This window comes from Pseudomonas sp. C2B4, assembly GCF_013359695.1.
GTDB lineage: Bacteria > Pseudomonadota > Gammaproteobacteria > Pseudomonadales > Pseudomonadaceae > Aquipseudomonas.
Window position 1 is genome coordinate 1 of the sequence record NZ_JABFMU010000045.1, and the last position, 54,295, is coordinate 54,295.

Consider the following 54,295-nt stretch of genomic DNA (forward strand, 5'->3'; position numbering starts at 1 on the left):
TTGGGCGCCATCATAGCGCCCGATTGAAGTGTCCAAAATCATTAGGCCAGTTCAGCCTGCTCGCGAAGGCGGCGACACATTCACCCCCCCACCCCTGCTTGTGCAACATCTGGTAACGCCTCCACAAACTGTTCGATTGAGAAGGCAAATGTGAGTCCTTATCATTTGGCCTCATTTTTTCAATCGAGGGACCGCTCCCATGTTGGCACCGAAGCGTCTACTGACCGCACTGGCCCTGACCCTGATTGGCAGCACTGCCGCTCAGGCCGCCGACGAGGTGGTGGTCTACTCCTCGCGCATCGACGAGCTGATCAAACCGGTCTTCGATGCCTACACCGCCAAAACCGGCGTGCAGGTGAAGTTCATCACCGACAAGGAAGCGCCGCTGATGCAGCGGATCAAGGCCGAAGGCGAGAACGCCACCGCCGACCTGCTGCTGACGGTCGATGCCGGTAACCTCTGGCAGGCCGAGCAAATGGGCATCCTCCAGCCATTCACCTCGAAAACCATCGACGCCAACATCCCGACACAATACCGGGCGGCCTCTCACGCCTGGACCGGACTGAGCCTGCGGGCGCGGACCATCGCTTACTCCACCGACCGGGTCAAACCGGGTGAATTGACCACCTACGAGGCGCTGGCCGACAAGAATTGGGAAGGGCGCCTGTGCCTGCGCACGGCGAAGAAGGTCTACAACCAGTCCCTGACCGCCACCATGATCGAAGTCCACGGCGCCGAGAAAACCGAGAAGATCCTCAAGGGCTGGGTCAACAACCTGTCCACCGACGTGTTCTCCGACGACGTTGCGGTGCTGGAGGCCATCAGTGCCGGTCAGTGCGACGTCGGTATCGTCAACACCTACTATTACGGTCGCCTGCATAAACAGAAACCTGACCTGCCGGTGAAGCTGTTCTGGCCAAACCAGGCGGATCGTGGCGTACACGTCAACCTGTCCGGCATCGGCCTGACCAAACATGCCCCGCACCCGGAGGCCGCCAAGGCCCTGGTAGAGTGGATGACCACGCCCGAAGCGCAGAAAATCTTTGCTGACGTGAACCAGGAGTTCCCGGCTAACCCTGCCGTGAAACCATCCGATGAGGTGGCCGCCTGGGGCCAGTTCGTGGCCGATACCTTGCCTGTCGAAGTGGCGGGCAAGCGCCAGGCTGAAGCGATTCGCATGATGGATCGGGCTGGCTGGAACTAAGTCGCCCGATATACTGCGCCCCGCCTATGCGGGGCGTTTGTTTATGCGCCAGTCGCCTCTGACCCTGTAGGAGCAGCCAGTCGACGCTCGATTGCTCGCGAAAAACGTCAACGAAACGCGGGGTGCCTGGCAGTCCGCGGTGCCCTGACGTTCATCGCAAGCAAGCTCGCTCCTACAGAAGGCACCGCTATTGTGTCGATCACATCCATTAGAAAGTAGAGAACTAAGCCTGTGGCCCACCCCGCCCAACGCCGCTGGTATCCCCTGGTCTTCGCCATTGCTGCGCTGGTCCTGCTGCCCCTGAGCGTTTTGCTGCTTTCCTGGCAAGCCGTCGATCAACAGATCTGGTCCCACCTCTGGGATACGCAGATGCCGCGTCTGCTGGGCAATACTCTGACCTTGGTGCTCGGTGTCGGTGTCGGTGTAACCGTTCTCGGTGTGAGCCTGGCCTGGCTCACCAGCCTTTGCGAGTTCCCTGGCCGGCGCTGGCTGGACTGGGCGTTGATGCTGCCTTTTGCGATTCCGGCCTACGTGCTGGCCTTTGTCTTCGTCGGTCTGCTGGATTTCGCCGGTCCCGTGCAAACCCTGCTGCGCGAGTGGTTCGGCACGGGCCTGCGCTTGCCGCGCGTACGCTCCACGGGCGGGGTGATCCTGGTCCTGGTGCTGGTGTTCTATCCCTACGTTTACCTGCTGGCACGCACCGCGTTCCTGGCTCAAGGCAAAGGCCTGATGGAAGCTGCGCGGGTGCTGGGGCAATCGCCATGGCAGGCGTTCTGGCGGGTGGCCATGCCCATGGCGCGTCCCGCCATCGGTGCCGGCGTCGCGTTGGCGCTGATGGAAACCCTGGCGGATTTCGGCGCGGTATCAGTGTTTAACTTCGACACGTTCACCACGGCGATCTACAAGACCTGGTACGGTTTTTTCAGCCTCTCCACCGCCGCGCAACTGGCCAGCCTGTTGCTGCTGGTGGTGATGGTGGTCCTTTACGGCGAGCGTCGTGCCCGTGGCGCCAATCGGGCAAGTAACGAGCGGCCGCGGGTCAAGGCGCTGTATCACCTGCATGGCTTCAAGGCGCTGCTTGCCACGGGTTGGTGCGGTCTGGTGTTTGCTTGTGCCTTCGTCATTCCGATGCTTCAACTGTTGGCGTGGTTCTGGCAGCGTGGGCGCTTCGATCTGGATGAGCGTTACGCCGGCCTGATCGTCCATACCTTGTACCTGGGGGGGATGGCCGCCCTGATCACGGTCAGCGTTGCCCTGATTTTGGCGTTTGCCCGACGCCTGGCGCCGACCCAAGGCATACGCGCCGGGGTCAGCCTGGCCAATCTTGGCTATGCCTTGCCCGGTTCTGTGCTGGCGGTGTCGATCATGCTGGCGTTCAGTTACCTGGACCGCGAGCTGGTGATTCCGCTCTCCGGCTGGCTCGGTGGCGCCGGTAAACCTTTGTTGCTGGGCAGTCTGTCGGCGCTGCTGCTGGCCTATCTGGTCCGCTTCATCGCGGTGGCTTACGGGCCGCTGGAAAGCAGTCTGGCGCGTATACGGCCATCTTTGCCCGAAGCGGCACGTAGCCTTGGCGTCAGTGGGCCACGACTGTTTTTCAAAGTGTATCTGCCGTTGTTGCTGCCGGGCTCGTTGAGCGCAGCGCTGCTGGTATTCGTCGATGTGCTCAAGGAAATGCCCGCGACCCTTCTGATGCGCCCGTTTGGCTGGGACACGCTGGCGGTGCGTATCTTCGAAATGACCAGCGAGGGTGAGTGGGCGAGGGCGTCGTTGCCGGCACTGACCCTGGTTTTGGTCGGTCTGCTACCGGTCATCGGATTGATCCGACGTTCAGCGCATCGAAACAGCTAGGTGTCAGTCCTACACCTTGCGGCTACAATGCGCGGCATTCGGTGCGGTCCGTCTGACAGACAAGGTAGTAGAAGTCGGCTGGAAGCCTTTTGTTTCAAGGCTTTCATTCGATAAAGCACTCGCCCGCACCTTCGCCACGCCCGGAAGGAGAAACCCATGGGACAGCGTACGCCTCTGTATGACCTTCATCTCGCCCTCGGCGCGAAGATGGTCGATTTTGGCGGTTGGGATATGCCTCTGCATTATGGATCGCAGGTCGAGGAGCACCATGAGGTGCGCCGCGATTGCGGTGTTTTCGATGTATCCCACATGACCGTGATCGATGTCGGCGGCCCCCAGGCCAAGGCCTGGCTTCAGCATTTGCTGGCCAATGACGTCGAACGCCTGCACAGTTCTGGCCGCGCCTTGTACAGCACCATGCTCAATGAGCGCGGAGGCATCGTCGACGACATGATCGTCTACCGTCTGGACGATGGTTATCGACTGGTGGTCAACGCCTCGACCCGCGATCAGGACATGGCATGGATGCAAGCCCATCTCGACGGCTTCGCCGTACAGCTCAGCGAACGTTCCGAGTTGGCGATGCTGGCCATTCAAGGTCCCCATGCCCGACAAAAAGTCGCGGAGCTGGTGAACCAATCCCGGGGCAATCTGATTCAGCTGCTCAAGCCCTTCGAAGGTCAGCCTGACGGTGACTGGTTCATCGCGCGCACCGGCTACACCGGTGAAGACGGTCTGGAAATCATCCTGCCGGCCGATCAGGCGCCGGGATTCTTCAACGATCTGGTGGGGGCGGGCATTTCCCCGATCGGTCTTGGCGCACGGGATACCCTGCGGGTCGAAGCCGGCATGAACCTGTACGGCCAGGACATTCATCAAGACGTTTCACCGCTGGCCTCCAACATGGCCTGGAGCATTGCCTGGGAACCGGCCGCCCGCCAGTTCATCGGGCGCTCGGCGCTCGAAGCCGAACAGGCTGCTGGCGTACAGCATAAATTGGTCGGTCTGGTCCTTGAGGAACGCGGGGTTTTGCGCGCTCATCAAGTGGTCCGTATCGCCGATGTTGGCGAAGGGGAGATCACCAGTGGTAGTTTCTCTCCTACGCTTAGCAAGTCGATTGCACTGGCGCGCGTGCCGATGGCAACTGCCGACCGCGCCGAAGTGGAAATCCGTGGCAAGTGGTACCCGGTCCGAGTGGTCAAGCCGACCTTCGTACGCCATGGCAAAACCTTGATCTAACCTTTCTGGCGGCAATGACCGCTGACAATTTCCCGAGGACACAGAACATGAGCGATATCCCTGCCGAACTGCGTTTTGCCGAAAGTCACGAATGGGCACGCCTGGAAGCCGATGGCACCGTCACCGTGGGCATCAGCGATCACGCGCAGGAAGCGCTGGGTGATGTGGTATTCGTCGAGCTGACCGAAGTCGGAAACGTCTTCGGCGCTGGTGATCAAGCCGGTGTGGTGGAGTCGGTTAAAGCGGCATCCGACATCTATTCCCCGGTGTCCGGTGAAGTGATCGCGGTCAACGAAGACCTGAGCGGTACACCTGAACTGCTGAACTCCGACCCGTACGGCGCGTGGATCTTCAAACTCAAGCCAAGCGACAAGGCTGAGCTGGACAAGCTGCTCGATGCCGCCGGTTACAAGGCCGCCATTGGCGAGTAAGCCTTTAGCGTCATCCCAAAGCCCCGACTTGTCGGGGCTTTTTATTGCCTGTCGGAATGATCGTTGTGGGAGCGAGCCTGCTCGCGAAAGCGGTGGGACAGTCGAAACCCATGTCACCTGTTGAACCGCCTTCGCGAGCAGGCTCGCTCCCACAAGGGTCAGCAGGTTCTGTCAAAGGCTCGCTCTTGGCACCGGCTGCTATGCTGGTTTGACCGTGTTGCATCGACGTTGAGCGCCAGTCAAGAGAGAGCCCGTCATGTCCCAGTTGCCGTCTTTGAGCCAGTTACGCGACCCCAATGCCTTTCTTCGCCGTCACCTCGGGCCGGATGCCGCCGAGCAGCAGGCCATGCTCGACAGCCTTGGCCTCGGTAGCCGGGTCGAGCTGATTGAACAGACGGTGCCGCCGGGCATTCGCCTCAACCGCGCTCTGGATCTACCGCCGGCCCTCGATGAAGAAGCGGCGCTGGCCAAGCTGCGGGGCTATGCCGAGCAGAACCAGGTCTGGACCAGCCTGATTGGCATGGGTTATCACGGCACGCTCACGCCGGCCGTCATCCTGCGCAACGTGCTGGAAAACCCCGGTTGGTACACCGCCTATACACCGTATCAACCGGAAATCGCCCAGGGGCGGCTCGAAGCGCTGCTGAATTTCCAGCAATTGACTATCGATCTCACGGGGCTGGAGCTGGCCAACGCTTCGCTACTGGACGAAGCCACCGCGGCGGCGGAAGCCATGGCCCTGGCCAAACGGGTCGCCAAGTCGAAAAGCAATCTGTTCTTTGTCGATGAAAACTGCCATCCGCAAACCATTTCCGTGGTGCAGACCCGGGCCGAAGGATTCGGCTTCGAGCTGATCATCGACGCTGTGGAAAACTTGAAGCAGCACCAGGTGTTCGGTGCGCTATTGCAATATCCCGACACCCACGGCGAGATCCGCGATTTGCGGCCGTTGATCGATCACCTGCATGCCCAGCAAGCGCTGGCGTGCGTTGCCGCCGACCTGCTGAGCCTGCTGCTGTTGACGCCGCCGGGGGAGTTGGGCGCCGACGTGGTGTTCGGCTCGTCCCAGCGGTTTGGCGTACCGATGGGCTACGGTGGACCGCATGCGGCGTTCTTTGCCAGCCGTGACGAATACAAGCGGGCGATTCCCGGGCGGATCATCGGTGTCTCGAAGGATGCCCGCGGCAACGTCGCCCTGCGCATGGCCCTGCAAACCCGCGAGCAACATATTCGCCGGGAAAAGGCCAACTCGAACATTTGCACCGCACAAGTGTTGTTGGCCAACATTGCCAGCTTCTACGCGGTCTACCACGGCCCGGAAGGACTCAAGCGCATTGCCCAGCGTGTGCACCGACTGACCTGCATCCTCGCCACAGGCCTTGAGCGCAAAGGCATCACCCGCCTCAACCAGCACTTCTTCGACACCCTGACCCTGGACGTCGGCGGCACCCAGACCGCGATCATCCAAAGCGCCCAGGCCGCGCAGATCAATGTGCGCATTCTGGGGCGCGGGCAATTGGCCTTGAGCCTCGACGAAACCTGTGACGAATCCACCGTGGCCAGGTTGTTCGATGTGTTTCTGGGGGCCGATCATGGGCTGAGCGTCGAAGAACTCGATGCCGAGGTGCTGGCTTCAGGAATCCCGGGCCCCCTGCAAAGAACCACGCCCTACCTGCGCCATCCGGTGTTCAACGCCCATCACAGCGAAACCGAGATGCTGCGTTACCTCAAGCAGCTGGAAAACAAGGATCTGGCGCTCAACCAGTCGATGATCCCGTTGGGCTCGTGCACCATGAAACTCAATGCCACCAGCGAGATGATCCCGATCACCTGGCCGCAATTCGCCAACCTGCACCCGTTCGCGCCGAAAGAGCAGGCGGTCGGTTATTCATTGATGATCGAAGAGCTGGAGCGCTGGCTCTGCGCGATCACCGGCTTCGATGCGATCTGCATGCAGCCCAACTCCGGTGCCCAAGGCGAGTACGCGGGACTGCTGGCGATCGGCAAATACCACGAGAGCCGTCAGCAGGGCGAGCGGGACATCTGCCTGATCCCGTCGTCGGCCCACGGCACCAACCCGGCCTCGGCACAGATGGCCGGGATGCGTGTGGTGATTGTCGAGTGCGACGAAGCCGGCAACGTCGACCTGGATGACCTGAAAGAAAAGGCTGCCCAGGCCGGCGACAAACTCGCTTGCCTGATGGCGACCTATCCATCGACACACGGCGTTTACGAGGAAGGCATCAGCGAAATCTGCGAAGTTATCCACAGCCACGGCGGTCAGGTGTACATGGATGGCGCCAACCTCAATGCTCAGGTCGGCCTGGCGCGGCCGGCGGATATTGGCGCCGATGTATCGCACATGAACTTGCACAAAACCTTCTGCATTCCCCATGGCGGTGGCGGGCCGGGCATGGGACCGATTGGCGTGCGCGCGCACCTGGCCCCGTTCGTGGCCAATCACCCCGTGGTGCCGATCGACGGGCCACTGGCGCAGAACGGTGCCGTCAGCGCGGCGCCGTGGGGCAGCGCGAGCATTCTGCCGATCAGTTGGATGTACATCGCCATGATGGGGCCGCAATTGGCCGACGCCAGCGAGGTGGCGATCCTCGCCGCGAATTACCTGGCGCGGCACTTGTCCGGCGCTTTCCCCGTGCTCTACACCGGGCGGAACGAGCGGGTGGCCCACGAATGCATTCTTGATTTGCGACCGCTCAAGACACTGACCGGCATCACCGAGGAAGACGTTGCCAAGCGTCTGATGGACTATGGCTTCCATGCGCCAACCATGTCGTTCCCGGTGCCGGGTACGCTGATGGTCGAGCCGACCGAAAGCGAATCGAAGGCGGAGCTGGACCGCTTTATCGGCGCGATGTTGAGTATCCGCGCGGAAATTACCGAGGTGCAGAACGGCAACTGGCCGGCCGAGGACAACCCGCTCAAACGTGCGCCCCATACCTTGGCCGATATCACCGGGATCTGGGAGCGCCCCTACAGCATCGAACAAGGCGTGACTCCGGATGCTCACACCAAGGCCCACAAGTACTGGCCAGCGGTGAACCGGGTGGACAATGTGTATGGCGACCGGAATCTGTTTTGTGCCTGTGTGCCGCTGGATGAGTACCGCTGATCTCCCGGCCACGCATAACCCCTGTGGGAGCGAGCCTGCTCGCGAAAGCGATGCAACAGTCACGATGATTTCGACTGACCTACCGCCTTCGCGAGCAGGCTCGCTCCCACAGGGGGCTATCGTAGGGCAAAAAAATGCCGCTCATGTGAGCGGCATTTTTTGTTTGGCTGGAAGATTACTCCGAAGCCACGGCATTCTTCGCCAGGATCGCGTTCGCCAGTTCCATGTCCGTGGCCTGCAGGCCCGGGTTGTCGGCGCGGACTTTCTGCATCGCGGCTTCCAGATACGGGCCGCGGATGCCGCCGTCACTGGCGACGAAGCTGCCGGCATCGTCCTGGGCTGCAACGATCATCTTGTGATCCTTGAAGGTCAGGTAGGTCGAACCGGTGGTCGCACCGGAGGTAAGAACGTTACGCCAAAAGCTATCAGCCATCGCCGAACCGACAGGCAGGGACAACAGGGCGATGGTAGCGACAGCAAGTTTGAGACGCATAAAAAGTAACTCCACTGGATAAACTACCGCCTTTGATAGCGATTCCCCCAATCGAGTTCCATCACCGCGCACCTACTTCTGCTCGCTCTGGGGCGTCACACGCAGGACCTCTTCGACCGTGGTCAAGCCAGCCGCCACCTTTTGCGCCCCCGACAATCGCAAGCTGCGCATGCCCTCCTTGAACGCCTGACGCCGAACCGCCAGCAAATCGGTATCGGGACTGATCAGCGCTTTCACGCCATCGGTCAACTGCATGATTTCGTACACCCCGGCGCGGCCGTGATAGCCGGTGTCGCGGCATTCCAGGCAACCGATGGCGCGTTGGGCATGAGTGGGCAGAGGCGCCTGCCAGGGCCGGGTCAGGGTTTGCCAGTCTTCCTCGCCCAGGGTTTGCGGGGCCTTGCAATGCGGGCACAAGGTTCGCACCAGCCGTTGGGCCATGACCCCGAGCACGGTGGCTTTGATCAGGTAGTGCGGCACGCCCAGTTCCAGCAGGCGGCTGATGGCGCTCGGCGCATCGTTGGTGTGCAGCGTCGACAGCACCAGGTGACCGGTGAGGGCGGCCTGGATCGCCATCTCGGCGGTTTCGAGGTCGCGGATCTCGCCGATCATGATGATGTCCGGGTCTTGCCGCATCAGCGCGCGTACCCCGGAAGCAAAGGTCAGGTCGATATTGTGCTGGACCTGCATCTGGTTGAACGCCGGTTCGATCATTTCAATCGGGTCTTCGATGGTGCAGAGGTTGACCTCCGGCGTCGCCAGTTTCTTCAATGTGGTGTACAGCGTGGTGGTCTTGCCGGAGCCCGTCGGCCCTGTAACCAGGATGATGCCGTTGGGCTGGCGGGTCATGTCCTGCCAGCGTCGCAGGTCGTCGGCTGAAAACCCAAGCTGATCGAAGTCCTTGAGCAGCACCTCGGGATCGAAGATCCGCATGACCATTTTTTCGCCAAAGGCCGTCGGCAGGGTCGACAGCCGCAATTCGACTTCGCCGCCGTCCGGGGTCTTGGTCTTGACCCGGCCATCCTGGGGTTTGCGTTTCTCCGCAACGTTCATCCGTCCCAGGCTTTTCAGGCGGCTGACGATGGCCATGGTCACCTGCGGCGGGAATTGATAGACGTTGTGCAGTACGCCGTCGATGCGAAAGCGCACGGTGCCTTGTTCGCGCCGGGGTTCGATGTGGATATCGCTGGCACGCTGTTGAAAGGCGTACTGGAATAGCCAGTCGACAATGTTGACGATATGCGCGTCATTGGCATCCGGCTCCTGATCGCTGGCGCCGAGATTGAGCAGCTGTTCGAAGTTACCCAAGGTGCTGGTCTGCTGATCGGCGTTGCTCGCCCCCGTGACCGATTTGGCCAGGCGGAAAAACTCCACGCTGAAGCGCTGGATGTCCACCGGGTTGGCCACCACGCGCTTGATCGGCAACTTCAGCACATGGGTCAGGTCCGCTTCCCAGCCGTTGACGTAGGGTTGCGCGCTCGCAACGGTCACGGCGTCGCGGTCGATGGATACCGCAAGAATCTTGTGGCGCTGGGCGAAGGCATAGGACATGAGCGGTGTCACGGCCGCCACGTTGATTTTCAGCGGGTCGATACGCAGGTAAGGCTGGCCTGCCTGTTGGGACAACCAAAGGGTCAGGTTTTCCAGGTCGAGGTGCTTGCCGGGGCGGCTGAGATCCTCCAGCTGTTGGCTGGCGATGAACTCCAGGGGGTGCATCTGGCCATGGGCGGCGTGGCGGCGACGGGCATTGAGCGCGTGCTCGGCCGCATCCTGGCTGATAAAGCCCTGGGCGACCAGCTCACGCAGCACATCATTGAGATCCAGCCAGCGGTCCTGAATGGCGAGTTGAACGGACATGCGGGCTCCTTTAGAACAACAGTGCGCAAAGGATAGACGTGGCGCCACAGACCGTTGGGCCACTACCCGACGAAGCCGTATCGGCGTTTTTCAGCCGGTCGCCTGGACGGTTTCAACCCAGGCCGCATCAGCGCTTTGCAGATCCACCGAGCAAACGCTGATCAGGTTGCGAAGTTTTTCCGCGATCACTTGGGCGCGGTGCCAGCTCAAACCATCGATGACAACGTCGATCGCCAGCAGATCGTCCTGGCGCTGCACGTGCACCTGCTCCGGCGTCAGGAACTGCAAAGCGAACAGGTTGAGCGCGCGACACAGCAGATCGGGCTCGGCTTCGGCGAGTAATTGGTAATGAGCCCTGCAATGGGCGTTACCGACATTCCAGACATCGGCGCGGGCGGGCAGGGTGTTCACGGCTTCCAGGTGCGGCATGGCTCTTCTCCAAAATCACTGGAGAAAGTTTTACATTCGAAGGCGGGTATTTCTTATCTATGATGAGCTGAATTGCGATTGTATTGAATCGTATGATTCATCAGGCCACCCTTTATAGGTTTTTTTATGCAAAGCGAATTGGACGGCTACGACCGCAAGATCCTGGCATTGCTGCAGGAGGACGCTTCGCTCTCCAGTGCGCAGATCGCCGAGCAGGTGGGGCTTTCGCAGTCGCCGTGCTGGCGACGAATCCAGCGGATGAAAGAAGAGGGGATCATTCGCGGTCAGGTGACCTTGCTCGACCGTAAGAAAATCGGCCTGAACACGCAGATTTTCGCCCAGGTCAAACTCAACGCCCACGGACGCTCGAACTTCACCGAATTCACCGAGGCGATTCGCGGGTTTCCCGAGGTGCTGGAGTGTTACGTGCTGATGGGGGCGGTGGATTTCATGCTGCGGATTGTGGCGGCGGACATCGAGGCGTATGAACGCTTCTTTTTCGAGAAGCTGTCGATGGTGCCGGGGATTCAGGAGGTCAACTCGATTGTGGCATTGTCGGAGATCAAGTCCACGACGAGTTTGCCGGTTTGAGATTTGCGGTGAATGTGCTGGCCTCTTCGCGAGCAGGCTCGCTCCCACAGGAGAACGCATTTCAATGTGGGAGCGAGCCTGCTCGCGAAGGCGGTATTACAGACGCAGAAGCATCTTCCAGGCACGGTTCTGATACACCGCAATCGCCTGCTGCTTACGCGCATCCAGGGCTTCGTCGGTGATCGGCTCGTTGGCCAGTTGCGCCAGTTTGTTCAGCTCGCCATACAGGCGATCCATTTCCGGGATGTCCAGCACGTTGCGCGCATGGTGCAGCCAGGCCTGGATGCGTTCGATGCGCGGCAGTTGCTCGGCCAGGTCTTCCGGTTGCTGCTGATAACGCTGCAACTGGAGCGAATTGGCTTCTTCTCCCAGCAGGCGCGGCAACCAGCTGCCCAGTTGCGCGGCGCCCTGGCGGTTGCCACGGGTGTTGCGGTCGGCGGTCCAGGTGCGGGCCAGCAACCAACGCGACGTGTTTAGCGAGAACAAGCCCCAGCGCGGGTCTTCGAGTTCTTCGAGGAACTGCTCCGGCGCGGCTTTGCGCACGTCTTCATCCTCCACGCCAGCCTGAACCAGCGGACGCCAGTCTTCGAGCAAGGCATCCAGCGCGACGCGCAGGTCATGGGTCGATTGACGTGGCGCGGCCTGGCCGAGGCTGCTGACCAGCGCGCGCAGTTCGGCGAGGCTTTCCACCCAGTCTTGCAGCAGGCGCCAGTGGCCGTTGAAGCGATATTGCTCGGCCAGACGCTGACTGCTGCCCAGCAAATGCCAGCACAGTGCGGCGAAGGCATCATCCAGCGGTGTTTCGGCAGTGAGTTGCGGTGCCGGCAGGCTCAACGAGTAGCTGTTGGCGTCATACAGGCGATAGCCGCGCTCGGCCTTGCTGATATCACACGGCATCAGCGCCAGTTTCTCGGCCAGTTCTGCGGCCAGTTCCAGCAATGCGGCCGGTTCGCCTTCGCGCAGCTCCAGCTCCAGCTCGCAGATTTCTTCTTTCTGTTTGCCGACCACGACGTGACCCAGGTCCAACGCGGCCTCGATGACCACTTTGGTCTTGCCACGGCCCCAGGCGATTTCGGCGCGCTCGCGGACGAAATCGGTGGTGAAGATCGGCTTCAGGGTTTTCTTGTCCAGCTCGGCCAAGGCTTCAGGCCAGCATTCGCCGTCAAGCTTCTTCACGTCCAGCTTGGCTTTGGGCAGGTTCCAATCGTACTCGTGACGCTCGGACAAACCGGCGACGCTCTGGCCACGGGTCTTGAGGGTCTGAATCACGTCTTCGCCATCCTTGCGCAGGCGCAAGGCCACTTTGGCACGGGCCAGGTCGCGCTCAGGCGTGTCGAAGTACTGGTTCATCAACTCACGGCGTTCCCAGCCACTTTTGTTGCGTTTTTTCAGTAAAGGGTGCTCGCGCAGGGCGGCGAGGGTTTCGCGGCTGACGCGGAGTTTGATTTCGGTTTCTTTCTGCATGGCCGGAAAATCCAGGATCGGGAGCGCAGCCGGGGGAATGTGTGGCTGCCAAGGTCGTGCAGTGTACAGCACTGGTCAAACCAACGCGCCGCGACGGTTTATTCCTGTCGCAAGATGGCTCTATGATGGACTTCAATTCGGGAGCTGGAGCCAGCGATGCCTTTGCCGTCCATGAAAGATCAGTTCGCTGCACTGATTGCTGCACCGTCCGTCAGTTGCACCCAGGCGAGCCTCGATCAATCCAATCGCCCGGTGATCGACCTGCTGGCCGCGTGGCTTGGCGACCTGGGATTTGCCTGCGACATCCAGCAGGTCAGCCCTGGTAAGTTCAACTTGCTGGCCAGTTTTGGCAGTGGCCCGGGTGGTCTGGTGCTGGCCGGTCACAGCGACACGGTGCCGTTCGACGGCGCGCTGTGGCAGACCGACCCATTGAAGCTCACCGAAGTCGACGGTCGCTGGGTTGGCTTGGGCGTTTGCGACATGAAGAGCTTTTTCGCCCTGGCCATCGAAGCGGTCAAACCGCTGCTCGATCAACCGTTCAAGCAACCGCTGTTGATCCTCGCCACCTGCGATGAAGAAAGTTCGATGTCCGGTGCCCGGGCGCTGGCTGAGGCGGGGCGACCGCTGGGACGCGCCGCTGTGATCGGCGAACCGACCGGCCTCAAGCCGATTCGCATGCACAAAGGCATCATGATGGAGCGCATCGATATCCTCGGGCAGAGCGGGCATTCCTCGGACCCGCGCCTGGGGCACAGCGCCCTGGAAGCCATGCACGATGCCATCGGCGAACTGCGCGGCCTGCGTCTGCTGTGGCAGCGCGAATTCCGCAATCCACAATTCAGCGTACCGACCCCGACCCTGAATTTCGGCTGCATCCATGGCGGTGACAACCCGAACCGCATCTGCGGCCAATGTTCGCTGGAATTCGACCTGCGCCCCCTGCCGGGCATGGACCCCAAGGTCCTGCGTGCCGAGATCCTGCAGAAGCTCATGCCGATTGCCGAGCGGCATCAGGTCAAGATTGATTACGCGCCGCTGTTTCCCGCCGTGCCGCCGTTCGAGCAGGCTGAAGACTCGGAACTGGTGCGGATCGCCGAAAAGCTGACCGGCCACAGTGCCGAAGCGGTAGCGTTTGGGACCGAAGCGCCTTATCTTCAGCGACTTGGCTGCGAAACGCTGGTGCTCGGTCCAGGAGATATTGCCTGCGCCCACCAACCGGGGGAATTCCTTGAAATGTCACGTTTGCAGCCTACGGTGCATCTATTACGTCAGTTGATTGAACATTACTGCCTGACACCGGCCCAAACATCGGTGCCAAACGGTTAAGCGCAATCAATGTGGGAGCGAGCCTGCTCGCGAATGCGGTGGGTCAGGCAGCATGGATTTCGGCTGTAACTCCGCCTTCGAGAGCAGGCTCGCTTCCACAGGTTTGTGCATTGCCTGGCAGGCCGTATAAATTGCCGGTACCCCAACCCGTATTCATGAGGAGAGCGCGCGTGTCGCCAAGCCTGTTCCGACGATAACCATCAGCCCGCTGTGCGTTTTCTGTTTCGCCCTTTTTTCGGCTGCTATTTATTACAGGCCCAGGTTCATGCCCGAATACGTCAATTGGCTTCGTCACGCTTCGCCTTACATCAACGCCCACCGCGATTGCACCTTTGTCGTCATGCTTCCTGGCGACGGCGTTGAACACCCCAACTTCGGCAATATCGTCCATGACCTGGTGCTGTTGCACAGCCTGGGCGTGCGACTGGTGTTGGTTCACGGTTCCCGCCCGCAGATCGAAGCACGCCTCGCCGCCCGCGGCCTGACCCCGCATTACCATCACGGCATGCGCATCACCGATGCCGCGACCCTGGAATGCGTGATCGATGCCGTTGGCCAACTGCGCATCGCCATCGAAGCGCGGCTGTCGATGGACATGGCGTCATCGCCCATGCAGGGCTCGCGCCTGCGGGTGGCCAGCGGCAACCTGGTGACGGCACGGCCGATCGGCGTGCTCGAAGGCGTCGATTATCACCACACCGGCGAAGTGCGCCGGGTCGACCGCAAGGGCATCAATCGCCTGCTGGACGAGCGCTCCATCGTGCTGCTGTCGCCATTGGGCTACTCGCCGACCGGTGAAACCTTCAACCTCGCCTGCGAAGACGTCGCCACCCGCGCGGCCATCGACCTGGGCGCGGACAAGCTGCTGCTGTTCGGTGCTGAAGAAGGTTTGATCGATGAACACGGGCGACTGGTTCGTGAGCTGCGTCCGCAACAGGTGCCGGCGCATCTGCAGCGTCTGGGCAGCAATTACCAGGCGGAGCTGCTCGATGCCGCGGCTGAAGCCTGCCGTGGCGGCGTGGCCCGTAGCCATATCGTCAGCTATGCCGAGGACGGCGCGCTGCTGACCGAACTCTTCACCCGCGACGGTGGCGGTACGCTGGTGGCCCAGGAACAATTCGAAGTGGTGCGCGAAGCGGCCATCGAAGACGTCGGCGGATTGCTGGACTTGATCAGTCCGCTGGAGGAGCAGGGCATTCTGGTGCGGCGTTCGCGCGAAGTGCTTGAGCGTGAAATCGAGCAGTTCAGCGTGGTCGAGCGTGAAGGCATGATCATCGCCTGTGCGGCGTTGTATCAAATTGCCGATTCGGATGCCGGTGAACTGGCGTGCCTGGCGGTGAACCCGGAGTACCGTCATGGCGGTCGCGGCGATGAATTGCTGGAGCGCATCGAAACCCGCGCCCGGGCTCAAGGGTTGAAAACCCTGTTCGTCCTCACTACCCGCACCGCCCACTGGTTCCGCGAGCGTGGCTTCGCGCCGAGCAGCGTTGATCGTCTGCCGTCGGCTCGGGCGTCGCTGTACAACTATCAGCGCAATTCGAAGATCTTCGAAAAAGCCCTGTAACCGAGGGCTGTTGTGGCGAGGGGATTTAGCGAAACGTCGCACCGCCCCGTTGGACTGCGCAGCAGTCCCATTTTTGGGGCCACTTCGCAGCCCAACGGGGATAAATCCCCTCGCCACAGTGTTTTGCGCTTACTCCTGCACGAACTTCGCACTGACATACGGCGAATAATCCGGCAGCACCGTTTCTACCTTCCCTTGCTCCTTCAAGAACTTCGCCGTCTCACCAATCGCCTTGGCCGTGCCGCCGTCCAGCAACGCGCTGGTCTGTTGCGCCTTGGCATCCGGGAAGGCGGAGCCGGCCAGCAACTCAGGGACATCGGCGGCGTTTGCACCGGTCAGTTTGGCGATTTTCTGCACCGGTATGGAGTCCGCGGTCCAGCTGTCTTTATGTGCCGCATAGTCGGCAAATGAGTCCAGGGTGACCTTGGCGAACTTGGCCACGACTTCCGGATGCTTCTCGGCGTAATCCTTGCGCGCCACCCAGACTTCGAAGGTCGGCGCTCCCCATTGGCCAACCTGCGCGGCATCGGTCAAGGTCTTGCCGGTCTTGCGAATTTCCCCCAGCGCGGGCGACCAGACGAACGCGCCATCAATATCGCCACGCTTCCACGCAGCGGCGATTTCCGCCGGTTGCAGGTTCACCACTTTGACTTTCGACGCATCCAGGCCCCAGTGCTTCAGCGCACCCAGCAGGCTGTAGTGAGAGGTCGAAACGAACGGCGTGGCGATGGTCTTGCCGATCAGATCTTGCGGTTTTTCGATGCCACTGCCGTTGCGCACCACCAACGCTTCGGCCGCATTGATCTGTGCGGAGACGATGAACGCGACGATGGGAAGATTGCGTGAAGCGGCGGCTGCCAGCGGGCTCGAGCCGAGATTGCCGATCTGCACATCGCCGGACGCAATCGCAGTCACCACTTCCGGTCCACTGTTGAAACGCCGCCAATCGATCTTCTCGCCGATGGTTTTTTCGTAGAGGCCATCCGCCTGAGGCACTTTGCTGGGGTCGATACCGGTCTGGTAGCCGACCGTGAGGTTCGCCGCGTGAGCTGAAAAAGAAAAAAACAGCGACACACAAACTGTAACAAATGGACTGGATAGTGCGCGTTTGGTCGTCATGGCGAGGGCCTTTTCGATAGGTTTTGTTGCGGAATTGCTTCCAAACCTAATCGATCTAAAAAACGGCTAATAAATACCATTTAGGAATTAGCTTATGGGTAGGCTGCTCTACCCTAATGGGTGAGCGAAATTCCTAAAGGGTATGAGAAAAGAATCCACCCATTCTTTTCAGGTTTATGACGAACGCATGACCTTGCAAGGACCAAAAAAACGGGGATTAGACTATGGTCGTAGACACACAAAGTTACGATTGACTTGTGAGTCACGCTCTGGCGCTAATCGCGCATCTTAGGATTCCGGGCAATTGATTCGGGACCAGGACTACAAGAATTAGAGACGAGAGGAGTTTAAACAATGAACAAGTCGACCTTGGCTGTGGCCGTGGCCGTAGGTGTGTTGGCGCAGCAGGCAGGCGCCGCGGGTTTCATCGAAGACAGCAAGGCTTCCGTCAGTTCGCGTACCTATTATTTCGATTCCGATAAACGTGAAGGTTCTACTAGCACCGCTCCTAGTAATGCTGGTAACAGACAGCGAGAGGCCGCTGAAGGCCTGAAGTTCGACTTCCAGTCCGGTTTCACGCCAGGCACAGTCGGCTTCGGTATCGACGCTCAGGCGCTGGTCGGGATCCATCTGGACGGTGGCAAGGGCCATCACCCGAACGCCAACACGTTCAGCCCGAGCGATACCGACGGTTCGGCGACTGATGAGTGGAGCCGCTTGGCCGGTAATGTTAAGGGACGCTTCTCGAAGACCGAGGCCCACTACGGTGGCGCTCTGCAGCCCAACATGCCGATCCTGATCGCCAACGACAGTCGCGTGCTGCCACAAACCTTTGAAGGCGGCACCATCACTTCGAAGGAAATCGACAACGTCACCTTCAACGTAGGTCAACTCGAACATGCGACCGGTCGTGCTTCCTCCAACAGCACTGGTCTGTCTGTGAATGGCGCTACTCAGGACAGCAATCAGTTCCGTTACGCCGGTGCTGACTGGAAGGTCACCAAAGACTTGTTGCTGCAGTACTACTACGCGAACCTGGAAGATTTCTACAAGCAGAACTTCCTCGGCCTGGTTCACGTTTACCCGATCGCCCCGAACCAATCGTTCAAGACCGATCTTCGCTATTTCGACAGCAGCTCCGACGGCAAGAACTCCAGCGGCCAGGCTGGCTACCAGTTCAACAACAACGGTGGTTTCGCCAAGAACAAGGGTGAGGTCGATAACAAGACCTGGAGCGCCACGTTCACCTACACCCTGGGTGGCCACGCGTTTCTGCTCGGGCATCAGCGTGTCAACGATGACGGCGGCTTTGTCTTCCTGAACCAGGGTGCCGTTGTCGATAGCAACGGTCGCCCAGAAGGTGCGGGCGGTGCGAGCTTCTACTCGTTCACCGACGCTACTGTGGGTAGCTTCATCCGTGCCGGTGAGAACACCTCGTACGGTCAGTACTCCTATGACTTCGCCTCGCTGGGCGTACCCGGTCTGAAAGCTTCGATTGCTTACCTGAATGGTCAAGACATCAAGGATGTCAACGGCGGTAAAGACCTTAGCGAGCATGAGACCGACGCACGTATCGATTACGTGATTCAAACGGGCGTGCTGAAAGGGTTCGGTACAACTTTGCGTCACGGTACTTATCGTGGCGACGGCACCACCCTTGTTGATGAAGACCAGACTCGCTTGATCTTCAACTACACCTACGCCTTCAAGTAAGGCGTAGTTGTGAAAGAAGCCTCGTCTGCGGACGGGGCTTTTTTTGGGGCTCGGGTTTTTATTCCATAAAAGCAAATATCGATGATTTTTTATTCTTTTTAGATTTTTACGCAAACGCCTACAGTAGCCCCACCTGAACCACAGGCCCCCGCAACACTCTCGTTCACACCTGTTCCGCCCTCCGATCACCACGCCTACAGGAATCGGTTTGATTGCCGATATGTTCTGGTCGGACATCGTACGACGATATATATTCGATCTAGATATAAATAAGGATCGAGCGATTCATTTCGGTTTTATGAACGGGTATGCTGCGCCGCCCTGATTTTCAGGGGCAAGTATTCACTGCGGGTTCGTGGTGCACGTCATACGAATCAAGGATCCGGGGCATTCGACCTCGGACCAAAAAATTAGAAAACGATAGGAGCGAAACAATGAACAAGTCCACCCTGGCCCTGGCTGTGGCCGTAGGGGTTTTGGCGCAACAGGCAAGCGCCGCCGGTTTCATCGAAGACAGCAAGGCTACTTTGGGACTGCGTAACTTCTACATCAACCAGGACTACCGTGACGGTACCGGCAACGTCCCGAACAAAAACGAAGAATGGGGCCAAGGCTTCGACCTGCGTTTCACCTCCGGTTACACCCAAGGCACTGTCGGCTTCGGTATTGATGCGATTGGTTTGTTGGGCGTGAAGCTGGATTCGGGTGGCGGCACTAACGGTGCTACCGCTGCAACCGCAACGAACTACGGTTCTTACGGCGGCACCGTTTTCCCTAGCAAATCCAACGGCGAAGCGGTTGATAACTTCTCCAGCCTGGGCCTGACGGCCAAAGCCAAGATCTCCCAGACCGAACTGAAGCTGGGCACCCTGCAGCCAAAACTGCCGGTGATTGTGACCAACGACGGTCGTCTGTTGCCGCAAACGTTCCAGGGTGGCCAGATCACCTCGGGCGATATCAAGGACCTGACACTGGTAGGCGGTCAGATCGAGCACGCCAAGGGTCGTAACTCCAGCAACAACGAAGAGCTGTCGATTGCCGGTGCCAACAACCGCACGGCTGCTGGTCGCGACAGCAACAAGTTCATCTACGGTGGTGGTGACTACAAAATCACCAAGGACCTGACTGCCCAGTACTACTACGGCAATCTGGAAGACTTCTACAAGCAGCACTTCCTGGGTCTGACTCACAACTGGGCAATCGGCCCGGGCGTGCTGAAATCCGACCTGCGCTACTTCAACAGCCGAGATGATGGCGCAAATGGTCACGACTCTACCTACTTCAGCACCGGCGACTACAGCGGCGCTGCAAGTGGTCGAGGCAAAGTCGACAACAACCTGTACAGCGGCCTGTTCCTGTACTCCGTTGAAGGTCACACCTTCGGTGGCGGTTACCAGGTCAGCAACGGCAGCAGCGATTTCCCGTACCTGAACCAGGGCGACGGTGCATCGGCCTACATCATCACTGACATGCAAATCCAGAAGTTTGCCCGTGCCGGCGAGCGTACCTGGCAAGCACGTTACTCGTTCGATTTCGCCAAGGTCGGCGTGCCTGGCCTGACGGCTGGCGTGATTTACCTGCACGGTGACGACATCGATACCGTCAACGCTGCCGGTCGCCAGGCGGTCAACAACGCTTCCGAGTGGGAACGCGACCTGACCGTGGGCTACGTCGTTCAATCGGGCGCGCTGAAGAACCTCGGCCTGCAGTGGAGAAACGCCATGTGGCGTACCGATCTGCCGAACACTCGCTCCCAGGACGAAAACCGCCTGATCGTCAGCTACTCGATCCCGCTGTTGTAATAGCGTGTGGGAGCGAGCCTGCTCGCGAAGCGGTGTGTCATTCAGCTGATGTGCGGCTGACACGACGCTTTCGCGAGCAGGCTCGCTCCCACAGTGGGTAACCGACGCAAAAAAGCCCCGCCCGGCATCTCGCCGGGCGGGGCTTTTGCGTTTTCAAACCGGGCTCACCCCCGTAAACCCGCCTTGAAATTTCCCTCTTTTGCAGCAACTCAAGGCCTTCTCGAACCTTGTGGCCGATGTTCGGCTCGATCGGTGAGCACGTCCAGTGAACAGATGTTTAATATTTCTTTTGGGTCTAAACAAATCGATATTTATTCTTTTTAACAGATAAAAAACACAGGCACAGTTGAGCTCAACCAGCACTCACCAGGAGCGACACCATGAGCATCAGACTGGGCGACATCGCCCCCGACTTCGAACAGGATTCCAGCGCCGGTACCATCCGTTTCCACGAGTGGCTGGGCAATAGCTGGGGCGTGCTGTTTTCCCATCCGGCCGACTTCACGCCGGTGTGCACCACTGAGCTTGGCTTCACGGCCAAGTTGAAAGATGAATTCGCCAAGCGTGGGGTCAAGGCCATTGCGCTGTCGGTCGACCCGGTGGATTCGCACCACCGCTGGATCGAAGACATCAACGAAACCCAGAACACCGTCGTCAACTTCCCGATCCTCGACGACGCCGACCGCAAGGTCTCGGACCTCTACGACCTGATTCATCCCAATGCCAACGATACCCTGACGGTGCGCTCTCTGTTCGTGATCGATCCGAACAAGAAGGTCCGGCTGACCATCACCTACCCGGCCAGCACGGGCCGCAACTTCAATGAAATCCTGCGGGTGATCGACTCGCTGCAACTCACCGACAACCACAAGGTCGCCACTCCGGCCAACTGGCAGGACGGGGACGAGGTGGTGATCGTGCCGTCGCTCAAGGATGAAGAGGAAATCAAACAGCGCTTTCCGAAGGGCTATCGCGCGGTGAAGCCTTACTTGCGCCTGACGCCGCAGCCGAACCGTTGAGTCATTGAGTCTTGTGGTGTAGCGGATACCGCTTTCGCGAGCAGGCTCGCTCCCACAGTTGACCGCGTACCACTGTGGGAGCGAGCCTGCTCGCGAAGACGATGGCCCGGGCACCACGGAATTCAGAGTGAACAGAATCCACAAAGCAGGGGATTTCAGGCCGTTTCGACGGCCTTTTTTTTCGCCTGGGAGAAATGGAAATTTATATCTCCAAAACGAATAACCAAATGAATAAATATGATTTATAGATATATAAATCACCTGTTAAGGTCACTCCATCGAAGCGAGATCGCAAACCGCGAATCGCCTATACCGTTCAAGGAATTGTCCGAATGCTGGTGGTCTCACTCGGCGGCAGTCCCAGCCAACGCTCCCGTTCCGGGGTGCTGCTGGAGCGCTCCCAACGTTGGTTGCAAGGGCAGGGCGTGGAAGTGGTGAGTTATCAGGTACGGGACTTCCCGGCCGAAGACTTGCTGCATGCACGCTTCGACAGCCCGAAGGTGATCGACTTGCTGCAACAGATTGAAAATGCCGATGGCCTGCTGATTGCCACTCCGGTTTACAAAGCCTCGTTCTCCGGTGCGTTGAAAACCGTGTTGGACCTGCTGCCAGAACGCGCCTTGAGCCACAAAGTGGTTTTGCCGATGGCAACCGGGGGCAGCATCGCCCACATGCTGGCGGTGGATTACGCGCTCAAGCCCGTGCTCTCTGCGTTGAAGGCCCAGGAACTGCTCCAGGGGATCTTCGCGGTCGACAGCCAGATCGCCTACGGCGAAGGCAGCGCCCAGGCGCAGTTGGCCCCGGAGCTGGAACAACGACTGAATGAATCACTGGAGCTGTTTTTCAGCGCCATGGCGCGACGGCCCAAGCCGCTCGATCCGAACCTGTTGAATGATCGTTTGTTGAGTGCTCGCTGGAGCATTTAAGCCCCACCTGAAATTGAAGTACTGGCCTTACTCGCCCGCCAACGGGCAAGCAGGTGCAGCCAAAACCCAACTGCAAAAAGGAGAGCGCCATGCGCCCTGTCATTTTGCGTCGTGGTCTGGTCGCTCTGTTTGCAGCGGCTGTAGCCTTCGGCGCCATTACTCAAGCTCAAGCTGAAACCCTGCGAATCGGCTATCAGAAATACGGCACCCTGGTGCTGCTCAAAGCCAAAGGCACCCTGGAAAAGCGCCTCGCCGCCCAAGGCGTGGACGTGCAATGGACTGAATTCCCCGGTGGCCCGCAACTGCTCGAAGGCCTGAACGTCGGTTCCATCGACTTCGGCGTGACCGGCGAAACCCCGCCAGTGTTCGCTCAAGCGGCCGGCGCCGATCTGCTCTACGTCGCCTACGAACCGCCAGCGCCGCACAGCGAGGCGATCCTGGTGCCGAAAGACTCGCCGATCAAATCGGTGGCCGAGCTCAAGGGCAAGAAAGTCGTCCTGAACAAAGGCTCCAACGTGCACTACCTGCTGGTGCGCGCACTGGAAGACGCGGGCCTCAAATACACCGATATCCAGACCGTGTTCCTGCCGCCGGCCGATGCCCGCGCCGCGTTCGAACGTGGCAGCGTCGACGCCTGGGTCATCTGGGACCCGTACCAGGCAGCCGCCGAACAGCAACTGCAAGCGCGCACCCTGCGCGATGGCCAGGGCATCGTCGACAACCATCAGTTCTATCTGGCGACCAAGCCTTACGCACAAAAGAATCCTGAGGTGATCAAGACCCTGGTGGAAGAAGTGCGCGCAGTCGGCGAGTGGTCCAAGGCCAACCCGCAAGACGTGACCCAACAGGTGTCGCCACTGCTCGGCCTGCCAGCGGACATCACCCTGACCTCGGTGAAACGCCAGGGCTATGGCGCACTGTTCCTGACCCCGGAAGTGGTCGCCGCGCAACAGAAAATCGCTGACAGCTTCTACCAGCTCAAGCTGATTCCGAAGCCGCTGAGCATCAAAGACGTGATCTGGACGCCGCCGGCGGCCGTTGCCAAAGCCCAGTAAATCGATTCCCCAAGGAGACCACTCCATGAGCCTCAATATCTTCTGGTTCCTGCCTACCCACGGCGACGGCCATTACCTTGGCACCGCCGAAGGCGCTCGCGCCGTCGACCACGGTTACCTGCAACAAGTCGCGCAAGCGGCCGATCGCCTGGGCTTCGGCGGGGTGCTGATCCCTACCGGTCGCTCCTGCGAGGACTCGTGGCTGGTCGCCGCGTCACTGATCCCGGTGACCCAGCGTCTGAAGTTCCTTGTCGCCCTGCGCCCCGGGATCATTTCCCCGACGGTGGCGGCGCGTCAGGCGGCGACGCTGGATCGTTTGTCCGGCGGACGTGCGCTGTTCAACCTGGTGACCGGCGGCGATCCGGAAGAATTGGCCGGCGACGGTCTGTTCCTGACCCACGAAGAGCGCTATCAGGCTTCGGTGGAATTCACCCGCATCTGGCGTCGTGTGCTGGAAGGCGAAACCGTCGATTACGACGGTCAGCACATCAGCGTGAAGGGCGCCAAGTTGCTCTATCCGCCGATCCAGCAACCGCGTCCGCCGCTGTACTTCGGCGGCTCGTCGGAAGCGGCGCAGGATTTGGCTGCCGAGCAGGTGGAAATGGTCCTGACCTGGGGCGAACCACCGGCCGCCGTGGCCGAGAAGATCGAGCAAGTACGCGCCAAGGCCGCCAAGCTCGGTCGCACCGTGCGCTTCGGTATTCGTCTGCATGTGATCGTTCGCGAAACCAATGCCGAAGCCTGGCAAGCGGCGGATCGGCTGATCTCGCACCTGGACGACGACACCATCGCCCGCGCCCAGGCATCGCTGGCGCGCTTCGATTCGGTGGGTCAGCAACGCATGGCCGCGCTGCACGGCGGCAGTCGCGACAACCTGGAAGTCAGCCCCAACCTGTGGGCCGGCGTCGGTCTGGTGCGCGGCGGTGCCGGGACGGCGCTGGTGGGCGATGGTCCGACCGTGGCTGCCCGCGTGAAGGAGTACGCGGACCTGGGCATCGACACCTTCATCTTCTCTGGTTATCCACACCTGGAAGAGTCGTATCGCGTTGCCGAGTTGCTGTTCCCGCACCTCGATATCGAGCGTCCCGAGTTGCCGAAAAGCGCCGGTTACGTCAGCCCGTTCGGCGAGATGGTGGCCAACGATATTCTCCCCAAAGCCGCGTCCCAGAGCTGAGGCGCAGCCATGAAGAAAATCATCCACAGCCTCGCGCCCTGGGCATTGCCGGTCTTGCTGTTGGCGGTGTGGCAGTTGTCGGTGTCGGCGGGCTGGTTATCGACGCGGATTCTGCCGGCGCCCATCGCCGTGATCGAAGCCGGGGTCAGCCTGGTACGCAGCGGCGAAATCTGGACGCACCTGGCCATCAGCGGCTGGCGTGCTGCACTGGGTTTCGCCATCGGAGGCGGCATCGGCCTGACCCTGGGCTTCATCACCGGTCTGTCGAAATGGGGCGAACGCCTGCTCGACAGCTCGGTGCAAATGATCCGTAACGTGCCGCACCTGGCGCTGATTCCACTGGTGATCCTGTGGTTCGGCATCGACGAGTCGGCGAAGATTTTCCTGGTAGCGCTGGGCACCTTATTCCCGATCTACCTCAACACCTACCACGGCATCCGCAACGTCGATCCGGCGCTGGTGGAGATGTCCCGCAGCTATGGCCTGTCCGGGTTCAGCCTGTTCCGCCAGGTGATTCTGCCGGGCGCGCTGCCTTCGATTCTGGTCGGCGTGCGCTTCGCCCTGGGCTTCATGTGGCTGACCCTGATCGTCGCGGAAACCATTTCCGCCAGCTCCGGCATCGGCTATCTGGCCATGAACGCCCGGGAGTTCTTGCAGACCGACGTGGTGGTGCTGGCGATTCTGATGTACGCGGTGCTCGGCAAACTGGCCGACCTCGCGGCTCGTGGACTTGAACGTGTGTGGCTGCGCTGGCATCCGGCCTATCAGGTCGTCAAAGGAGGTGCCGCATGACTGCTCAACAACCTCCACGCCTGCTGCGGGGGATTCCGCTGGCAGTGCGCAAGCTGCAAAAAACCTTTGGCTCGCGGCAGGTGCTGCGGGAGATCGACCTGCACATTCCGGCCGGGCAGTTTGTCGCGGTGGTGGGGCGTAGCGGGTGCGGTAAAAGCACGTTGCTGCGCTTGCTCGCCGGTCTCGACCAGCCGACGGGCGGTGAATTGCTGGCCGGTTCCGCGCCGTTGAGTGAGGCGCGGGAAGACACCCGGCTGATGTTCCAGGAAGCGCGTCTGCTGCCGTGGAAAAAAATCATCGACAACGTCGGCCTGGGGCTCAAGGGCAACTGGCGGCCGCAAGCGCTTGAAGCCCTGGAGGCGGTCGGCCTGGCGGATCGCGCCAATGAGTGGCCGGCGGCACTGTCCGGAGGGCAGAAGCAGCGTGTGGCCCTGGCGCGTGCACTGATTCATCAACCACGCCTGCTGTTGCTCGACGAACCGTTGGGCGCCCTCGACGCGCTGACCCGCATCGAAATGCAGCAACTGATCGAGCGGCTCTGGCAGCAGCACGGTTTCACGGTGTTGCTGGTCACCCACGACGTCAGTGAAGCGGTGGCGATTGCCGATCGGGTGATCCTGATCGAGGACGGTGAAGTCGGCCTCGACCTGCATGTGGAGTTGCCACGCCCTCGGGTGCGCGGTTCACACCGGCTGGCGGCGCTGGAAACCGAAGTCCTCAACCGTGTGCTGTCGCTGCCTGGCCAGCCACCGGAACCGGAACCCGTTTCACCCTTGCCTACGCAGCTGCGTTGGGCGCAATAACTCAAGCCTCATTCAACGACAGGAATCAACATCATGACTATCAAAGCCATCAACGTTCGCAACCAGTTCAAAGGCTCCATCAAGGAAATCGTCCTGGGTGACGTGCTGTCGGAAATCGACGTACAGACCGCTTCCGGCATCGTCACTTCGGTGATTACCACCCGTTCTGTGAAAGAGCTGGAACTGGCCGTGGGCAGTGAAGTGATCGCATTCGTGAAATCCACCGAGGTGTCGATCGCCAAGTTGTAAGCGTGTGCGCAAACAACAACCCCGAAGGGTATGAGCCCTTCGGGGTTTTTTATGAGCGTGAATCCGTTGGTTCGGCGGTGTGGCCTGCTCGCGAAGAGGCCAGTGAAGCCAAAAAAGAGTCAGGCAGGGATAACGCGCTTAGGCAGATACGGCGGCAGGTACAACCCCAGATACGCATCAAACACCCGCATCCCTTCTTCCGCCATGCGCGCCGTGATCTGCCCATGTTGCTGCACCGAACGCGCATACACCCGGTCGCCAAGCTCCATGGCCAGGGCAAACACATCGACATCGTCCGGCAGCTTTGGCAATTCGAAATGGTGATCGAACAGTTTGTGCATCAGGTCGCCCAATTCGATGTCGTGCTGACGGTCGGCCTGGGTGACTTCGGTCAGGCCGTGCTGGGCGAGTATCAATTGGCGCGCGGCGGCGTCTTCGCTGTAGATCGCCAGCATGCGTTGTTCCACCAATCGCGACAGGTCACGCCAGCCGCTGAGGGCGTGGTGGTCGATGGGGGCTTGCAGGCAGGCACGGAAGGCGGCGTGGACATCGGCCGTCAAGGCTTCGAGCAGGGCCGGTACGCTGGCAAAGAAGTGGTAGACGGAGGAGGGCGGGATCTGCGCGCGGTCGGCGACACTGTAGATCGACAGGCTGGCCACGCCCTCGGCCGCCAGCAGGGTGCGAGCCGCATCGAGGATTGAGTCGATCCGGGCCTGGCTGCGTGCGCGGGGTTTACGGGGAGTGGCTACGCGTGTCATTGAAGTCTCCTGCGGGGCAGCGGGCATTGTACGAGGCAGGTTGCCCCTTGTCTGTACAGTCGCCCGTTGCCCGCAGTGGCTTCAATAGGGGCTTCAGCCGCCGACTTGGACGGTCCGGCCATTCAACGGTTGAACAGGACGCGCGTTCATCGGGTACAGCGCCTGGAAGGCTTGCAGTTGGTCTTTAGACAACTGAACGGGTTGAGTCAGGACATGCCAGCGCACGCCTTCGCTGCAGGGCGGCGTCGTCAGGGATCCCATGTAGGAAAAGTAATGACGGGTTGCAGGCAGCAAGTCGGCGATGTTTTGCACGGACAGCTTGGTCATGCCTCCCGCTTCCTTGGGCATGATCGCCAGAATAGGTTCAAGCGCCGGGTTGTAGGCACCTTCTTCGAACAACAGGGCAACCACGGCCAGCTCGCCCGCTGCATTGCGGTGGACGAAATGCACGTTCAGTGGGTAAGTGCGACCCTGGATTTTTTCTTCGCTGGGCGTATGAAAGTGCAGTTGAACCAGCGAGTAATCACCGGTAGCCAAGGTGATACCACCGGCATCCACTGGCGAGACCTGAATGGTATGGCCGTTGTTCAGGACAGTGGCGCTGCTTGCGCGGTAGCTGAAGGTCAGGGGACTCAGGTCGGCTTTGACGGCATCGCCAATATCGATCGGTGACTGGGTCAGGCCGGTCGAGCAGAGTGTGTAGTCGCTCTTGAGTTCACCCCAGTGCTGCGGACCGGTATCGGCGCTGTAGCTCCAGGAGGACGTGTGATCGTTGCGTGCCATGACGTGGGTGCACAAGCCGACACTGGCCAGTGAAAGGGTGGCGCACAGCAGGTGTTTTTTCATGCGTGTTGTTCTCAATACTCAGGAGGTGTGGCGGGGCAAACCCGACACGCCAAAGTTTGAGAGCTAAGTGAGCGCCTCTCTATCAGCTCCGTCCTGAGGGCTCGAAAGAACTGTCCTACAGCCGGTGGGCTGAGTTTCCATGAGTTCGTTTCCAATGTTCCGAGCCTGCATGGCATCGGGTTCCATCAGCGGCATCGTCGCTACAACCATGGGAGTGGTCGCGCTAGCGGAAGCGTCCTACGTAAGGCGGGCTCATGCCTACAGTCAACGGGGCGCCTAAAAAAAACGCCGCAGGCTTTGGGCCTGCGGCGTTTCGTTTTTTACGCCTACCGCTTAAACGGTATGCAGGTACCAGTTGTACTCGAGGTCGGAGATGGAGTGTTCGAACTCTTCCAGCTCACTCTCTTTGCACGCGACGAAGATATCGATGTATTTCGGATCGATGTACTTGGCCATGACTTCGCTGTCGTCCAGCTCACGCAGTGCATCACGCAAGTTGTTCGGCAGGCTTTGCTCGTTCTGCTCGTAGCTGTTGCCTTCCACAGGAGCGCCCGGCTCGATCTTGTTGACCAGACCATGGTGCACACCGGCCAGGACCGAAGCCATCAGCAGGTACGGGTTGGCATCGGCGCCGGCCACACGGTGTTCCAGACGTACTGCGTCGGCGGAGCCGGTCGGTACGCGCAGGGCTACGGTGCGGTTGTCCAGGCCCCAGCTTGGCGAGTTCGGCACATAGAACTGTGCGCCGAAACGACGGTAGGAGTTGACGTTCGGGCAGAGGAAAGCCATCTGCGCCGGTAGGGTCTCGAGCACACCGCCGATCGCGTGACGCAGTGCGGCGTTCTGCTCGGGATCCTCGCTGGCAAAAATATTCTTGCCGTCTTTGTCGAGAACCGAAATGTGGACGTGTAGACCGTTACCCGCCTGGCCTGGGTAAGGCTTGGCCATGAAGGTGGTGTCCATTTCATGGTCGTAGGCGATGTTCTTGATCAGACGCTTGAGCAGGACCGCGTAGTCGCAGGCCTTGATCGGGTCGGCCACGTGGTGCAGGTTCACTTCGAACTGCGCCGGGGCACTTTCCTTGACGATGGCGTCGGCCGGGATGCCTTGCTCTTTCGCACCTTCCAGAATGTCCTGGAGGCAGTCGACGTATTCGTCGAGGTCGTCGATCAGGTAGACCTGTGTCGAGTGCGGACGTTTGCCGGAAACCGGCGAGCGAGGCGGCTGCGGACGACCGTTCACGTTCTCCTGGTCGATCAGGTAGAACTCCAGTTCGAACGCGGCGCAGATGGTCAGGCCCATTTCGTCGAACTTGCGCACGACATTGGCCAGCACTTCTCGCGGGTCGGCGAAGAATGGCTCGCCTTCGAGTTCGTGCATGGTCATCAACAGTTGCGCGGTCGGGCGCTTCTGCCATGGCTCGTTGCACAGGGTATCGGGGATTGGATAGCAGATTCGATCGGCGTCGCCGATGTCCAGGCCCAGGCCGGTGCTTTCCACCGTCGAGCCGTTGATATCCAGGGCAAATAGAGAGGCCGGCAGGTTGATGCCTTTCTCGTAAACCTTGTGGAGGCTGGTGCGTTCAATGCGCTTGCCGCGCACCACACCATTCATATCCGCAATCAGAAGGTCAACGTACAGAACCTCAGGATGTTCCTTAAGGAACGCGTTCGCTTCGTTAAGCTGAACGGCACGCGGGGGTACCGACATGATGCAACACCTTTGTTGTTAAAAATATCAATCATTGATCTTTTCAGATTCCAGTCAACCCGAACGGCCTGCCGAAGTCAAGCGAGGCCTTTTTTGCCCTAAAAAAGCGCCGTGAAGGCATTTATGGGGCAGTTTGGGGCGTTTTTTGGTCCGTGGGGGACGCGGCACCCGCAGGCTTGAGCCGGCCGTGTTGTATTTTTTACGGGGGTGTTGTGTAAAAAAATGAACAAGGCTAAGCTCGAATCAAACCCATAACAGCAATAATACCGGGGTGCTTCATGTCTCGCCTGCCGATAATCGGCGTTACCGCCTGCTCTACGCAGGACGGCCTGCATGCTCATCACATCAGTGGCGACATTTACGTCAACGCCGCAGCCTCCAAGGCTTCAGGCCTGTCGGTGATCCTTGCTTCCCTGGCAGATCGACCCTCCCCGTCCGTTATTCTGGACGGCCGCAATGGCACACCCATTACGGTTACTCCATTCAATATAGAACCGATTCACAATAGCGGCTCGGCCATCGTGCAGGGTTCCGCTCGCGATTCTGCACGCCCGGCGTTTATCGGGCTGTTAGGAAAAACACGATAGCCTGTCGTAGATACGCATGACAACGCGACGCCGATGCGTCAAACACCTGACTCGCAAGCGTCAGGAAACTCAAAGCCTAGAGGCATTTATGAGTAACAACCTCGACCAGCTCACCGATTGGTTGAAAAGCCACAAGATCACAGAAGTCGAATGCATGATCGCGGACTTGACCGGGATTACCCGGGGCAAGATTTCGCCGACCAACAAATTCATCGCCGAAAAAGGCATGCGTCTGCCAGAAAGCGTGCTGTTGCAGACCGTGACCGGCGATTACGTCGAAGACGACATCTATTACGAACTGCTCGACCCGGCCGACATCGACATGATCTGCCGTCCCGACCAGAACGCGGTGTACATGGTGCCATGGGCCATCGAGCCGACCGCCATCGTCATCCACGATACTTACGACAAGCAAGGCAACCCGATCGAGCTGTCGCCGCGCAACGTGCTCAAGAAAGTCCTGAAACTCTACACCGACAGGGGCTGGCAGCCGATCGTGGCGCCGGAAATGGAGTTCTACCTGACCAAGCGCAGCGACGACCCGGACTATCCGCTGCAACCGCCGATCGGCCGCTCCGGCCGCCCGGAAATCGGTCGCCAGTCGTTCTCCATCGAAGCGGCGAACGAATTCGATCCGTTGTTCGAAGACGTCTACGACTGGTGCGAATTGCAGGAGCTGGACCTCGACACGCTGATCCACGAGGACGGCACGGCGCAGATGGAAATCAACTTCCGTCACGGCGATGCCCTGTCCCTGGCCGACCAGATCCTGGTGTTCAAGCGCACCATGCGCGAAGCCGCGCTCAAGCACGATGTGGCGGCGACCTTCATGGCCAAGCCCATGACCGGCGAGCCCGGCAGTGCCATGCACTTGCACCAGAGCATCATCGACATCGAGACCGGCAAGAACATCTTCTCCAATGAAGACGGGACCATGAGCCAGTTGTTCCTGCAGCACATTGGTGGCCTGCAGAAACTGATTCCCGAGCTGTTGCCGCTGTTTGCGCCCAACGTCAACTCGTTCCGCCGCTTCCTGCCGGATACCTCGGCACCGGTGAACGTGGAGTGGGGCGAAGAAAACCGCACCGTGGGCCTGCGGGTTCCGGACGCCGGGCCGCAAAACCGTCGGGTCGAAAACCGTCTGCCGGGCGCCGACGCCAACCCGTACCTGGCGATTGCCGCGAGCCTGCTCTGCGGTTACATCGGCATGGTCGAAGGCCTGAACCCGAGTGCGCCGGTGGTGGGCCGTGGCTATGAGCGCCGCAACCTGCGCCTGCCGCTGACCATCGAAGATGCATTGGAGCGCATGGAAAACAGCGCGACCATCGAGAAGTACCTGGGCAAAAATTTCATCACTGGCTACGTCGCGGTCAAGCGGGCCGAGCATGAAAACTTCAAGCGCGTCATCAGTTCGTGGGAACGGGAATTCCTGCTATTCGCCGTCTGATGCGCCGGGCGCCGCCGTTGTCGAGCGGCGCTTTCACCTGATTTTTTAGGAGATCCGTATGACCAGCAAGAACCCACAAACCCGTGAATGGCAAACCCTGAGCAGCGATCACCACCTGGCCCCGTTCAGCGACTTCAAGCAGCTGAAGGAAAAAGGCCCGCGGATCATCACCAACGCCAAGGGCGTTTACCTGTGGGACAGCGAGGGCAACCAGATCCTCGACGGCATGGCCGGCCTGTGGTGCGTGGCGATCGGTTACGGTCGTGACGAACTGGCCGACGCCGCCAGCAAGCAAATGCGCGAACTGCCGTATTACAACCTGTTCTTCCAGACCGCTCACCCACCGGTACTGGAACTGGCCAAGGCCATCGCCGACATCGCGCCAGAAGGCATGAACCACGTGTTCTTCACCGGTTCCGGCTCCGAAGGCAACGACACCATGTTGCGTATGGTCCGCCACTACTGGGCGATCAAGGGCCAGCCGAAGAAGAAAGTCATCATCAGCCGCAAGAACGGTTATCACGGTTCCACCGTGGCCGGTGCGAGCCTGGGCGGCATGACCTACATGCACGAACAGGGCGACTTGCCGATCCCGGGCATCGTCCACATCGCCCAGCCGTACTGGTTCGCCGAAGGCGGCGACATGACGCCGGAAGAGTTTGGCATCTGGGCCGCCAATCAGCTGGAAGAGAAGATTCTGGAAATCGGCGTCGACAACGTCGGTGCCTTTATTGCCGAACCGATCCAGGGCGCCGGCGGGGTGATCATTCCGCCAGACAGCTACTGGCCGCGCATCAAGGAAATCCTCGCCAAGTACGACATCCTGTTCGTGGCTGACGAAGTGATTTGTGGTTTCGGCCGTACCGGTGAGTGGTTCGGTACCGATTTCTACGACCTCAAGCCCGACATGATGACCATCGCCAAGGGCCTGACCTCCGGCTACATCCCGATGGGTGGCCTGATCGTGCGTGACGAGGTAGTGGCCGTGCTGAACGAAGGCGGCGATTTCAACCATGGTTTCACCTACTCCGGCCACCCGGTGGCGGCGGCGGTGGGGCTGGAAAATATCCGCATCCTGCGCGAAGAAAAAATTGTCGAGCGCGTGAAGTCGGAAACGGCACCGTATTTGCAGAAACGTCTGCGGGAACTGAACGATCACCCGTTGGTGGGCGAAGTTCGTGGGGTAGGGCTGTTGGGGGCCATCGAACTGGTTCAGGACAAGGCCACGCGCAAGCGCTACAAAGGCAAGGGCGTCGGCATGATCTGCCGGCAGTTCTGCTTCGATAACGGCCTGATCATGCGCGCCGTGGGGGACACCATGATCATTGCGCCACCGCTGGTAATCAGCAAAGAAGAAATCGATGAGCTGGTGGCCAAGGCACGCAAGTGCCTGGACCTGACCCTCAGTGCATTGCGGGGCTAAGTGCTAGGCTCTGAGCGGGAGTATGAAACTTTCGCTCGGAGTAACCATAAAGGGCGGCCTTTCCTTGAAAGACCGCCTCGGATCTTGCCAGACTAGCCGTGGTTCCAGTTGTCCGGGTTCGGCCGCTGAACAAAGTGGTTCTAAAAAGAAAAATTTGGAGCATTACGCATGAAGGCATTAGGAAAAAAGCTTGCTGGCAAGACCCTCCTCGCCATGTCCCTGATGGGCATTATGGCGGGTGCCGTCCAGGCGGACGACAAGGTGTTGCACGTTTATAACTGGTCCGATTACATCGCTCCGGACACGATCAAGAAGTTTGAAGACGAGTCGGGCATCAAAGTTGTCTATGACGTCTTCGACAGTAACGAAACCCTGGAAGCCAAGTTGCTGGCAGGCAAGTCCGGTTACGACATCGTCGTACCGTCGAACAACTTCCTGGCCAAGCAGATCAAGGCCGGTGTCTACCAGAAGCTGGACAAGTCCAAGCTGCCTAACTGGAAAAACCTGAACACCGACCTGCTCAAAGCGGTATCGGTGAGCGACCCGGGCAACGAACACGCCTTCCCTTACATGTGGGGTTCGATCGGTATCGGCTTCAACGCCGAGAAGGTCAAGGCTGCGCTGGGTGCCGACGCTCCAGTCGATTCCTGGGACCTGATCTTCAAGCCTGAAAATGCCGCCAAGCTGAAGTCCTGCGGCATCAGCCTGCTGGATTCGCCAACCGAGATGATTCCGGTGGCGCTGCACTACCTGGGCCTGCCAACCGACAGCCAGAAGAAAGAAGACATCGACAAAGCCGAAGCACTGATCATGAAGGTCCGTCCTTCGATCGCCTACTTCCATTCGTCCAAGTACATCTCCGACCTGGCCAACGGCAACATCTGCGTAGCCGTGGGTTACTCGGGTGACATCTACCAGGCCAAGTCCCGCGCGGCTGAAGCCGGTGACAAGGTTAAAGTCAGCTACAACATTCCGAAAGAAGGTGCTGGCAGCTTCTACGACATGGTCGCCATCCCTAAAGATGCCGAAAACGTTGAAGGCGCCTACAAGTTCATGACCTTCCTGCAGAAGCCGGAAATCATGGCTGAAATCACCAACGCCGTTCGCTTCCCGAACGGTAACGCGGCCGCCACGCCCTTGGTTGATAAGGAAATCACCAGCGATCCAGGCATCTACCCGCCAGCTGACGTGCTGGCCAAGCTGTACGCGATTGCCGACTTGCCGGCCGCTACCCAGCGGATCCTGACTCGCAGCTGGACCAAGATCAAATCCGGTAAGTAATACACCGTGTAGGAGCGAGCTCTGCTCGCGATGAACCTGAGAGCACCGCTGGGTGTCAGGCACCCAGCGTTATCGTTGACGACCATCGCGAGCGGGCTCGCTCCTACAGGGATCTTCATAAAGTTTGCTGGAACGGTTTTTCGAGGGTAAGTTGCGCGCCGGTTTTGTTGCCAGGCAGCCATGGCTGTCATGTAACGCGGGGCAACTTGGGCCCAACTAATTTTAGAGGACCTCCATTTGCCTATTTCTTCTTTGTTGCGCAATGCCATGCTGCTTGGCGCCGGACTGACGCTTGCCGCCAGTGTCCAGGCCGCCGGCACAGTGCATATTTATAATTGGTCGGATTACATCGGCGAGACCACCCTGGCCGACTTCCAGAAAGAGACCGGTATCAAACCGGTCTACGACGTATTCGATTCCAACGAAACCCTGGAAGGCAAGTTGCTGGCCGGGCGTACCGGTTATGATGTGGTCGTGCCGTCCAACCACTTCCTCGGCAAGCAGATCAAGGCCGGTGCTTTCCAGAAACTCGACAAGTCGAAGTTACCGAACTATTCGAACCTCGATCCCGTGTTGCTCAAGCGCCTTGAGCAGAACGATCCGGGTAACCTGTACGCCGTACCGTACCTGTGGGGTACCAACGGCATCGGTTACAACGTCGACAAGGTAAAGGCGGTACTGGGCGTCGACAAGATCGATTCCTGGGCTGCGGTGTTCGAGCCGGAGAACATCAAGAAACTGCAAAGCTGCGGCGTGGCGTTCCTCGACTCCGCCGATGAAATGATGCCGACGGTCCTCAACTACATGGGCCTGAACGCCAACAGCACCAACCCCGAAGATTACAAAAAGGCCGAAGCCAAGTTGCTGGCGGTGCGGCCTTACGTCACCTACTTCCACTCCTCCAAATACATTGCGGATCTGGCCAACGGCGATATCTGCGTGGCCATCGGTTTCTCCGGCGACATGTTCCAGGCCAGGAACCGCGCGGCAGAAGCGAAGAAGGGCGTGAACATCGAATATTCGATTCCCAAGGAAGGTGGTGCGCTGTGGTTCGACATGCTGGCGATTCCAAAGGACTCGGCCAACGTAAAAGAGGCGCACGCGTTCATCAACTATTTGCTGAAACCTGAGGTGATCGCTCAGGTCAGTGATTACGTCGGCTACGCCAACCCTAACCCTGGGTCGGACAAACTGATGGAACAGTCCATTCGCACCGACGAAGCGGTTTATCCACCGCAAGCCGTGCTCGACAAGACCTACGTGTCCATCGAGTTACCACCAAACATTCAACGTTTGATGACCCGCAGCTGGACCAAGGTCAAGTCGGGTAAATAGCTTCAAGGCTCAAACTATCCAAGGTTCGCTCACCTTGAGCGAACTGCAATTTTGTTGGGAGTTTCGTAAATGGCAGTTGCCTCCGGCGCCTATAAGAAAGCCCTCGAGGGCGACCAGTCACCTAAGCAGGTGCTGGTCAAAATCGACCGGGTCACGAAGAAGTTCGACGAGACGATTGCCGTGGACGACGTGTCCCTGGAAATCAAGAAAGGCGAGATTTTCGCCTTGCTCGGCGGTTCGGGATCGGGCAAATCCACCCTGCTGCGCATGCTCGCCGGCTTCGAACGACCGACCGAAGGGCGGATCTTCCTCGACGGCGTGGACATCACCGACATGCCGCCGTACGAGCGGCCGATCAACATGATGTTCCAGTCCTACGCCCTGTTCCCGCACATGACCGTGGCGCAGAACATCGCCTTCGGCCTCAAGCAGGACAAGCTGCCTGCCGCCGAGATCGATGCTCGGGTGGCGGACATGCTCAAGCTGGTGCAGATGACCCAGTACGCCAAGCGCAAGCCGCATCAGTTGTCCGGCGGCCAGCGTCAGCGTGTGGCCCTGGCCCGATCCCTGGCCAAGCGTCCGAAGCTGTTGCTGCTCGACGAGCCGATGGGCGCGCTGGATAAAAAACTGCGTTCGCAAATGCAGCTGGAGCTGGTGGAGATCATCGAACGCGTCGGTGTAACTTGCGTCATGGTGACCCACGACCAGGAAGAGGCCATGACCATGGCCGAACGCATCGCGATCATGCACCTGGGCTGGATCGCGCAGATCGGCAGCCCGATCGACATCTACGAAACCCCGACCAGCCGCCTGGTCTGCGAATTCATCGGCAACGTCAACATCTTCGACGGCGAAGTGATCGACGATGCCGAAGGCCACGCGACCATTACCTGCAAAGACCTGGATCGCCAGATCTATGTGGGCCACGGCATCAGCACCTCGGTCCAGGACAAGTCCGTGACCTATGCGATTCGTCCGGAAAAACTGCTGGTGACGCCGACCCAGCCGACCTGCGAATACAACTGGTCCAGCGGCAAGGTGCACGACATCGCCTACCTGGGCGGGCACTCGGTGTTCTACGTCGAACTGCCGAGCGGCAAGATCGTCCAGTCTTTCGTCGCCAACGCCGAACGCCGCGGTGCACGTCCGACCTGGGGTGACCAGGTTTACGTGTGGTGGGAAGACGACAGCGGCGTGGTACTTCGCTCATGAACATGCGCAAACTCAAACGCCGCCTCAATCGAATAATTCCTGGTGGCCGCCAGTTGGTCATCGGGGTTCCCTTCATCTGGCTGTTCCTGTTCTTCATGTTGCCGTTCTTCATCGTCCTGAAGATCAGCTTCGCCGAAGCCGACGTGGCCATTCCGCCGTACACCGAGATCTACAGCTACGCCGAACAGAAGCTGCAAGTGCTGCTTAACCTCGGCAACTACGCAATGCTCGGCGACGATGAGTTGTACATCGCCGCTTACCTCGGCTCGTTGAAGATGGCGCTGATCAGCACCGTCCTCTGCCTGCTGATCGGCTATCCGATGGCCTATGCCATCGCCAGTGCCCGCAAAGAGCTGCAAACGGTGCTGGTGCTGCTGATCATGATGCCGACCTGGACCGCGATCCTGATCCGCGTCTACGCGTGGATGGGCATCCTCAGCAACAACGGATTGCTCAACGGGTTCCTGATGAGCATGGGCTGGATCAGTGAGCCACTGCAGATCCTCAATACCAACCTGGCGGTGTATATCGGCGTGGTGTACTCCTACCTGCCGTTCATGATCCTGCCGCTCTACGCCAACCTCGTGAAGCACGACAACAGCCTGCTGGAAGCTGCGTCGGACCTGGGTTCGAGTACCTTCAACAGCTTCTGGAAGATCACCGTACCGCTGTCGAAAAACGGCATCATCGCCGGCTGCATGCTGGTGTTCATCCCGGTGGTGGGTGAATTCGTGATCCCTGAACTGCTCGGCGGTCCGGAAACCCTGATGATCGGTAAAGTGCTCTGGCAAGAGTTCTTCAACAACCGTGACTGGCCGGTGGCGTCCGCCCTGGCGGTGGTGATGCTGGCGATCCTGATTGTGCCGATCATCCTGTTCAACCGCAGTCAGGCCAAGGAAATGGAGGGTAAAGAATGAAGCGCTTCCGTTTCTCCAGCCTGATGCTGGTATTGGGTCTGTTGTTCATCTACCTGCCGATGCTGATCCTGGTGATCTACTCGTTCAACGCCTCGAAGCTGGTGACGGTGTGGGGCGGTTGGTCGATCAAGTGGTACGTCGGCCTGCTCGACAACACGCAACTGATGGGCTCGGTGGTGCGCTCGCTGGAAATTGCCTGCTACACGGCGATTGCGGCAGTCGCACTGGGAACGCTGGCCGCGTTCGTCCTGACCCGCATCACCCGCTTCAAGGGTCGTACGTTGTTCGGTGGCCTGGTGACCGCGCCGCTGGTAATGCCGGAAGTGATCACCGGTCTGTCGCTGTTGCTGCTGTTCGTGGCCATGGCGCAGATGATCGGTTGGCCGCAGGAACGTGGCATCGTGACGATCTGGATCGCCCACACCACGTTCTGTGCGGCGTATGTGGCGGTGGTGGTGTCGGCGCGCTTGCGTGAGTTGGACCTGTCCATCGAAGAAGCGGCCATGGATCTGGGGGCGAAGCCGTGGAAAGTATTCTTCCTGATCACCATCCCGATGATCGCGCCCTCCCTGGGGGCCGGCGGCATGATGTCCTTCGCGCTGTCCCTGGATGACCTGGTGTTGGCCAGCTTCGTGTCGGGCCCGGGCTCCACGACCTTGCCGATGGAAGTGTTCTCGGCAGTGCGTCTGGGCGTGAAACCGGAGATCAACGCCGTGGCCAGCCTGATTCTGTTGGCCGTATCGCTGATGACCTTCCTGGTCTGGTTCTTCAGCCGCCGTGCCGAAGAAGCGCGCAAGCGTGCGGTCCAGCAAGCCATCGAAGAAAGCGCTGCCGACTCCTGGAAACAACCGGACGTGCGTCGCGCGCAGGCGCCGGAAGCGGCTTGATCTGAAATCGGGTTGGCTACAATTCTGCGGCCAACCCTAATCCACTGTGGGAGCGAGCCTGCTCGCGAAAGCGGTGTGTCAGCCAACGTTGATATTGACTGACACTCCCTCTTCGCGAGCAGGCTCGCTCCCACATTTGGTTTATGCGATCCACGGAGATTGGCGGATGACCTCGACAAAGTTCATCGGCTTGAACCCCGGCTCCTGATCCACCAGCACATCGGTCTTCACATTGCCGAACGTGGTCTTCGGACGATGGCGCAAGCCGTCGGCGAAGGCGCAGATGATGCACTCCTTGAACCCTTCACCCCGTGGATGCGCATGCACCACCGCTTCGCGCTGCACGGTGGAAAACGCGGCGTAGTCCATGCCCAGCACGTCCATTTCCACGCCGGCGGTCACCAGCGCCACGGTCGGGCGCAGGTGTTGTGGCACACCTGGCGTGGTATGCAGGGCAATCGATAGCCAGACCTGCTCGATATCGTCATCGCTCAGCCCGTATGGCTTGAGGAAGGCCGCCGCCGCGTTGGCCCCATCGACTTCGAAGCGCTCGTTGTCGCTGCGGTGACCTTCCAACAGGCCCAGGTCGTGGAACATTGCGCCGACATACAACAGCTCCGGGTTGTAGGCCAGTTGCTTGCGCTCGCCGCTCAGCGCGCCGAACAGAAACACGCGGCGCGAGTGGTGGTAGAGCAGGTCGGATTCGATGTCGCGGATGTATTCGGTGGTGGCTTTGGCCAATGCGCTGTCGGGGATTTTGATACCGGCAATGGTGGTGCTCATGGGCGTTTCCTCAGGGTGAGCGCCGTGGCGGCGCTGAGGAGTCCAGTCTGTTCGTGCACCTGAAACCGGACAATCGATCCATGGCTGCGATCCCGGCCAATGAGCATGCAAATCGCGCCAGCCTCGCTTGTTGGTCAGGGATTGGCTAGGGTTGCTCAAAATTGAACGGGCTTTTGTGGCGAGGGGATTTATCCCCGTTGGAGTGCGCAGCGCTCCTAAGATTTTTGGGGCCGCTGCGCAGCCCAACGGGGATAAATCCCCTCGCCACAGGTCCGTGTGATCCATAGAGAGCCTTTCGAACCATGCACAAAACCGTTGCCATCGTGGTGTTCGCCGGTGTCCAGTCGCTGGACGTCACCGGTCCCATGGATGTGTTTTCCGAAGCCAATCGCTTCCTCGCCCCCGAGGATCACTATCGGCTGGAGGTGATTGGTGTGGAGCGCGGAGTGATGGCCTGTTCCAACGGTCTGGCGCTGCACGCCCATCGGCATTTCAGCGAAGGGTTGCAGGCTTACGACCTGCTGCTGGTCGCCGGCGGTCCGCAGTTGCCGTTCATTGATTTCGGCGCGGCATTCGATGCCTGGTTGCGTGATGCCTGTGCGCTGGCGCAACGCTTCGGTTCGATCTGCAATGGTGCATTCATGCTCGCCCGGGCGGGATTGCTGGAAGGGCGGACGGTGACCACCCATTGGGGGGATGCGGCGGCGCTGGCGGCGTTGTGCCCGTCCACCCAAGTCGAGGCCGACCGCCTGTACGTGCAAGACAACGAGCTTTACACCTCGGCCGGGGTCACGGCGGGGATCGATCTGTCGTTGTACCTGTTAGGCCGCGATCATGGGGCGGACGTCGCCTTGAGTGTGGCCAAGCGCCTGGTGGTGTTCACCCAGCGCTCGGGCGGCCAGTCGCAGTTCAGCCCGTTCCTCACGCCCCGCGCCGAACCGACCTCCGCCGTGGCGATGGTCCAGCACTACGTGTTGGCCAACCTGACTGGCGACCTGACCATCGCCGACCTGGCCAATGCCGCCAACATGAGTGCGCGTAACTTTTCCCGGGTGTTCGCCAAGGAAGCGAAAATCACCCCGGCCGAATTCGTCGAGCGGGCGAGGGTGGATGCGGCGCGGGTGATGCTGGAAAGCACCAGCGCACCGCTCAAGACTGTGGCGTATCAATGTGGCTTTCGCGATGCCCAGCACATGCGCAGTGTGTTCAACCGCAGGCTGGGGGTAACGCCGCAGCAGTTCCGGTTGAATTTTTCTGCGATGGTTTGAGCAGGTTTTTTTTGGCGTCTGTGAGGGCCTCTTCGCGAGCAGGCTCGCTCCCACAGGAAAATGCATTCCCATGTGGGAGCGAGCCTGCTCGCGAAGGCGTCGGCACGGCTAATAGAGATCTATTGCCCTGACCGCGCCGGCAACAACTTCAATGTGCTGCGCGTATTAGCCGTCACCTCTTCATCATTGAGATGCGCCTGGTAATAAACCCCTTCGACGTACGCTTCCGCCTGATCGTCATAGTGACGGTCGAACAACACGCCACTCTGGCCAACCGGGTTGACGGTCAGGCTGTGGGTCGGGTCGGCGAAGTCGATCAGGCGTCGGGTCGACGGGCCGTAAGTCACCGGCCACGGCGCCGGGCCGATCTTGGCCGACAGGTTGTTCGGCACTTCGTGCGTGCCGGGAGCGGCGAACGGGCCGACATTGAAGAGGCGATCCAGCGGTTTCTGTTGGCCCAGGGGGTGACCATGGGTGAGGGTGTGCGCCTTGCCCCATTGCCATTGCGCGAAATCGGCGCCGAGCGTGGTCTTGAGATGGGCGATGCTGGCCTGCCACGCCACCTTGACCGTATCGGCGCGGGTCTCTTTGCCGAGGGTATTGCGGTTATCCCACCACGGTGAATCAGGGGCTGCCGCCAGGCGCGGCAGCGCCGCATCGATCACTCGGGTCGAGAGCAGTGTTTCGAAGAAATCGTTGCCCAATTCATCGTGCATTGCCGCGTCAGCCAAATTGAACAGGAACTGGTTGAACACCGTGGCATTGGTGGAGTCGAGCGGGTAATCGCCTTGCCATTGCGCCAGTTGTTCCACCAGCTTCAGCTCGGCAGGATCGCTCACCACCGTACGCAGCACCGGCAGAAGCGGCGCCAACAGGCGTGGGCCATAAGCGGTGGTCGTGCCCAGTTGCAGCTTCTGGCTGGACTCCAGATCCCACTTGATGCCCTTGTCGCTGAGTTGATGATTGAGCTGCTGGCCACGATCGGCCAGGTTGTAATAGCCGGGAATCTCCATGCCCGTCGGCGACTGCGGCTGGAAGTTGGCGGAGACGATGTAACCGCGCGCCGGGTTTTCTTCCTGCGGGTTGGCGCTGAACGGATAAAACCCGTCCTTGTCCGCCTCGGCGCTGCTGCCATCGAGGATGAACCACGGACGCCCCCCGGCAGGTCGTTTGGGCAATTGCGCCGCTGCCCACCAACCGATGTCGCCCTTGGCATTGGCCCAGACAATGTTGAGACCCGGTGCCTGAACCTTGGCGGCAGCGCTGCGGGCCTTGGCCAGGGTGTCGGCGCGGTTGAGCTGGTAAAAGCCCTCAAGTATCGGATTCTGGCTTTCCAGAAAGCCCCACCACATGGCGATCGGCGTTTTGCTGACGCTGTTGCCCAGCGCGTCGTTGACGATCGGGCCGTGGGGCGATTGGCGCAGCACCAGGGTGACGGGGGCCTGGCCCTTGACCGCGATCTGCTGCTCGCTGCTCACCATGTCGACCCACTTGCCGCGATACCAGACCTGGTTGGGATTGTCCGGATTGACCTTTTCGGCAATCAGATCGAGGTCATCGTTCTGGAACATGGTGATGCTCCAGCCGAAGTCATGATTCATGCCCAGCGAGGCGAACGGCATCAAGGCCTGATAGTGACCGTATAGCTCAAAACCCGGCGCCGAGAGGTGCGCCTCGTACCACACCGATGGCGCGGAAAAACGGATGTGCGGGTCACCCGCCAACAACGGCTTGCCGCTTTTGGTGCGGCTACCGGCCACGGCCCAGGCGTTACTGCCTTCGAACTGCGGCAGTCCGTTGTCGGCCAATGCCTGTTCACTCAGGCGGGCAAGGGCGTTGAGGTCCTTCCAGTCGGCGCTGGCCAGGGACGGCGTGGCACCGCCGGTTTGCTTGGCGAGCACGCCCTTGGGCTGCCATTCAAGTTCGAAAACGTTCAGGTAATCGGGGCCCAGTTGATCGCGCACGTAGGTCAGCAGCGGTTCGGTGCGAAACGCCGCGGCAAAGCTGTAGGCCATGTAACCGGCAATGCTGATGGTGTCCTGGGCGGTGAACGGGCGTTTTTGAATGCCCAGCACGTCGAACTCCACGGGCTTTGCGTGGCTGTCCTGATACTGGTTGATGCCATCCAGATAGGCTTGCATGGCGATGAAGGTTGGCGATTGTTTATCCAGATTCGCCAGGTAGGTTTCGGCGCGTTCGCGAATGCGCAGGCTGCGCATCAGCTTGTCGGTATCGAGCAATTTCGGGCCGAGCACTTCGGCCAGTTCGCCACGGGCCAGGCGACGCAGGACTTCCATCTGGAACAGTCGATCCTGGGCGTGGACGTAGCCGAGGGCGCGGTACAGGTCGGGTTCGTTTTCGGCCCGGATGTGCGGGATGCCGCGCTCGTCGTAGCGCACGGTGACCGAGCCTTGCAGGTGTTGCAGTTCCACCATGCCCTGGCGTGTCGGCTGTTTGCTGTAGACGTACCAGCCGCCAACGGCGACGAGGGTGACGATCAGCGAACCGAGAGCGGTCAGGCTACGTTTCATGGTGACTCCTTGTTGTTATCAGTGGCAGCAGTTCCCTAGTGTCACTGTTTAACACGGCTCGTCGAAATGGCCCATCAGCCGTAGGAGGGATTCGTATTGCGGCGTTTTTTACTCCTTCGTCGGGTCGGCAGGCCAAGGGCAGTAACACCCCACGGCCAGTGTGTGTGTAGCACTCACCGCGCGACCTTCGTTTAACGCTTGCAGGATCGGTTCGATAAAGCTGTTGCTGGAATTGCAGGTCAGGCCTTCGCTGTACGGGCCGAAGTACGCCAGCTTGCCGCTGCGATCCCAGATCGCCACAGCGGGGCTGGCGGGGACCTGCTCGGAACCGGGCAGGACCGTGAGGGTTTTCAGGCCGCTCAAGGTGCTCGGCAATTGGCCGTGGCTGCCAGGCTTTTGCACGGAATAGAACTCGACACCCTGCGGCCCGTACTGCTCGACCAGTTCGCCAAGGTGTTGTTGGTTGCCGACGTTGCATGGGCAGGCCGGGTCCCAGAAGTGCACGAGGCGGATGGCGCCGGGGCCGGCGAGCGCATCGGGCAGGCGCAGCGGGTCGCCGGAAAATACCGCCGTGTGCTCGCTGAATGCGCGCAGGTAGCGTCCCTGAAACCAGTCGTAAGCCGCCCACAGCACGCCGGCGCATATCAGGGCGAGCAGGCTGACAAACAGGGTGGCGCGCAAGGGCGATCGCATGGGTTCAATCCTCGAAGGTCGGCTAGCTTGCCATGCTTGCCGCGACAGATGAATATCGCAGGTCCATAAAGTCCGTTTAGCGCTCTGGAATCGCCCATGTCCGTCACCTTCGACCCTGATCATCTGCGCGCCAGCCTGCGGCCATTGGCCGAGAGGCAGCCGTTGTCAGCGCAGGCGCTGGCCTATCAGCGGTTTTACGGTCTGGATTTTTCGGCGCGTAACGTGCGCAGTGGCCTGGGGTGTTTTCAGGTCGACGGTTATGAGCTGGTCAGCCAGGTCTGGTGGCCGGAACGGGCGAGGGCGACGCTGTTTGTGTTCCACGGTTTCTACGATCACACCGGGCTCTACCGGCACGTGATCGAATGGGCGCTGGAGCAGGACTTTGCGGTGATTGCCTGTGACCTGCCGGGGCATGGGCTGTCCAGTGGCGAGCGGGCGAGCATCAGGGATTTCTCTGAATACCAGGATGCGTTGCAAGGGTTGTTTGCCGAAGCGCAGTCGCTTGATCTGCCGCAACCGTGGCACCTGTGCGGGCAGAGCACGGGCGGGGCCATCGTGATCGATCATGTGCTCAATGCGGGGGCGAGCAGTCCGGCCCAGGGCCAGGTGATCCTGTTGGCACCGCTGGTGCGGCCACGGGCGTGGGGTTGGTCGCAACTGAGTTATTACCTGCTCAAGCCTTTCGTCAAAGCCATCGCCCGGCGTTTCAGCGAAAACTCCAATGACCCGGACTTTCTACCGTTCCTGCAGGCCGACCCGTTGCAACCGCTACGACTGCCAACGGCGTGGGTGGCGGCATTGGCGCGCTGGATCAAACGTGTCGAAGCTGCACCGGCCAGTTCCCGACGACCATTGATTGTGCAGGGGCAGGCGGACATGACGGTGGATTGGCAGCACAACCTTGAGGTGCTGCGGGCCAAGTTCGACCGGCCTCAGGTGCTGATGCTGCCCGAGGCGCGACATCATTTGGCGAATGAGGCGCCGGTGTTGCGTGGGGAGTATTTCGGGTTTTTGAGCAAGCGGATCAAGGGGCGGAATCTTTAGCGGTAGAAAGGGCCTCATCGCGGGCAAGCCCGCTCCCACAGTGGCCGGTGAAAACCCACAATTTTGTGATCAACAAAAAACTGTGGGAGCGGGCTTGCCCGCGATGGCGGTCTATCAGGCGCCGTCGATTACTGGGTGAGGTTCGAAGTGCTCTGCCCCACCGCCAACCCCGCCCGAATCGCCGACAGCGCCGCCTGGTAGTACGCCTTGCCCTCGGCCGACTCGGCAAAGGTGGCGAATTCTTCCAGTTCTTCATCCGACAGGTCGCGATAGACATACAGCAATGTGTTGTTCAGGTCGCTGCCGATCTGGTCCATCAGGCGCTGGCGCTGACCGTTCAACATGCCTTGGGCCTGGCCCGCACCGAGCAGGCCAGGGATCATTGCACTCAGGCTGTCGGCCGCGACACCGGCAATGGCCAGGCTGACTTCCGCGCCGGCTTCCCGTGCAGGCAGCGCCTGGGCCAAGTGGCCGATGATCAGCAGGCGGCTGTCGCTGGCCTGCATCTTCGGCAAACCCTTGGCATTTTTAGCCAGTTGATCGCGGCGGGTCGCCAGCAATTCGGCGGCGACGATTTTCTTGCCCAGCGGGGATTGAAAGAACGCCAGGGCCGGCTTTGGATCAGCGAGATTCTTGCGTAATTGGGTTTCGGCGCGTTGGTCGACAGCCTTGGGGTCAAAGCGCTGGTTGCTGTTGTTGACCAGGGCCTGGAACACCGCCGGTGGCAGGCTGCTTTCGTAGCGTTTTTGCGCGGCCGAAAGGGCGTCGTTGAAATGCGCGCGTTGTTCCGGCCAGCCGGCGACCTTGTACAACTGGTCGTGGCCGTCTGCCCAGGCGGGCAAAACGCAGAACATCAGCAGGGAGAAAAGCAAACGGCGCATAGGGACTCCTGTCAGCAGGCGACTATTCTCCGTGTGGCATACGGTCTTGTCGAGAATTCGTATCAACCCGCTGCGTGGCTCTGTCGGAATTTCGGGCGCAGGAATACTATGCGCGCCATGCGAATATCTTCTGATCACCCACTGCTGTTACGAATCGTCGACGACCTGGCTGCCAACGGCTGGTCGCAGCAGAATATTTTCCTGCCTCTGGATTTGACCCGAGCGCTGGCCGCCGAGTGCCGTAAACGTGCCGGCGAGGGTGAACTGGCCCCGGCAGCGGTAGGGCGTGGACCTTCCTCGGAGATTCGCGAGGGGATTCGCGGCGATCATATCCAGTGGATCGAGCCCGGTCAGGGTGAGGCGTGCGACAACTATCTGCAGTTGATGGACAGCCTGCGGGAGGCGATCAACCGCGACCTGTTTCTGGGCCTGGAAGATTTCGAGAGCCATTTCGCGATGTATCCACCCGGCGCGTTCTACCTCAAGCACGTCGACCGGTTTCGCGACGACGACCGGCGCACGGTGTCGGCAGTGGTTTACCTCAACGACGCCTGGTTGCCGGAGCACGGTGGCCAGTTGCGCATGTACCTGGATGAAGACAGGCAATACGATGTGGTACCCACCGGGGGATGCCTGGTGGTGTTCCTGTCGGGTGATGTTCCCCATGAAGTCCTGCCCGCGACCCGTGAACGCCTGTCGTTGACCGGATGGTTCCGGCGTCGGGGCAACGAGCCGTTCTGATCATGCAGAAAATACTGGTAAGTCGCTGTCTGCTGGGGCATCGCGTCCGTTACGACGGCGGTGCCAGCGGGCCGTTCGATCAACTTCAGGCGTGGCTCGACGAAGGCCGGATCGTGCCGTTGTGCCCGGAAGTCGCCGGTGGCCTGCCGACGCCACGGGCGGCCGCTGAAATTCCGGGCGGGCAGGGCGCTCATGTGCTGGAGGGGCAGGCGCCGGTCATGACGACCGAGGGCGAAGATGTCAGCGCGCAGTTCTTGTCCGGGGCTTATCAAGCGCTGGAACTGGTGCAGCAGCACGGTATCCGCATTGCCGTGCTCAAGGCCAACAGTCCGTCCTGCGGCAATCTGCTGACCTATGACGGTACGTTCAGCGGGGTGAAGGTCAGTGGCGAAGGGGTGACGGCGGCGTTGCTCAAGCGTCATGGGGTGCTGGTGTTCAGCGAACTTGAGCTGGCTGAAGCGGCACAGGCACTGGCCGCACTCAATTAATGACCCACACAAAACCACTGTGGGAGCGAGCCTGCTCGCGAAAGCGGTGTGTCAGGCAGCACTAATGTCGACTGACACACCGCATTCGCGAGCAGGCTCGCTCCCACAGGTTTGACTCGCGACTTAGGGCTTCGGCGCCCCACCGGCATCGGCCCCAAACCACTTCTTCTCCAACGCTTCCAGCCTCCCATCGGCCTTGATCCGCTGCAGTGCGTTTTCCAGGCTGGCATGAAAGGCCGGGTTACCTTTCTGAAACGGAATCGCCAGATTCACGGGCGAGCTGGCTTTCGGCTTTTCTTCTGTCAGCGACTGCACCAGCAGGATTGAGCGCTGTTGCTCGTCCTTTTGCGCGATCAATTGCGCATCGGCTCGAATATAAGGTTCGCTGAAATCGAAACGATCCTTGAGCGCAGGGGTCTCTGTGATGTGATTGATCGCGACGTCGTACTTGCCGCTCTCAACACCGGTCAGCAGATCATTGGCATCCGTGACGACAAAGTCAGCCCGCACATCGAGTTCGTTGGCCAGCATTTGACCCAACTCGACTTCGAAGCCTGCAAGGTTGCCGTCTTCCTTGAAATTGAAGGGCGGTGTATTGGCTTCAAGGGCGATACGCAATTCACCGCGATCGTTGACGTCATCAATCAGTTCGGCATGAGCCAAAGGGCTCAAAAGGGGTAGCAGGCAAATCAGGCCAGGCAGAAAGCGCATGGTCACTCCTTTGAAATCATTATCGCGATGCTCTGATTCAGGCTCGCTTTGCTATGGTTGTCGAGTGCCTTCGACAACGATTGACCATGAAGTTGTGATGGTCACGCGGATTTTACGGAAAAACTGGAGAAGAGAATGAAAACCTTTATGTCACGTGCAGTTTTGGCTGGCCTGATGATGGGCGTTTCGGTGCTGGCCAGTGCGGCCACGCCGGCCCCGAAAGGTGCTGAAGTGTCCATCGTTTCGCCCAAGGACGGCGGTACGGTTCCACAGACCTTCATGGTCAAGTTCGCTGTCGAGAATATTGCGCTGGCGCCGGCAGGAGATGCCACCAAGAACACCGGGCATCATCATCTATTGATTGACGTGGACGAATTGCCAGCGGCCGGCCAGACGATCCCGGTCGATGCCAATCATGTGCACTTCGGCAAGGCGCAAACCCAGGCTGAAGTCACGCTGACACCGGGCAAGCACACGCTGCAACTGATACTGGGCGACAAAAATCACACCGTGTTCGATCCACCGATTGTTTCCGAGAAAATCACGGTCAACGTTAAATAAAAAAGGGAGCCCCTTGCGAGGGGCTCCCTTTTTTCACAACGCTGGACGCCAATAATGACGAGTGCAGTCTGAGTGCTCTCGCTGTCCGCACGTTTTTCGCGAGCAAAGCTCGCTCCTACAGCTGCTCTCTTAGAACAGCACGCGGCTACGGATGGTGCCGTTGACGTGTTGCAGCTTCTGTTGCGCCAGGTCCGAGTATTCGGCGTCTACGTCGATCACCACGTAGCCGACTTTCTCGTTGGTCTGCAGGAACTGACCGGAAATGTTGATGCCGTTTTCGGCGAAGACCTTGTTGATCTCGCTCATCACGCCCGGGATGTTCTCGTGGATGTGCAGCAGACGGTGCTTGCCAGGGTGAGCCGGCAGGGCCACTTCCGGGAAGTTGACGGACGATACCGAGGTACCGTTGTCGCTGTACTTGACCAGCTTCTCGGCCACTTCCAGGCCAATGTTGGCCTGCGCTTCGGCGGTGGAGCCACCGATGTGCGGGGTCAGGATCACGTTGTCCAGGCCACGCAGCGGGCTTTCGAACTCTTCGTCGTTGGAGCGTGGCTCCACCGGGAATACGTCGATGGCTGCGCCGATCAGGTGCTTGTCCTTGATGGCGGCGGCCAGGTGGTCCAGCTCGACCACGGTGCCGCGCGCGGCGTTGATCAGGATGCCGCCTTTCTTGATGGCGCGGATTTCCTTCTCGCCGATCATCCACTGGGTGGCAGCGGTTTCCGGAACGTGCAGGGTCACGATGTCGGACATGCCCAGCAGCTCGTGCAGGTTGCCGACCTGGGTGGCGTTACCCAGTGGCAGCTTGGTCACGGTGTCGTAGAAGTAAACCTGCATGCCCAGGCCTTCAGCCAGGACCGACAGTTGAGTACCGATCGAACCGTAACCGACGATGCCCAGCTTCTTGCCGCGGATCTCGAAGGAGTTGGCCGCGCTCTTGATCCAGCCGCCACGGTGGCAGGAAGCGTTCTTCTCAGGGATGCCGCGCAACAACAGGATCGCTTCGGCCAGTACCAGCTCGGCCACGGAGCGAGTGTTGGAGTACGGGGCGTTGAACACGGCGATACCGCGTTCACGGGCTGCGTCCAGGTCGACCTGGTTGGTGCCGATGCAGAAACAGCCGACAGCCACCAGCTTCTTCGCGTGATCGAAGATCTCTTCGGTCAGTTGAGTGCGGGAGCGAATGCCGATGAAGTGAGCATCAGCGATCTTTTCCTTGAGCTGGGCTTCCGGCAGAGAACCTGTGAGGTACTCGATGCTGGTGTAGCCCGCCGCCTTGAGGACGTCGACAGCCGATTGGTGGACGCCTTCGAGAAGAAGGAACTTGATCTTGCTCTTATCGAGAGAAGTCTTGCTCATCTGCGTAAACCTGTATCCCGGAGAAAAATGGCAGGAAATGGTCAACAGATGCTGACCCGGACGGCAACAAAACCGTCGCCGCAGTACAGCCGTTGGGCACTATGCTGCGGGGTCGGTATGCTAGCATATGCGCCCCGCTAAACACTCATTCCTGCGACGTGAAGCGTTCTCAGGATGACCATGAATTGTTCGAGAGTTCTGTCGATGACCAATCCTGCCCTGATTGATGAGCTGAAGACCCTGGTTGAGCCTGGCAAGGTGCTGACCGATGCCGACTCCCTGAATGCTTACGGTAAGGATTGGACCAAGCATTTCGCCCCGGCCCCGACCGCCATTGTGTTCCCCAAGACCACCGAGCAGGTCCAGGCCATTGTCCTGTGGGCCAATAAACACAAGGTGGCGCTGGTGCCGTCCGGCGGTCGTACCGGGCTGTCCGCCGCGGCAGTGGCCGCCAACGGCGAAGTCGTCGTGTCCTTCGACTATATGAACCAGATCCTCGATGTGAACCTGACTGACCGCACTGCCGTTTGTCAGCCCGGTGTGGTCACCGAGCACCTGCAGAACGTGGCCGAGGAAAAGGGCTTGTACTACCCGGTGGACTTCGCATCGGCAGGTTCCAGCCAGATTGGCGGCAATATCGGCACCAATGCCGGCGGGATCAAGGTGATTCGCTATGGAATGACCCGTAACTGGGTCGCCGGCATGAAAGTGGTCACCGGCAAAGGCGACGTGCTGGAGCTGAACCGCGACCTGATCAAGAACGCCACCGGCTACGACATGCGTCAGCTGTTCATCGGCGCCGAAGGCACCCTGGGGTTCGTGGTCGAGGCCACCATGCGCCTGGATCGCGCACCGAAAAACCTGACGGCGATGGTCCTCGGTACGGCTGATTTCGATTCGATCATGCCGGTTCTGCATGCGTTCCAGAGCAAACTCGACCTGACAGCCTTCGAATTCTTCTCTGACAAGGCCCTGGCCAAAGTCATGGCACGCGGTGACGTGCCAGCACCGTTCGAATCAGACTGCCCGTTCTACGCCCTGCTGGAATTCGAAGCGACCACCGAAGAAGTGGCCAACCACGCCCTGGAAACCTTCGAGCACTGCGTGGAGCAGGGCTGGGTACTGGACGGCGTGATGAGCCAGAGCGAAACCCAGTTGCAGAACCTGTGGAAGCTGCGCGAATACATCTCCGAGACCATTTCCCACTGGACGCCGTACAAAAACGACATCTCGGTCACCGTGTCGAAAGTGCCGGCTTTCCTTAAGGAAATTGACGCGATCGTCGGCGAACACTACCCGGATTTCGAAATTGTCTGGTTCGGCCACATCGGCGACGGCAACCTGCACTTGAACATCCTCAAACCGGATAACCTGAGCAAGGACGAGTTCTTCGCCAAGTGCGCCACCGTCAACAAGTGGGTATTTGAAACCGTCGAGAAGTACAACGGCTCGATCTCCGCCGAACATGGCGTGGGCATGACCAAGCGGGATTACTTGACCTACAGCCGTTCCCCGGTTGAGATCGAGTACATGAAAGCCGTCAAAGCCGTGTTCGATCCGAACGGCATCATGAACCCGGGCAAGATTTTCGCTGTTTGACTTTTAAGAGCTACGAACCAGGAGTCGGTCCATGAGCTATCAGCACCAGTATGTCGACGGCACGCGTATTCACTTCCCGCTGGGGAAAGTGGTGTGCATCGGCCGTAACTACGCCGAACACGCCAAGGAACTGGACAATCCGGTGCCTACCGAACCCCTGCTGTTCATCAAGCCGGGCAGTTGCGTGGTGCCGCTGGAAGGTGGTTTCAGCATTCCGACCGAGCGTGGCTCGGTGCATTACGAAGCGGAAATCGCGGTACTGATCGGCAAGCCGTTGTCGACCCGGCCGAGCCGCGAAGAAGTGCTCGATGCCATCTCCGGTTTTGCCCCGGCGCTGGACCTGACCTTGCGTGACAAGCAGGCCGAGCTGAAATCCAAGGGCCTGCCCTGGGAGATCGCCAAGTCCTTCGACGGCGCGGCGGTGATTGCTCCGTTCGTGTCCGGCAGCACGTTCGCCGACCTGACTGACATCGGCATTCGCCTGACCATCAACGGCGAAGTTCGCCAGGATGGCAACAGCAGCGCGATGCTCAACCCGATCGTACCGATGATTCAACACATGGCCGGCTGCTTCTCGCTGCAGGCCGGGGATGTGATCCTCACCGGTACGCCGGTTGGCGTCGGCCCGCTGAACGTCGGTGATGAGATCGTGCTGGAGCTCCCGGGCGCCAGCAGCTTTACCAGCAGCGTTCGTTAGTCAAAACACCGCTAAACCCTGTGGGAGCGGGCTTGCCCGCGAATACGGAGTGTCAGTCGACATTAATGTCGGCTGATCCACCGCTTTCGCGAGCAGGCTCGCTCCCACAGTGGTTTTCGTGATTGTCCCAAAGGGCTTTCCCGCCATTTCCCGTTTTTTTCACATCTGATCTGGATAATTCCAGGGTTTTCGGCGTCTGAGTCGATCCCAATTGTGCTATTACCCATAGCCTGAATTTCCGGATGCATTCCCCGATGGCCACCCAACCGCTGACCACGCTTAAAACTGCTCGCCGCTCGCGCTTTGCCCTGCGTTGGTATTCCTGGCTGTTGTTGGTGGCAATCGCCGCGTACGGCCTCGCGTTTGCCATGCATTGGGATGACCGTGGCGTGCTCTGGGTGCAGGAGCGTTTTGAAAGCGCCGCCGAGCGCCAGGAGAGTATCTGGTTGCCGGACTATCAGGCGGTGATCGATGCCAAACCGCTGCCGGGCATGGAAAAGGATGAGGCTTCGGACCTGTCCTACGATCCTCAAAGCAAGACCCTGTATTCGGTAATGGGCAAAAATCCGTTTCTGGTGGAGTTGTCCTTGCAGGGTGACGTCCTGCGAAAAATCCCTCTGGTGGGTTGGAGTAACCCTGAAGGGGTGACGGTATTGGGCAATGGTCTGTTGGCGATTGTCGACGAGCGCGACCACCTGCTCACCGTCGTCAGAGTCGATGCCGAAACCCGGGAATTGAACATCGCCAATTTCACGAAGTACGATCTCGGGCCTTCGAAAGACCAGAACAAGGCGTTCGAAGCCATCGCCTGGGATTCGCGCAATCAACAGGTGCTGCTGGGCGAGGAACGTCCACCGGCGTTGTTTACCTGGAAAAGCGACGGCCAGAAACTGATCGGCGACAAGCAGAAACTCGCCAGTGACGAACTGGATCTGCGCAACCTGTCGGCCCTGGCCATCGATCCCAGAACCGGCCATACCCTGGTTCTTTCCGCCGACTCCCATTTGTTGCTGGAGTTGGACGAGAAGGGCGAACAGGTCAGTTTCATGACCCTGCTGCGTGGTTTCAACGGACTGAAAAAGACCATTCCCCGTGCCGAAGGTGTGGCCATGGACGAGGCGGGTACTGTGTACATCGTCAGCGAGCCCAACCTGTTCTATCGCTTCGAAAAACAGCGCTGAGTCCATTTTGTAGGACTTTCGCCGCTCGATTGTAGGAGCGGGCAAGTGGCCATTAAGCTTTAATTCAGACAGTCGTGATATCTCATCCGCCTGTTTTGATTCCGAGCCCGCACCCAATGCGCCGATTTGCCCGCCCCAAACCCCTGATTCTCATTTTGTCGATGATTGTGCTGATTGTGCTGATTGCCGTCGGCCAATACCTGCGGCTGTTTGAGCGCGCCTGGTTTAACCTGCACACACTTTGGCAACCAATGAGCACTCAATCCATTGGCCTGGACCAGTATCGGGTGGTGGTGGAGGGGCAGGTCATCGAAGGGCTGGACGACGATGTTTCAGCGCTGACCTATGACCCGGTGCGCAAAAGCCTGTTCACCGTCACCAACAAGAACTCCGAACTGATCGAGCTCTCCCTCGATGGCAAGATCCTGCGGCGCATTGCGCTGGTCGGCTTTGGCGATCCGGAAGCCGTGGAGTTCATCAGCGCCGATACTTACGTGATTACGGATGAGCGCGAGCAGCGGCTGATCAAGATCCATCTGGAGCCGGACACCACCTTTCTCGACTCCGCCGATGCGGAGCAGATGACCCTCGGCGTGCACATGGCGGGCAACAAGGGTTTTGAGGGCCTGGCCTACGATTCGGTGGGCAAGCGCCTGTTTGTCGCCAAGGAGCGCGACCCGATGCTGATCTACGAAGTGCACGGATTTCCGCACTTCAATCCGGAAAAATCCTATGCGGTACATGTCATCAACAATCCCAAGCGTGATGCCGGGATGTTCGTGCGCGATTTGTCGAGCCTGCAATATGACGAGCGCAGCGGGCACTTGATGGCGCTGTCCGACGAGTCACGGCTGATTCTGGAGCTGGATGTGGACGGGCGACCGCTGAGCACCATGTCATTGAGCAAGGGGCGTCAGGGGCTGCAAAAGACCGTACCGCAAGCGGAAGGGATCGCCATGGATGACGACGGTACGATGTACCTGGTGAGCGAGCCGAATCTGTTTTACGTCTTCAAGAAACCGGTACAGCCCTAACCAATACCCCAAAACAGTTGTGGGAGCGAGCCTGCTCGCGAAAGCGGTCTTTGTGCCGTCAGCAAGATCGGAAGGCAGGGCCAATCGCCAGGA

Annotated in this window: 48 protein-coding genes and 1 pseudogene; 35 read left to right on the forward strand and 14 right to left on the reverse strand. The window is 59.8% G+C overall.

Translation table 11 applies throughout. The annotated features are described in order from the left end of the window. The first annotated feature begins 199 nt into the window (after positions 1-199). The 5 genes from HNQ83_RS23100 (at position 200) to gcvP (ending at position 7,852) form a co-directional block, all read left to right on the forward strand. Entirely contained in the window at positions 200-1,204 is a 1,005-nt protein-coding gene (locus tag HNQ83_RS23100) for an extracellular solute-binding protein (protein WP_175391072.1), read from the forward strand. Between the two features lie 231 nt (positions 1,205-1,435). Then, positions 1,436-3,052, forward strand: coding sequence for an ABC transporter permease subunit (locus tag HNQ83_RS23105; RefSeq protein ID WP_175391073.1), 1,617 nt, complete (start codon positions 1,436-1,438; stop codon positions 3,050-3,052). A 156-nt stretch (positions 3,053-3,208) separates the two neighbouring features. Continuing rightward, entirely contained in the window at positions 3,209-4,291 is a 1,083-nt protein-coding gene (gcvT, locus tag HNQ83_RS23110; protein WP_175391074.1) for a glycine cleavage system aminomethyltransferase GcvT, read from the forward strand. A 47-nt stretch (positions 4,292-4,338) separates the two neighbouring features. Beyond that, positions 4,339-4,722, forward strand: a complete 384-nt coding sequence (gene gcvH, locus HNQ83_RS23115; RefSeq protein ID WP_175391075.1) for a glycine cleavage system protein GcvH — start codon at positions 4,339-4,341, stop codon at positions 4,720-4,722. Between the two features lie 256 nt (positions 4,723-4,978). Further along, positions 4,979-7,852, forward strand: a complete 2,874-nt coding sequence (gene gcvP / locus HNQ83_RS23120; protein WP_175391076.1) for an aminomethyl-transferring glycine dehydrogenase — start codon at positions 4,979-4,981, stop codon at positions 7,850-7,852. A gap of 175 nt (positions 7,853-8,027) precedes the next feature. Here gcvP and HNQ83_RS23125 read toward each other — a convergent pair whose 3' ends face one another. From HNQ83_RS23125 to HNQ83_RS23135, 3 genes are all read right to left on the reverse strand, one after another. Beyond that, positions 8,028-8,345, reverse strand: a complete 318-nt coding sequence (locus HNQ83_RS23125) for a DUF2388 domain-containing protein (RefSeq protein WP_175391077.1) — start codon at positions 8,343-8,345, stop codon at positions 8,028-8,030. Positions 8,346-8,417: 72 nt separating this feature from the next. Continuing rightward, positions 8,418-10,202: a GspE/PulE family protein gene (locus tag HNQ83_RS23130; RefSeq protein ID WP_175391078.1), complete on the reverse strand. Its 1,785-nt coding sequence runs from the start codon at positions 10,200-10,202 to the stop codon at positions 8,418-8,420. 90 nt (positions 10,203-10,292) lie between these two features. Then, positions 10,293-10,631, reverse strand: a complete 339-nt coding sequence (locus tag HNQ83_RS23135; protein WP_175391079.1) for a hypothetical protein — start codon at positions 10,629-10,631, stop codon at positions 10,293-10,295. 126 nt (positions 10,632-10,757) lie between these two features. Between HNQ83_RS23135 and HNQ83_RS23140 the strand changes: the two genes are divergently transcribed. After that, complete coding sequence (locus HNQ83_RS23140) at positions 10,758-11,222, forward strand: Lrp/AsnC family transcriptional regulator (protein ID WP_175391080.1); 465 nt, start codon at positions 10,758-10,760, stop codon at positions 11,220-11,222. A gap of 96 nt (positions 11,223-11,318) precedes the next feature. Here HNQ83_RS23140 and HNQ83_RS23145 read toward each other — a convergent pair whose 3' ends face one another. Further along, positions 11,319-12,686: an inorganic triphosphatase gene (locus HNQ83_RS23145; protein ID WP_175391081.1), complete on the reverse strand. Its 1,368-nt coding sequence runs from the start codon at positions 12,684-12,686 to the stop codon at positions 11,319-11,321. Positions 12,687-12,842: 156 nt separating this feature from the next. Here HNQ83_RS23145 and argE point away from each other — a divergent pair, with 156 nt between their 5' ends. Then, positions 12,843-14,012 (forward strand): acetylornithine deacetylase, encoded by a 1,170-nt coding sequence (argE, locus tag HNQ83_RS23150; RefSeq protein WP_175391082.1) that lies wholly within the window; start codon positions 12,843-12,845, stop codon positions 14,010-14,012. 265 nt (positions 14,013-14,277) lie between these two features. Beyond that, the gene (argA, locus tag HNQ83_RS23155; RefSeq protein WP_175391083.1) at positions 14,278-15,576 is read left to right on the forward strand and encodes an amino-acid N-acetyltransferase; all 1,299 of its coding nucleotides are present in this window, start codon (positions 14,278-14,280) and stop codon (positions 15,574-15,576) included. Between the two features lie 129 nt (positions 15,577-15,705). Here argA and tauA read toward each other — a convergent pair whose 3' ends face one another. After that, on the reverse strand, positions 15,706-16,695 hold the full coding sequence (gene tauA, locus HNQ83_RS23160) for a taurine ABC transporter substrate-binding protein (protein ID WP_175391084.1): 990 nt from the start codon (positions 16,693-16,695) through the stop codon (positions 15,706-15,708). Positions 16,696-17,049: 354 nt separating this feature from the next. Between tauA and HNQ83_RS23165 the strand changes: the two genes are divergently transcribed. The 9 genes from HNQ83_RS23165 (at position 17,050) to HNQ83_RS23205 (ending at position 26,228) form a co-directional block, all read left to right on the forward strand. Beyond that, complete coding sequence (locus HNQ83_RS23165) at positions 17,050-18,408, forward strand: OprD family outer membrane porin (RefSeq protein WP_175391085.1); 1,359 nt, start codon at positions 17,050-17,052, stop codon at positions 18,406-18,408. Between the two features lie 434 nt (positions 18,409-18,842). Further along, positions 18,843-20,210, forward strand: coding sequence for an OprD family porin (locus HNQ83_RS23170; protein WP_175391086.1), 1,368 nt, complete (start codon positions 18,843-18,845; stop codon positions 20,208-20,210). 380 nt (positions 20,211-20,590) lie between these two features. Beyond that, complete coding sequence (locus HNQ83_RS23175) at positions 20,591-21,229, forward strand: peroxiredoxin (RefSeq protein ID WP_175391087.1); 639 nt, start codon at positions 20,591-20,593, stop codon at positions 21,227-21,229. A gap of 332 nt (positions 21,230-21,561) precedes the next feature. Further along, positions 21,562-22,155 (forward strand): NADPH-dependent FMN reductase, encoded by a 594-nt coding sequence (gene ssuE / locus HNQ83_RS23180; RefSeq protein ID WP_175391088.1) that lies wholly within the window; start codon positions 21,562-21,564, stop codon positions 22,153-22,155. 89 nt (positions 22,156-22,244) lie between these two features. Then, positions 22,245-23,210 (forward strand): sulfonate ABC transporter substrate-binding protein, encoded by a 966-nt coding sequence (locus tag HNQ83_RS23185; protein WP_175391089.1) that lies wholly within the window; start codon positions 22,245-22,247, stop codon positions 23,208-23,210. A gap of 25 nt (positions 23,211-23,235) precedes the next feature. Continuing rightward, positions 23,236-24,384, forward strand: coding sequence for an FMNH2-dependent alkanesulfonate monooxygenase (gene ssuD, locus HNQ83_RS23190; RefSeq protein WP_008026018.1), 1,149 nt, complete (start codon positions 23,236-23,238; stop codon positions 24,382-24,384). A 9-nt stretch (positions 24,385-24,393) separates the two neighbouring features. Further along, positions 24,394-25,176, forward strand: a complete 783-nt coding sequence (ssuC, locus tag HNQ83_RS23195; RefSeq protein ID WP_056854057.1) for an aliphatic sulfonate ABC transporter permease SsuC — start codon at positions 24,394-24,396, stop codon at positions 25,174-25,176. Next, positions 25,173-25,979: an aliphatic sulfonates ABC transporter ATP-binding protein gene (gene ssuB / locus HNQ83_RS23200; RefSeq protein WP_096514328.1), complete on the forward strand. Its 807-nt coding sequence runs from the start codon at positions 25,173-25,175 to the stop codon at positions 25,977-25,979. Before ssuC ends, ssuB begins: the two co-directional genes overlap by 4 nt. A 33-nt stretch (positions 25,980-26,012) precedes the next feature. After that, on the forward strand, positions 26,013-26,228 hold the full coding sequence (locus HNQ83_RS23205; protein ID WP_007967989.1) for a molybdopterin-binding protein: 216 nt from the start codon (positions 26,013-26,015) through the stop codon (positions 26,226-26,228). 119 nt (positions 26,229-26,347) lie between these two features. Here the strand turns inward: HNQ83_RS23205 and HNQ83_RS23210 are convergent, their stop codons facing one another. From HNQ83_RS23210 to HNQ83_RS23220, 3 genes are all read right to left on the reverse strand, one after another. Next, complete coding sequence (locus tag HNQ83_RS23210) at positions 26,348-26,986, reverse strand: TetR/AcrR family transcriptional regulator (RefSeq protein ID WP_175391090.1); 639 nt, start codon at positions 26,984-26,986, stop codon at positions 26,348-26,350. A 93-nt stretch (positions 26,987-27,079) separates the two neighbouring features. Further along, complete coding sequence (locus HNQ83_RS23215) at positions 27,080-27,832, reverse strand: carbonic anhydrase (protein WP_175391091.1); 753 nt, start codon at positions 27,830-27,832, stop codon at positions 27,080-27,082. A gap of 333 nt (positions 27,833-28,165) precedes the next feature. Continuing rightward, positions 28,166-29,542 (reverse strand): glutamine synthetase family protein, encoded by a 1,377-nt coding sequence (locus tag HNQ83_RS23220; RefSeq protein WP_175391092.1) that lies wholly within the window; start codon positions 29,540-29,542, stop codon positions 28,166-28,168. Between the two features lie 278 nt (positions 29,543-29,820). Between HNQ83_RS23220 and HNQ83_RS23225 the strand changes: the two genes are divergently transcribed. From HNQ83_RS23225 to HNQ83_RS23260, 8 genes are all read left to right on the forward strand, one after another. Beyond that, positions 29,821-30,129 carry a gamma-glutamyl-gamma-aminobutyrate hydrolase family protein gene (locus HNQ83_RS23225; protein ID WP_175391093.1) on the forward strand — a complete coding sequence of 103 codons (309 nt, stop codon included), beginning with the start codon at positions 29,821-29,823 and terminating at the stop codon, positions 30,127-30,129. 88 nt (positions 30,130-30,217) lie between these two features. Then, a complete protein-coding gene (locus HNQ83_RS23230; protein ID WP_175391094.1) occupies positions 30,218-31,576 on the forward strand; it encodes a glutamine synthetase family protein in 1,359 nt (452 codons plus the stop codon). Positions 31,577-31,634: 58 nt separating this feature from the next. Next, positions 31,635-32,999 carry an aspartate aminotransferase family protein gene (locus HNQ83_RS23235; RefSeq protein WP_175391095.1) on the forward strand — a complete coding sequence of 455 codons (1,365 nt, stop codon included), beginning with the start codon at positions 31,635-31,637 and terminating at the stop codon, positions 32,997-32,999. Between the two features lie 168 nt (positions 33,000-33,167). Beyond that, entirely contained in the window at positions 33,168-34,280 is a 1,113-nt protein-coding gene (locus HNQ83_RS23240) for a polyamine ABC transporter substrate-binding protein (RefSeq protein ID WP_175391096.1), read from the forward strand. A 237-nt stretch (positions 34,281-34,517) separates the two neighbouring features. Continuing rightward, the gene (locus HNQ83_RS23245) at positions 34,518-35,615 is read left to right on the forward strand and encodes a polyamine ABC transporter substrate-binding protein (RefSeq protein ID WP_175391097.1); all 1,098 of its coding nucleotides are present in this window, start codon (positions 34,518-34,520) and stop codon (positions 35,613-35,615) included. A 69-nt stretch (positions 35,616-35,684) separates the two neighbouring features. Further along, positions 35,685-36,827, forward strand: coding sequence for an ABC transporter ATP-binding protein (locus HNQ83_RS23250; RefSeq protein WP_175391098.1), 1,143 nt, complete (start codon positions 35,685-35,687; stop codon positions 36,825-36,827). Positions 36,828-36,862: 35 nt separating this feature from the next. Then, positions 36,863-37,744 carry an ABC transporter permease subunit gene (locus tag HNQ83_RS23255; RefSeq protein WP_175391113.1) on the forward strand — a complete coding sequence of 294 codons (882 nt, stop codon included), beginning with the start codon at positions 36,863-36,865 and terminating at the stop codon, positions 37,742-37,744. Beyond that, complete coding sequence (locus HNQ83_RS23260; RefSeq protein WP_175391099.1) at positions 37,741-38,631, forward strand: ABC transporter permease subunit; 891 nt, start codon at positions 37,741-37,743, stop codon at positions 38,629-38,631. The genes HNQ83_RS23255 and HNQ83_RS23260 overlap by 4 nt, the downstream gene beginning before the upstream one ends. A 141-nt stretch (positions 38,632-38,772) precedes the next feature. On the opposite strand, the gene HNQ83_RS23265 is transcribed toward HNQ83_RS23260, so the two are convergent. After that, positions 38,773-39,414 carry an HD domain-containing protein gene (locus HNQ83_RS23265; RefSeq protein ID WP_175391100.1) on the reverse strand — a complete coding sequence of 214 codons (642 nt, stop codon included), beginning with the start codon at positions 39,412-39,414 and terminating at the stop codon, positions 38,773-38,775. Positions 39,415-39,716: 302 nt separating this feature from the next. Between HNQ83_RS23265 and HNQ83_RS23270 the strand changes: the two genes are divergently transcribed. After that, on the forward strand, positions 39,717-40,682 hold the full coding sequence (locus tag HNQ83_RS23270) for a GlxA family transcriptional regulator (RefSeq protein ID WP_175391101.1): 966 nt from the start codon (positions 39,717-39,719) through the stop codon (positions 40,680-40,682). 119 nt (positions 40,683-40,801) lie between these two features. Here the strand turns inward: HNQ83_RS23270 and HNQ83_RS23275 are convergent, their stop codons facing one another. Both HNQ83_RS23275 and HNQ83_RS23280 read right to left on the reverse strand, forming a co-directional pair. Continuing rightward, positions 40,802-43,213, reverse strand: coding sequence for a penicillin acylase family protein (locus HNQ83_RS23275; RefSeq protein ID WP_175391102.1), 2,412 nt, complete (start codon positions 43,211-43,213; stop codon positions 40,802-40,804). A 108-nt stretch (positions 43,214-43,321) separates the two neighbouring features. Continuing rightward, positions 43,322-43,906, reverse strand: coding sequence for a DUF6436 domain-containing protein (locus tag HNQ83_RS23280; protein ID WP_175391103.1), 585 nt, complete (start codon positions 43,904-43,906; stop codon positions 43,322-43,324). 96 nt (positions 43,907-44,002) lie between these two features. On the opposite strand from HNQ83_RS23280, the gene HNQ83_RS23285 reads away from it, so the two are divergent. Continuing rightward, complete coding sequence (locus tag HNQ83_RS23285) at positions 44,003-44,950, forward strand: alpha/beta hydrolase (RefSeq protein WP_175391104.1); 948 nt, start codon at positions 44,003-44,005, stop codon at positions 44,948-44,950. Positions 44,951-45,078: 128 nt separating this feature from the next. Here the strand turns inward: HNQ83_RS23285 and HNQ83_RS23290 are convergent, their stop codons facing one another. Next, on the reverse strand, positions 45,079-45,831 hold the full coding sequence (locus HNQ83_RS23290) for a DUF2059 domain-containing protein (protein WP_175391105.1): 753 nt from the start codon (positions 45,829-45,831) through the stop codon (positions 45,079-45,081). Positions 45,832-45,939: 108 nt separating this feature from the next. Here HNQ83_RS23290 and HNQ83_RS23295 point away from each other — a divergent pair, with 108 nt between their 5' ends. The 3 genes and pseudogenes from HNQ83_RS23295 to HNQ83_RS31725 form a co-directional block, all read left to right on the forward strand. Further along, positions 45,940-46,572 (forward strand): 2OG-Fe(II) oxygenase, encoded by a 633-nt coding sequence (locus HNQ83_RS23295; protein ID WP_175391106.1) that lies wholly within the window; start codon positions 45,940-45,942, stop codon positions 46,570-46,572. Between the two features lie 2 nt (positions 46,573-46,574). Continuing rightward, the gene (locus tag HNQ83_RS23300; RefSeq protein WP_175391107.1) at positions 46,575-47,060 is read left to right on the forward strand and encodes a DUF523 domain-containing protein; all 486 of its coding nucleotides are present in this window, start codon (positions 46,575-46,577) and stop codon (positions 47,058-47,060) included. Then, positions 47,056-47,172: pseudogene (locus tag HNQ83_RS31725) on the forward strand (metal ABC transporter ATP-binding protein); the annotation flags it as partial. The gene HNQ83_RS23300 and the pseudogene HNQ83_RS31725, both read left to right, overlap by 5 nt. Before the next feature lie 11 nt (positions 47,173-47,183). Here HNQ83_RS31725 and HNQ83_RS23305 read toward each other — a convergent pair. Further along, positions 47,184-47,771 carry a transporter substrate-binding domain-containing protein gene (locus tag HNQ83_RS23305; protein ID WP_175391108.1) on the reverse strand — a complete coding sequence of 196 codons (588 nt, stop codon included), beginning with the start codon at positions 47,769-47,771 and terminating at the stop codon, positions 47,184-47,186. Between the two features lie 135 nt (positions 47,772-47,906). Here HNQ83_RS23305 and HNQ83_RS23310 point away from each other — a divergent pair, with 135 nt between their 5' ends. Further along, positions 47,907-48,332: a DUF4399 domain-containing protein gene (locus tag HNQ83_RS23310; RefSeq protein WP_175391109.1), complete on the forward strand. Its 426-nt coding sequence runs from the start codon at positions 47,907-47,909 to the stop codon at positions 48,330-48,332. A gap of 129 nt (positions 48,333-48,461) precedes the next feature. Here HNQ83_RS23310 and serA read toward each other — a convergent pair whose 3' ends face one another. After that, positions 48,462-49,691, reverse strand: coding sequence for a phosphoglycerate dehydrogenase (gene serA / locus HNQ83_RS23315; protein WP_095196316.1), 1,230 nt, complete (start codon positions 49,689-49,691; stop codon positions 48,462-48,464). Positions 49,692-49,895: 204 nt separating this feature from the next. On the opposite strand from serA, the gene HNQ83_RS23320 reads away from it, so the two are divergent. The 4 genes from HNQ83_RS23320 to HNQ83_RS23335 all read left to right on the forward strand — a co-directional run bounded on the left by HNQ83_RS23320 (position 49,896) and on the right by HNQ83_RS23335 (position 54,202). Continuing rightward, on the forward strand, positions 49,896-51,290 hold the full coding sequence (locus HNQ83_RS23320; RefSeq protein ID WP_175391110.1) for an FAD-binding oxidoreductase: 1,395 nt from the start codon (positions 49,896-49,898) through the stop codon (positions 51,288-51,290). A 31-nt stretch (positions 51,291-51,321) separates the two neighbouring features. After that, positions 51,322-51,987 carry a fumarylacetoacetate hydrolase family protein gene (locus HNQ83_RS23325; RefSeq protein ID WP_095196318.1) on the forward strand — a complete coding sequence of 222 codons (666 nt, stop codon included), beginning with the start codon at positions 51,322-51,324 and terminating at the stop codon, positions 51,985-51,987. Between the two features lie 254 nt (positions 51,988-52,241). Further along, on the forward strand, positions 52,242-53,168 hold the full coding sequence (locus HNQ83_RS23330) for an SdiA-regulated domain-containing protein (protein WP_175391111.1): 927 nt from the start codon (positions 52,242-52,244) through the stop codon (positions 53,166-53,168). A 116-nt stretch (positions 53,169-53,284) separates the two neighbouring features. Then, a complete protein-coding gene (locus HNQ83_RS23335; RefSeq protein WP_175391112.1) occupies positions 53,285-54,202 on the forward strand; it encodes an SdiA-regulated domain-containing protein in 918 nt (305 codons plus the stop codon). Positions 54,203-54,295: the final 93 nt, after the last annotated feature.

Coding starts and splice junctions, on each gene's coding strand:
- HNQ83_RS23280 (WP_175391103.1), bottom strand. CDS start 43,906: ATGCGATCGCCCTTGCGCGCCACCCTGTTTGTCAGCCTGCTCGCCCTG.
- HNQ83_RS23225 (WP_175391093.1), top strand. CDS start 29,821: ATGTCTCGCCTGCCGATAATCGGCGTTACCGCCTGCTCTACGCAGGAC.
- HNQ83_RS23250 (WP_175391098.1), top strand. CDS start 35,685: ATGGCAGTTGCCTCCGGCGCCTATAAGAAAGCCCTCGAGGGCGACCAG.
- HNQ83_RS23270 (WP_175391101.1), top strand. CDS start 39,717: ATGCACAAAACCGTTGCCATCGTGGTGTTCGCCGGTGTCCAGTCGCTG.
- HNQ83_RS23330 (WP_175391111.1), top strand. CDS start 52,242: ATGGCCACCCAACCGCTGACCACGCTTAAAACTGCTCGCCGCTCGCGC.
- HNQ83_RS23260 (WP_175391099.1), top strand. CDS start 37,741: ATGAAGCGCTTCCGTTTCTCCAGCCTGATGCTGGTATTGGGTCTGTTG.
- argE (WP_175391082.1), top strand. CDS start 12,843: ATGCCTTTGCCGTCCATGAAAGATCAGTTCGCTGCACTGATTGCTGCA.
- HNQ83_RS23335 (WP_175391112.1), top strand. CDS start 53,285: ATGCGCCGATTTGCCCGCCCCAAACCCCTGATTCTCATTTTGTCGATG.
- HNQ83_RS23135 (WP_175391079.1), bottom strand. CDS start 10,631: ATGCCGCACCTGGAAGCCGTGAACACCCTGCCCGCCCGCGCCGATGTC.
- HNQ83_RS23285 (WP_175391104.1), top strand. CDS start 44,003: ATGTCCGTCACCTTCGACCCTGATCATCTGCGCGCCAGCCTGCGGCCA.
- HNQ83_RS23140 (WP_175391080.1), top strand. CDS start 10,758: ATGCAAAGCGAATTGGACGGCTACGACCGCAAGATCCTGGCATTGCTG.
- HNQ83_RS23265 (WP_175391100.1), bottom strand. CDS start 39,414: ATGAGCACCACCATTGCCGGTATCAAAATCCCCGACAGCGCATTGGCC.
- HNQ83_RS23220 (WP_175391092.1), bottom strand. CDS start 29,542: ATGTCGGTACCCCCGCGTGCCGTTCAGCTTAACGAAGCGAACGCGTTC.
- HNQ83_RS23320 (WP_175391110.1), top strand. CDS start 49,896: ATGACCAATCCTGCCCTGATTGATGAGCTGAAGACCCTGGTTGAGCCT.
- HNQ83_RS23205 (WP_007967989.1), top strand. CDS start 26,013: ATGACTATCAAAGCCATCAACGTTCGCAACCAGTTCAAAGGCTCCATC.
- HNQ83_RS23165 (WP_175391085.1), top strand. CDS start 17,050: ATGAACAAGTCGACCTTGGCTGTGGCCGTGGCCGTAGGTGTGTTGGCG.
- gcvH (WP_175391075.1), top strand. CDS start 4,339: ATGAGCGATATCCCTGCCGAACTGCGTTTTGCCGAAAGTCACGAATGG.
- HNQ83_RS23295 (WP_175391106.1), top strand. CDS start 45,940: ATGCGCGCCATGCGAATATCTTCTGATCACCCACTGCTGTTACGAATC.
- HNQ83_RS23215 (WP_175391091.1), bottom strand. CDS start 27,832: ATGAAAAAACACCTGCTGTGCGCCACCCTTTCACTGGCCAGTGTCGGC.
- gcvP (WP_175391076.1), top strand. CDS start 4,979: ATGTCCCAGTTGCCGTCTTTGAGCCAGTTACGCGACCCCAATGCCTTT.
- HNQ83_RS23290 (WP_175391105.1), bottom strand. CDS start 45,831: ATGCGCCGTTTGCTTTTCTCCCTGCTGATGTTCTGCGTTTTGCCCGCC.
- HNQ83_RS23305 (WP_175391108.1), bottom strand. CDS start 47,771: ATGCGCTTTCTGCCTGGCCTGATTTGCCTGCTACCCCTTTTGAGCCCT.
- HNQ83_RS23100 (WP_175391072.1), top strand. CDS start 200: ATGTTGGCACCGAAGCGTCTACTGACCGCACTGGCCCTGACCCTGATT.
- HNQ83_RS23275 (WP_175391102.1), bottom strand. CDS start 43,213: ATGAAACGTAGCCTGACCGCTCTCGGTTCGCTGATCGTCACCCTCGTC.
- HNQ83_RS23170 (WP_175391086.1), top strand. CDS start 18,843: ATGAACAAGTCCACCCTGGCCCTGGCTGTGGCCGTAGGGGTTTTGGCG.
- HNQ83_RS23185 (WP_175391089.1), top strand. CDS start 22,245: ATGCGCCCTGTCATTTTGCGTCGTGGTCTGGTCGCTCTGTTTGCAGCG.
- HNQ83_RS23235 (WP_175391095.1), top strand. CDS start 31,635: ATGACCAGCAAGAACCCACAAACCCGTGAATGGCAAACCCTGAGCAGC.
- HNQ83_RS23145 (WP_175391081.1), bottom strand. CDS start 12,686: ATGCAGAAAGAAACCGAAATCAAACTCCGCGTCAGCCGCGAAACCCTC.
- ssuD (WP_008026018.1), top strand. CDS start 23,236: ATGAGCCTCAATATCTTCTGGTTCCTGCCTACCCACGGCGACGGCCAT.
- HNQ83_RS23310 (WP_175391109.1), top strand. CDS start 47,907: ATGAAAACCTTTATGTCACGTGCAGTTTTGGCTGGCCTGATGATGGGC.
- tauA (WP_175391084.1), bottom strand. CDS start 16,695: ATGACGACCAAACGCGCACTATCCAGTCCATTTGTTACAGTTTGTGTG.
- ssuC (WP_056854057.1), top strand. CDS start 24,394: ATGAAGAAAATCATCCACAGCCTCGCGCCCTGGGCATTGCCGGTCTTG.
- HNQ83_RS23325 (WP_095196318.1), top strand. CDS start 51,322: ATGAGCTATCAGCACCAGTATGTCGACGGCACGCGTATTCACTTCCCG.
- HNQ83_RS23125 (WP_175391077.1), bottom strand. CDS start 8,345: ATGCGTCTCAAACTTGCTGTCGCTACCATCGCCCTGTTGTCCCTGCCT.
- HNQ83_RS23130 (WP_175391078.1), bottom strand. CDS start 10,202: ATGTCCGTTCAACTCGCCATTCAGGACCGCTGGCTGGATCTCAATGAT.
- HNQ83_RS23210 (WP_175391090.1), bottom strand. CDS start 26,986: ATGACACGCGTAGCCACTCCCCGTAAACCCCGCGCACGCAGCCAGGCC.
- ssuE (WP_175391088.1), top strand. CDS start 21,562: ATGCTGGTGGTCTCACTCGGCGGCAGTCCCAGCCAACGCTCCCGTTCC.
- HNQ83_RS23175 (WP_175391087.1), top strand. CDS start 20,591: ATGAGCATCAGACTGGGCGACATCGCCCCCGACTTCGAACAGGATTCC.
- serA (WP_095196316.1), bottom strand. CDS start 49,691: ATGAGCAAGACTTCTCTCGATAAGAGCAAGATCAAGTTCCTTCTTCTC.
- HNQ83_RS23240 (WP_175391096.1), top strand. CDS start 33,168: ATGAAGGCATTAGGAAAAAAGCTTGCTGGCAAGACCCTCCTCGCCATG.
- ssuB (WP_096514328.1), top strand. CDS start 25,173: ATGACTGCTCAACAACCTCCACGCCTGCTGCGGGGGATTCCGCTGGCA.
- HNQ83_RS23230 (WP_175391094.1), top strand. CDS start 30,218: ATGAGTAACAACCTCGACCAGCTCACCGATTGGTTGAAAAGCCACAAG.
- HNQ83_RS23300 (WP_175391107.1), top strand. CDS start 46,575: ATGCAGAAAATACTGGTAAGTCGCTGTCTGCTGGGGCATCGCGTCCGT.
- argA (WP_175391083.1), top strand. CDS start 14,278: ATGCCCGAATACGTCAATTGGCTTCGTCACGCTTCGCCTTACATCAAC.
- gcvT (WP_175391074.1), top strand. CDS start 3,209: ATGGGACAGCGTACGCCTCTGTATGACCTTCATCTCGCCCTCGGCGCG.